Origin of the sequence: Escherichia sp. WS1451, assembly GCF_046487365.1 — a bacterium.
GTDB lineage: Bacteria > Pseudomonadota > Gammaproteobacteria > Enterobacterales > Enterobacteriaceae > Escherichia > Escherichia coli.
In genome coordinates this window covers 115344-173014 of record NZ_JBJQJP010000001.1, presented here as the reverse complement: position 1 = coordinate 173014, position 57671 = coordinate 115344, and the positions used below count along the sequence as shown (strand labels likewise).

General features: G+C 51.0%; 48 protein-coding genes, 1 tRNA gene and 4 pseudogenes (2 of these 53 cut by a window edge). 28 read left to right on the top strand and 25 right to left on the bottom strand.

Annotation, left to right across the window (positions count from 1 at the left end):
• The 3 genes and pseudogenes from pflB to ACJHX7_RS00840 all read left to right on the top strand — a co-directional run.
• Positions 1–614, top strand: the 3' end of a protein-coding gene (gene pflB / locus ACJHX7_RS00850; RefSeq protein WP_001292812.1) for a formate C-acetyltransferase. 1669 nt of this gene lie to the left of the window's left edge; 614 of the gene's 2283 nt are visible here — the last part of the coding sequence; its start codon lies beyond the left edge, outside the window; its stop codon occupies positions 612–614.
• A 191-nt stretch (positions 615–805) separates the two neighbouring features.
• On the top strand, positions 806–1546 hold the full coding sequence (pflA, locus tag ACJHX7_RS00845) for a pyruvate formate lyase 1-activating protein (protein WP_000111038.1): 741 nt from the start codon (positions 806–808) through the stop codon (positions 1544–1546).
• A gap of 98 nt (positions 1547–1644) precedes the next feature.
• A pseudogene (locus ACJHX7_RS00840) lies at positions 1645–1755 on the top strand (LysR family transcriptional regulator); the annotation flags it as partial.
• Here the strand turns inward: ACJHX7_RS00840 and ACJHX7_RS00835 are convergent.
• A complete protein-coding gene (locus tag ACJHX7_RS00835) occupies positions 1756–3186 on the bottom strand; it encodes an APC family permease (protein WP_094030414.1) in 1431 nt (476 codons plus the stop codon).
• A 209-nt stretch (positions 3187–3395) separates the two neighbouring features.
• Entirely contained in the window at positions 3396–4544 is a 1149-nt protein-coding gene (locus ACJHX7_RS00830) for an MFS transporter (protein ID WP_023908798.1), read from the bottom strand.
• 314 nt (positions 4545–4858) lie between these two features.
• Here ACJHX7_RS00830 and ycaC point away from each other — a divergent pair, with 314 nt between their 5' ends.
• Entirely contained in the window at positions 4859–5485 is a 627-nt protein-coding gene (ycaC, locus tag ACJHX7_RS00825; protein WP_000165876.1) for an isochorismate family cysteine hydrolase YcaC, read from the top strand.
• A gap of 34 nt (positions 5486–5519) precedes the next feature.
• Here the strand turns inward: ycaC and dmsC are convergent, their stop codons facing one another.
• The 8 genes from dmsC to lrp all read right to left on the bottom strand — a co-directional run bounded on the left by dmsC (position 5520) and on the right by lrp (position 17938).
• Positions 5520–6383, bottom strand: coding sequence for a dimethyl sulfoxide reductase anchor subunit DmsC (gene dmsC, locus ACJHX7_RS00820; protein WP_000534649.1), 864 nt, complete (start codon positions 6381–6383; stop codon positions 5520–5522).
• Between the two features lies 1 nt (position 6384).
• Positions 6385–7002 (bottom strand): dimethylsulfoxide reductase iron-sulfur subunit DmsB, encoded by a 618-nt coding sequence (dmsB, locus tag ACJHX7_RS00815; protein ID WP_000213098.1) that lies wholly within the window; start codon positions 7000–7002, stop codon positions 6385–6387.
• 10 nt (positions 7003–7012) lie between these two features.
• On the bottom strand, positions 7013–9457 hold the full coding sequence (dmsA, locus tag ACJHX7_RS00810; protein ID WP_000850334.1) for a dimethylsulfoxide reductase subunit A: 2445 nt from the start codon (positions 9455–9457) through the stop codon (positions 7013–7015).
• 238 nt (positions 9458–9695) lie between these two features.
• A complete protein-coding gene (serS, locus tag ACJHX7_RS00805) occupies positions 9696–10988 on the bottom strand; it encodes a serine--tRNA ligase (RefSeq protein WP_000886683.1) in 1293 nt (430 codons plus the stop codon).
• Positions 10989–11078: 90 nt separating this feature from the next.
• Entirely contained in the window at positions 11079–12422 is a 1344-nt protein-coding gene (gene rarA / locus ACJHX7_RS00800) for a replication-associated recombination protein RarA (protein WP_000067755.1), read from the bottom strand.
• Between the two features lie 10 nt (positions 12423–12432).
• Entirely contained in the window at positions 12433–13044 is a 612-nt protein-coding gene (lolA, locus tag ACJHX7_RS00795) for an outer membrane lipoprotein chaperone LolA (RefSeq protein WP_001295343.1), read from the bottom strand.
• 158 nt (positions 13045–13202) lie between these two features.
• A complete protein-coding gene (ftsK, locus tag ACJHX7_RS00790; RefSeq protein WP_094030413.1) occupies positions 13203–17309 on the bottom strand; it encodes a DNA translocase FtsK in 4107 nt (1368 codons plus the stop codon).
• 134 nt (positions 17310–17443) lie between these two features.
• On the bottom strand, positions 17444–17938 hold the full coding sequence (gene lrp, locus ACJHX7_RS00785; protein ID WP_000228473.1) for a leucine-responsive transcriptional regulator Lrp: 495 nt from the start codon (positions 17936–17938) through the stop codon (positions 17444–17446).
• Positions 17939–18482: 544 nt separating this feature from the next.
• Here lrp and trxB point away from each other — a divergent pair.
• The 8 genes and pseudogenes from trxB (at position 18483) to ACJHX7_RS00745 (ending at position 24649) form a co-directional block, all read left to right on the top strand.
• Positions 18483–19448 carry a thioredoxin-disulfide reductase gene (gene trxB / locus ACJHX7_RS00780; protein ID WP_000537432.1) on the top strand — a complete coding sequence of 322 codons (966 nt, stop codon included), beginning with the start codon at positions 18483–18485 and terminating at the stop codon, positions 19446–19448.
• Positions 19449–19570: 122 nt separating this feature from the next.
• Positions 19571–21337, top strand: coding sequence for a heme ABC transporter permease/ATP-binding protein CydD (gene cydD, locus ACJHX7_RS00775; RefSeq protein ID WP_032171020.1), 1767 nt, complete (start codon positions 19571–19573; stop codon positions 21335–21337).
• Positions 21338–23059 (top strand): heme ABC transporter ATP-binding protein/permease CydC, encoded by a 1722-nt coding sequence (gene cydC / locus ACJHX7_RS00770; protein ID WP_094030412.1) that lies wholly within the window; start codon positions 21338–21340, stop codon positions 23057–23059.
• Between the two features lie 41 nt (positions 23060–23100).
• A complete protein-coding gene (gene aat / locus ACJHX7_RS00765) occupies positions 23101–23805 on the top strand; it encodes a leucyl/phenylalanyl-tRNA--protein transferase (RefSeq protein WP_001241678.1) in 705 nt (234 codons plus the stop codon).
• Positions 23806–23950: pseudogene (locus ACJHX7_RS00760) on the top strand (hypothetical protein); the annotation flags it as partial. It lies immediately after the preceding gene.
• Between the two features lie 59 nt (positions 23951–24009).
• Positions 24010–24162, top strand: a pseudogene (locus tag ACJHX7_RS00755) (hypothetical protein); the annotation flags it as partial.
• Complete coding sequence (infA, locus tag ACJHX7_RS00750; protein WP_001040187.1) at positions 24090–24308, top strand: translation initiation factor IF-1; 219 nt, start codon at positions 24090–24092, stop codon at positions 24306–24308. The pseudogene ACJHX7_RS00755 and the gene infA, both read left to right, overlap by 73 nt.
• 253 nt (positions 24309–24561) lie before the next feature.
• Positions 24562–24649, top strand: a tRNA-Ser gene (locus tag ACJHX7_RS00745).
• A gap of 251 nt (positions 24650–24900) precedes the next feature.
• Here the strand turns inward: ACJHX7_RS00745 and ACJHX7_RS00740 are convergent.
• The 4 genes from ACJHX7_RS00740 to yljB all read right to left on the bottom strand — a co-directional run bounded on the left by ACJHX7_RS00740 (position 24901) and on the right by yljB (position 27856).
• Positions 24901–25035 carry a hypothetical protein gene (locus ACJHX7_RS00740; protein WP_261785415.1) on the bottom strand — a complete coding sequence of 45 codons (135 nt, stop codon included), beginning with the start codon at positions 25033–25035 and terminating at the stop codon, positions 24901–24903.
• Positions 25036–25055: 20 nt separating this feature from the next.
• Positions 25056–27332: an ATP-dependent Clp protease ATP-binding subunit ClpA gene (gene clpA / locus ACJHX7_RS00735; protein ID WP_000934041.1), complete on the bottom strand. Its 2277-nt coding sequence runs from the start codon at positions 27330–27332 to the stop codon at positions 25056–25058.
• A 30-nt stretch (positions 27333–27362) separates the two neighbouring features.
• Complete coding sequence (gene clpS, locus ACJHX7_RS00730) at positions 27363–27683, bottom strand: ATP-dependent Clp protease adapter ClpS (RefSeq protein WP_000520781.1); 321 nt, start codon at positions 27681–27683, stop codon at positions 27363–27365.
• Positions 27684–27781: 98 nt separating this feature from the next.
• Positions 27782–27856 carry a protein YljB gene (yljB, locus tag ACJHX7_RS00725; RefSeq protein ID WP_001406719.1) on the bottom strand — a complete coding sequence of 25 codons (75 nt, stop codon included), beginning with the start codon at positions 27854–27856 and terminating at the stop codon, positions 27782–27784.
• Positions 27857–28005: 149 nt separating this feature from the next.
• On the opposite strand from yljB, the gene cspD reads away from it, so the two are divergent.
• The gene (cspD, locus tag ACJHX7_RS00720; protein WP_000410785.1) at positions 28006–28230 is read left to right on the top strand and encodes a cold shock-like protein CspD; all 225 of its coding nucleotides are present in this window, start codon (positions 28006–28008) and stop codon (positions 28228–28230) included.
• 72 nt (positions 28231–28302) lie between these two features.
• Here the strand turns inward: cspD and macB are convergent, their stop codons facing one another.
• Both macB and macA read right to left on the bottom strand, forming a co-directional pair.
• Positions 28303–30249 (bottom strand): macrolide ABC transporter ATP-binding protein/permease MacB, encoded by a 1947-nt coding sequence (gene macB / locus ACJHX7_RS00715; RefSeq protein WP_094030411.1) that lies wholly within the window; start codon positions 30247–30249, stop codon positions 28303–28305.
• Positions 30246–31361 (bottom strand): macrolide transporter subunit MacA, encoded by a 1116-nt coding sequence (gene macA / locus ACJHX7_RS00710; protein ID WP_000746460.1) that lies wholly within the window; start codon positions 31359–31361, stop codon positions 30246–30248. Before macA ends, macB begins: the two co-directional genes overlap by 4 nt.
• 150 nt (positions 31362–31511) lie before the next feature.
• Here macA and ACJHX7_RS00705 point away from each other — a divergent pair, with 150 nt between their 5' ends.
• Complete coding sequence (locus ACJHX7_RS00705) at positions 31512–32468, top strand: VirK/YbjX family protein (RefSeq protein WP_001355621.1); 957 nt, start codon at positions 31512–31514, stop codon at positions 32466–32468.
• Here ACJHX7_RS00705 and ACJHX7_RS00700 read toward each other — a convergent pair.
• Positions 32465–34123 carry an ATP-dependent endonuclease gene (locus tag ACJHX7_RS00700; protein WP_000599806.1) on the bottom strand — a complete coding sequence of 553 codons (1659 nt, stop codon included), beginning with the start codon at positions 34121–34123 and terminating at the stop codon, positions 32465–32467. The two genes, ACJHX7_RS00705 and ACJHX7_RS00700, sit on opposite strands and share 4 nt — an antisense overlap.
• 425 nt (positions 34124–34548) lie before the next feature.
• Between ACJHX7_RS00700 and aqpZ the strand changes: the two genes are divergently transcribed.
• The 8 genes from aqpZ to ACJHX7_RS00660 all read left to right on the top strand — a co-directional run bounded on the left by aqpZ (position 34549) and on the right by ACJHX7_RS00660 (position 44819).
• The gene (aqpZ, locus tag ACJHX7_RS00695) at positions 34549–35244 is read left to right on the top strand and encodes an aquaporin Z (protein WP_000488716.1); all 696 of its coding nucleotides are present in this window, start codon (positions 34549–34551) and stop codon (positions 35242–35244) included.
• A gap of 457 nt (positions 35245–35701) precedes the next feature.
• The gene (lysO, locus tag ACJHX7_RS00690) at positions 35702–36601 is read left to right on the top strand and encodes an L-lysine exporter LysO (protein ID WP_094030284.1); all 900 of its coding nucleotides are present in this window, start codon (positions 35702–35704) and stop codon (positions 36599–36601) included.
• Positions 36602–36744: 143 nt separating this feature from the next.
• Complete coding sequence (gene hcp / locus ACJHX7_RS00685; protein WP_000458844.1) at positions 36745–38397, top strand: hydroxylamine reductase; 1653 nt, start codon at positions 36745–36747, stop codon at positions 38395–38397.
• Positions 38398–38408: 11 nt separating this feature from the next.
• Entirely contained in the window at positions 38409–39377 is a 969-nt protein-coding gene (gene hcr / locus ACJHX7_RS00680; protein ID WP_000178672.1) for an NADH oxidoreductase, read from the top strand.
• A gap of 132 nt (positions 39378–39509) precedes the next feature.
• Positions 39510–41228 (top strand): ubiquinone-dependent pyruvate dehydrogenase, encoded by a 1719-nt coding sequence (poxB, locus tag ACJHX7_RS00675; RefSeq protein ID WP_000815366.1) that lies wholly within the window; start codon positions 39510–39512, stop codon positions 41226–41228.
• A gap of 36 nt (positions 41229–41264) precedes the next feature.
• A complete protein-coding gene (gene ltaE / locus ACJHX7_RS00670) occupies positions 41265–42266 on the top strand; it encodes a low-specificity L-threonine aldolase (protein WP_000566375.1) in 1002 nt (333 codons plus the stop codon).
• A gap of 10 nt (positions 42267–42276) precedes the next feature.
• The gene (locus tag ACJHX7_RS00665; RefSeq protein WP_001136540.1) at positions 42277–43707 is read left to right on the top strand and encodes an SDR family oxidoreductase; all 1431 of its coding nucleotides are present in this window, start codon (positions 42277–42279) and stop codon (positions 43705–43707) included.
• A gap of 98 nt (positions 43708–43805) precedes the next feature.
• Positions 43806–44819, top strand: a complete 1014-nt coding sequence (locus tag ACJHX7_RS00660; protein WP_001305933.1) for an NAD-dependent epimerase/dehydratase family protein — start codon at positions 43806–43808, stop codon at positions 44817–44819.
• Here the strand turns inward: ACJHX7_RS00660 and amiD are convergent.
• The 3 genes and pseudogenes from amiD to ACJHX7_RS00645 form a co-directional block, all read right to left on the bottom strand.
• On the bottom strand, positions 44816–45646 hold the full coding sequence (gene amiD / locus ACJHX7_RS00655) for an N-acetylmuramoyl-L-alanine amidase AmiD (protein ID WP_001255171.1): 831 nt from the start codon (positions 45644–45646) through the stop codon (positions 44816–44818). The genes ACJHX7_RS00660 and amiD overlap by 4 nt on opposite strands.
• Positions 45643–45966: a heavy metal-binding domain-containing protein gene (locus tag ACJHX7_RS00650; protein WP_001160731.1), complete on the bottom strand. Its 324-nt coding sequence runs from the start codon at positions 45964–45966 to the stop codon at positions 45643–45645. Before ACJHX7_RS00650 ends, amiD begins: the two co-directional genes overlap by 4 nt.
• A gap of 774 nt (positions 45967–46740) precedes the next feature.
• Positions 46741–47946 (bottom strand): annotated as a pseudogene (locus ACJHX7_RS00645) (pentapeptide repeat-containing protein); the annotation flags it as partial.
• Positions 47947–48593: 647 nt separating this feature from the next.
• On the opposite strand from ACJHX7_RS00645, the gene ACJHX7_RS00640 reads away from it, so the two are divergent.
• The 6 genes from ACJHX7_RS00640 to artJ all read left to right on the top strand — a co-directional run bounded on the left by ACJHX7_RS00640 (position 48594) and on the right by artJ (position 53152).
• Positions 48594–49109: a lipoprotein gene (locus ACJHX7_RS00640; protein WP_094030286.1), complete on the top strand. Its 516-nt coding sequence runs from the start codon at positions 48594–48596 to the stop codon at positions 49107–49109.
• 217 nt (positions 49110–49326) lie between these two features.
• Positions 49327–50055, top strand: coding sequence for an arginine ABC transporter ATP-binding protein ArtP (gene artP, locus ACJHX7_RS00635; protein WP_000027205.1), 729 nt, complete (start codon positions 49327–49329; stop codon positions 50053–50055).
• Between the two features lie 17 nt (positions 50056–50072).
• On the top strand, positions 50073–50804 hold the full coding sequence (gene artI, locus ACJHX7_RS00630; protein ID WP_000756575.1) for an arginine ABC transporter substrate-binding protein ArtI: 732 nt from the start codon (positions 50073–50075) through the stop codon (positions 50802–50804).
• 6 nt (positions 50805–50810) lie between these two features.
• On the top strand, positions 50811–51527 hold the full coding sequence (gene artQ, locus ACJHX7_RS00625; RefSeq protein WP_001001691.1) for an arginine ABC transporter permease ArtQ: 717 nt from the start codon (positions 50811–50813) through the stop codon (positions 51525–51527).
• A complete protein-coding gene (gene artM / locus ACJHX7_RS00620; RefSeq protein ID WP_000464491.1) occupies positions 51527–52195 on the top strand; it encodes an arginine ABC transporter permease ArtM in 669 nt (222 codons plus the stop codon). Before artQ ends, artM begins: the two co-directional genes overlap by 1 nt.
• Positions 52196–52420: 225 nt before the next feature.
• Positions 52421–53152 carry an arginine ABC transporter substrate-binding protein ArtJ gene (gene artJ / locus ACJHX7_RS00615; protein WP_001295905.1) on the top strand — a complete coding sequence of 244 codons (732 nt, stop codon included), beginning with the start codon at positions 52421–52423 and terminating at the stop codon, positions 53150–53152.
• Between the two features lie 28 nt (positions 53153–53180).
• Here artJ and rlmC read toward each other — a convergent pair whose 3' ends face one another.
• The 5 genes in view from rlmC to potG are tightly spaced (at most 59 nt apart) and all read right to left on the bottom strand, a layout consistent with a single transcriptional unit that may run on beyond the window.
• A complete protein-coding gene (gene rlmC / locus ACJHX7_RS00610; RefSeq protein ID WP_094030287.1) occupies positions 53181–54308 on the bottom strand; it encodes a 23S rRNA (uracil(747)-C(5))-methyltransferase RlmC in 1128 nt (375 codons plus the stop codon).
• Between the two features lie 40 nt (positions 54309–54348).
• Positions 54349–54837 (bottom strand): YbjO family protein, encoded by a 489-nt coding sequence (locus ACJHX7_RS00605; RefSeq protein ID WP_000389260.1) that lies wholly within the window; start codon positions 54835–54837, stop codon positions 54349–54351.
• Positions 54838–54896: 59 nt separating this feature from the next.
• A complete protein-coding gene (potI, locus tag ACJHX7_RS00600; RefSeq protein WP_001061648.1) occupies positions 54897–55742 on the bottom strand; it encodes a putrescine ABC transporter permease PotI in 846 nt (281 codons plus the stop codon).
• Positions 55739–56692 (bottom strand): putrescine ABC transporter permease PotH, encoded by a 954-nt coding sequence (gene potH, locus ACJHX7_RS00595; RefSeq protein ID WP_000105436.1) that lies wholly within the window; start codon positions 56690–56692, stop codon positions 55739–55741. Before potH ends, potI begins: the two co-directional genes overlap by 4 nt.
• A gap of 9 nt (positions 56693–56701) precedes the next feature.
• Positions 56702–57671 carry the 3' portion of a putrescine ABC transporter ATP-binding subunit PotG gene (gene potG, locus ACJHX7_RS00590; RefSeq protein ID WP_000996010.1) on the bottom strand. It continues 164 nt past the right edge of the window, so the window shows 970 of its 1134 coding nt (coding positions 165–1134); its start codon lies beyond the right edge, outside the window; it ends in the stop codon at positions 56702–56704.

The following is a 57671-nucleotide window of genomic DNA, read 5'->3' as shown; positions in this document are numbered from 1 at the left end:
ACTTCGAAATCGAAGGCGAATACCCGCAGTTTGGTAACAACGATCCGCGTGTAGATGACCTGGCTGTTGACCTGGTAGAACGTTTCATGAAGAAAATTCAGAAACTGCACACCTACCGTGACGCTATCCCGACTCAGTCTGTTCTGACCATCACTTCTAACGTTGTGTATGGTAAGAAAACTGGTAACACCCCAGACGGTCGTCGTGCTGGCGCGCCGTTCGGGCCGGGTGCTAACCCGATGCACGGTCGTGACCAGAAAGGTGCAGTAGCCTCTCTGACTTCCGTTGCTAAACTGCCGTTTGCTTACGCTAAAGATGGTATCTCCTACACCTTCTCTATCGTTCCGAACGCACTGGGTAAAGACGACGAAGTTCGTAAGACCAACCTGGCTGGTCTGATGGATGGTTACTTCCACCACGAAGCGTCCATCGAAGGTGGTCAGCACCTGAACGTTAACGTGATGAACCGTGAAATGCTGCTCGACGCGATGGAAAACCCGGAAAAATATCCGCAGCTGACCATCCGTGTATCTGGCTACGCAGTACGTTTCAACTCGCTGACTAAAGAACAGCAGCAGGACGTTATTACTCGTACCTTCACTCAATCTATGTAATTAGATTTGACTGAAATCGTACAGTAAAAAGCGTACAATAAAGGCTCCACGAAAGTGGGGCCTTTTTTAGCACGAGAGCCTTTTTTGTCAGCTATCTATACTTTAAGGTGACTGCCAAAACAGACTCGACGTAGCCTTCGAGCTGCGCACCAACACGGCCTCAGATGGGCCACATCTGGAGAAACACCGCAATGTCAGTTATTGGTCGCATTCACTCCTTTGAATCCTGTGGAACCGTAGACGGCCCGGGTATTCGCTTTATCACCTTTTTCCAGGGCTGCCTGATGCGCTGCCTGTATTGTCATAACCGCGACACCTGGGACACGCATGGCGGTAAAGAAGTTACCGTTGAAGATTTAATGAAGGAGGTGGTGACCTATCGCCACTTTATGAACGCTTCCGGCGGCGGCGTTACCGCATCTGGTGGTGAAGCAATCCTGCAAGCCGAATTCGTTCGCGACTGGTTCCGCGCCTGCAAAAAAGAAGGCATTCATACCTGTCTGGACACCAACGGTTTTGTTCGTCGTTACGATCCGGTGATTGATGAACTGCTGGAAGTAACCGACCTGGTCATGCTCGATCTCAAACAGATGAACGACGAAATTCACCAGAATCTGGTTGGCGTATCTAACCACCGTACACTGGAGTTCGCTAAATATCTGGCGAACAAAGATGTTAAGGTGTGGATCCGCTACGTTGTTGTCCCTGGCTGGTCTGACGATGACGATTCAGCGCATCGCCTCGGTGAATTTACCCGTGATATGGGCAACGTTGAGAAAATCGAGCTCCTCCCCTACCACGAACTGGGCAAACACAAATGGGTGGCGATGGGTGAAGAGTACAAGCTCGACGGTGTAAAACCACCGAAAAAAGAGACGATGGAACGCGTGAAAGGCATTCTTGAGCAGTACGGTCATAAGGTAATGTTCTAATTTCCCCGTAAAACGGCAACTTTATTGAGTTGCCGCTTTTTTATTCCGTGCTGCATAAATAATTCAGGGCTCTATTTCTAGCGCCCTTACAGCACAGCTTCCAAATGTATTACCCAAACCGCCAGTATATGTCCTGCGGCTTGCGCGCATTTCTCGATTATGTAAAAACGGGTCAGATCTGCCAGAGTCAGCGTCACCGACCACAATAATTATTTACTATTCGCTTTACGCGCAAGTAACGGGAATATCAGCCCCAGTCCAACCAGGACAAATGGCGTCGCAATATTCAGCGCCAACTGAAAAGTCCACTCTGCGGTGAAGGCTTCCATTTTCGGGAAAATCCCTGTCAGGCAGGCAAAAGCGGTAAAGGTAAAACACCAGATCCCGACAGTCATCGCCAGCGGCCTGTTACGAATAAAGACATACTCTGGTTTATATTTCTGCGCCAGACGAACGACTGCAATAAATGCAACAAATACCCACAGATAGCGTAGTGGCATCACCACCGAGTTAAGATTCAGCAACCACTTGTAGAGATTATTCATATCGCCGATACCCAGCGTCGGCAGCATAATCAGAATCGCCACCAGTACGAGCGTCAAAAAATAGCCATTGACAGGTGTACCTGAAACGTTAGTTCGGCATAAACTGGCTGGAATATATTTGCTGTCAGCATCACCTAATAGCACTTTAAGCGGGGCATCAATCGAGAATACCAGCGCCGCTACTTGTCCCAGGGTATTCGCAATGGCGTAAATCACCATTAAAGTATTACCCATGTTGTAATACTCGCCCAGTTTCTGAAATGCGTAATACTGACCGTTAGTCATTAAGTCATCCGGGATATTACGCGAGTCAAACATCATCCCCATCGCCAGTGAGCCCAGAATGGCACAAACCGCAACCATCACCGCCAGACATAACATCCCTTTTGGAAATTCTTTTCCTGGGTTGCGCGTTTGATTAACGTAAGGAGAAATCTTCTCTGCTCCGCCAACCGCGAAAACCAGCATTGAAATAGTGGTAATGTAGGTAAAGTCGATATGAGGAATGAACGTTTCCCAGGTAATGTTTGTGGTCGCAATATGCACTTCAGTAATTGCAGGCGCGGTTACCGCCATCGCCACATACAGGAGCGACATAACAAACATCGCAATCCCTGCCACAGAACCGACGATTTTCAGCGATTTCATACCGCGTGAAGCAACCCACATAAAGAAGATAAACAGCACCAGCGTTAACCCCTGTAACGCTACGACTGAATATTCTTTGATTAACGAACCGTCGCCTTTCATCGCCCAACCGAGCGCAATCAGTATTGCCTGGGGTTTTTGTGCCAGATAGGGAATATGCACTACCCAGTAGGTCCACGCGGCGAGGTAAGCCAGTCCGGGTCCCATCGTGTGTTTAATCCAGGTACTGACCCCGCCCTTCCCATCTTTGAAGGTCGAGCCTAACTGACCAACAATTAGCGCATAAGGTGTGAAATAGAGCGCAAAGATAAACACCCATGAAAAAACAACCACCAGCCCCTGGTTGGCGTAGTTATTAACAACGTTGCCAAAACCCCAGACAGTGATAAAAGACATCAGCGCAATGTTGTACCATCGCAGCTGTTTTTCCTGAACATTCCCAGCCATAGACAAATCCTTCGCCAAAATTAAAGGGGCATCTGTAAAACGAGGGATTATGCGCGGCAAATAAGAAGTGCGGAAATAGCGAAATGCAAAATTATAACCTGCTGCACATTTTATTTTTAAACGAATAAAATTTGGAATAAAGCAAGTCAGATAGAAGAAACAAAAAAGCAGAGTGTGAAACAGTAAGTTCACACTCTTCTTGAATTCATTTACACGTGAGCAACGGGTTTCGGCGTATGACCGGCGTTGCGCAGCAGCATCAGCAAATAGATAAACGATACGCTGGCGATCATGATAAACAATAAATTATCGGAGAAATTCTGCATTAGCATGGCAGTAAATGACGGGCCAAGCAGACTTCCCACGGTATAGCTCAACAGTAAGGCCTGGTTCATCGCCACCAGTTGATGATGTTCAACTTTCTCGCAAGCCCATGCCATCGCCACCGGATATAGCGTAAAGCCAGCGGCACCGAGGATGAATAACGCTGGGGCCATCGCCGCCTGGCTAAGCATCGCGATACTGCCGAGAATGACGACAAAGACCTGAACACGCAACACCAGCAGTCGACCAAACTTATCCGCCAGACGTCCAATCGGCCATTGTCCAAGGATACCCGCACTGACCAGTACCGCCATCCAGAAACCAATGCTGGCATTGCTCACCCCTTTGTGATTGAGATACAGCGGCATCAGGCCATATAGAGATCCCAGAACGATTCCTGAGATAATGCAGCCATTCACGCCAAGCCGCGCCTGACGGAGTTTTAGCATTGACGTAATTGACGTCGAATCATGGTTTTCAGTCTGCTGATTCAGGACACGCGTAAACAACAGCGGTAAGATTCCTGCCAACGTCAAACCTGTAACCCACGGCAATACGGACATCAGCTCGGTTGAAACTTTGCTGACCAGTAACTGGCCTAAAAACGTTCCCACGTAATAAACCATCATATACGCAGCAAGCAAACGCCCACGGTTACGTGACGTCCCACTGCACATCAGCGCGCTCTCAACAACCACCCAAATCATGGCACAGCCGACGCCGGCGACAAAACGCCAAGCCAACCAGCTCCAGAATCCAATCATCAGGCCAAGGCCGGCACAGCCAGCGGCAAAAATGAAGGAGGCCAGATAATAGCTGCGGTTAAAGCCAATGCGTTTAATGACATACCCTGTCAGCAATGTACCGACAAGGTTGCCGGTAAAATAGGATGAGCTGACAACGCCTACCTGCCATGTAGACATGTGTTCCTGGGCGAGCCAAAGCGGCACGAGTGTATTTAACACCGCGATCGCCAGAGTCAACAAAAGCAGGCCAGACAGCAAAAGCATGACAGGCCGGGTATACGTGGACATGAATTAAAACCGTGAGGAAGTTCAAATTTCATGCGCATCATGCCACCGCCAAAAACATTGTCAATGGGTGAAAATACGCGCATATCGCAGCGGAGGTATTATCGATTTATATTACTCATTCATAACGCTAATGCTGGAGAGACGATTAATCTCATCTGATTGTTTTTATTGATCTAACACAAATTTCATACGCTTCGTTCAGTCGAAAAATTTCATGGTCACAGCAAACTCATATTTCCCGTCTATGCTTTCAGAGCAATGCATCGCGTCTGACCGATTTCAGACGTACCACTGACTCTCGAAAGGAGAAGAGGATGACCAAACCGTATGTTCGTCTTGATAAAAATGATGCTGCCGTTTTGCTTGTTGATCACCAGGCTGGTTTACTTTCCCTTGTACGGGATATCGAACCCGATAAGTTTAAAAATAACGTGCTGGCGCTGGGTGACCTGGCTAAGTATTTCAACTTACCTACTATTCTTACCACCAGTTTTGAAACCGGTCCTAACGGCCCATTAGTTCCAGAACTGAAAGCACAGTTTCCCGATGCACCTTACATTGCTCGCCCGGGAAATATTAACGCCTGGGATAACGAAGATTTTGTAAAAGCTGTCAAAGCGACAGGTAAAAAACAGTTAATTATTGCCGGTGTGGTAACCGAAGTTTGCGTGGCATTCCCGGCGCTTTCAGCCATTGAAGAAGGGTTTGACGTCTTTGTCGTGACTGACGCGTCAGGGACCTTTAATGAAATTACCCGGCATTCGGCGTGGGATCGCATGTCGCAAGCTGGTGCGCAATTGATGACATGGTTCGGCGTGGCGTGCGAGCTGCATCGCGACTGGCGTAATGATATTGAAGGACTGGCGACGTTGTTCTCTAACCATATTCCTGATTATCGTAATTTGATGACCAGTTATGACACGTTAACGAAGCAGAAATAAAAGAGAACCGGGGCCGAAACCCCGGTTGTTATGATTAGCTTGCGACGGCCATCCCCACGGTCATATGCAAACCATAGAATACGCCACGACCGATTAATTCCCCTGCCAGAAGCAGAATGAATGATACGGAAAGTAGCGGAACCGCAGGCTGATAACCTTTTAGCTGTGGTGCAATCCACAAGCACAGGGCAACAGCCAAAAGCACGATCCGCCAGGACATCAGCGCACCATAGTCCGGCACCAGCGCTGCGGCCTGCTGCACAGAGCTATGAATAGTCGCCAGCTCTGCGCCCTGCATCACTGACACCACGCCACTCACTACCAGGGCCAGTACAGAAATGGCTGGCAGCAGACGCATCGCCCAGCCATCGACGCCAGCCAGACTCAGCAACAGGTAACCCAGTAACGGGCCGCCCATGAACATCGTCAGGAAGAAGCCCATCGGTGTCCAGATGCTGTACCAGGTAGGTACGGTATCGATGCTGTTATAGACACGCACCATCATCCAGACAAAGACTACGCCAAGAACCATCGTCACCACCAGCCACAGCGTACGCAATGCCGGTGACAGCTTTTTCAGCATTGCCAGTAACCAGCCGATGCCACCAACAGCAAAAAAGATCGAACCGCTGGCGATTTCGTTACTCAGTGCTGAAGCCCCTACCCGGTTGAGCGAGTTAAAGGCGCGCATCGGTGAACCAAGATGAAGCATAGAGGCGATAAAGCCAATGCCCATCAGCACCCATAAACCAAACATGCAGGCAATAACACGCTGCTGGGCTTCTGCTCGCAGGTCGCCTTTGAGCAGCGCCAAAGCCAGAACGATAAAACCACCCGCTACACATTGCCCGAAGACCGTGAAGATCATCAGCGGCCATTCATGCCATCCACTTCCCATCTCACACCTCCTTCGGGTTTGCCAGATAGCCAGTGGTATCCCCGGTCGGGCGGCTGTTGGCATTGGGTTTGATCACAATATTCGGTTTGGTAAAGTGAGCTCGCGGCAACGGCGCAACGGCCGCCAGATCGCCATGTTTTTTACGCAGCTCGTCGATAGGGCCGAAATCCAGCGCCCGCAGCGGGCAAGATTCAACACAGATCGGCTTTTTCCCCTCCGCAACACGGTCATAACAACCATCGCATTTGGTCATATGGCCTTTCGTTTCGTTATATTGCGGTGCGCCATACGGGCAAGCCATATGGCAGTAGCGGCAGCCAATGCACACATCTTCATCGACCACAACAAAACCATCTTCACGTTTATGCATCGCACCGCTCGGGCAGACTTTAGTACAAGCCGGATCTTCGCAGTGGTTACATGAAATCGACAGATAGTAGGCAAACACGTTCTGGTGCCAGACACCGTTATCTTCCTGCCAGTCGCCGCCAGCATATTCATAAATGCGGCGGAAACTGACTTCTGGTGTCAAATCTTTGTAGTCTTTACAGGCCAGCTCGCAGGTTTTGCAACCGGTGCAACGGCTGGAATCAATAAAAAATCCATACTGGGTTGTCATCGGTTACTCCTTACACCTTTTCAACCTGAACAAGGTTTGTATGTGACGGATTCCCCTTAGCGAGAGGAGACGGACGTTGAGTGGTCAGTACGTTAATACAACCGCCCTTATCGACACGTTTTGTATCCGGGTCATACCAGGCACCTTCACCCAGTGCGACCACACCCGGCATCATTCGTGGCGTCACTTTCGCCTCAATATGAACCTCACCACGATCGTTAAAGATCCTGACTTTATCGCCGTTGTTGATACCGCGTTTTTGCGCATCAAGCGGGTTGATCCACATTTCCTGACGGCAAGCTGCTTTCAGCACATCAACGTTGCCGTAAGTTGAGTGAACGCGAGATTTATAGTGGAAACCCGTAAGCTGCAGCGGATACTGTTTGTTCAGCGGATCCTGATAACTTTCAAAGCCCGGCGTGTAGATCGGCAGTGGATCGATCACATCACCTTCTGGCAATTCCCAGGTAGCGGCAATGTCAGCCAGCGCCTGCGAATAAATCTCAATTTTCCCCGATGGCGTGGTCAGTGGATTTGCCTGCGGATCTTCACGGAAAGCTTTATAAGCAACGTGATGCCCTTGTGGGTCGCGCTTTTTAAAGATCCCCTGCTTACGGAACTCTTCAAACGTTGGCAGTTCAGGAATCGCTTCCCGCGACTGGGCATACAGATGCCGCATCCACTCTTCCTGGGTACGGCCCTCAGTAAACTGTTGCTCAACGCCAAGACGTTTTGCCAGTTCGCTGGTCATTTCATAGATGGTCTTACATTCAAAGCGCGGTTTAATCACCTGATCGTTGAAAATCACGTAAGACATATTCCCGCAGGATGCATCCAGTGCAAAGTCCATCTGTTCTGAAGCGGTGCAGTCAGGCAGCAGGATGTCAGCATATTTCGCCGATGAGGTCATGTGGCAGTCGATAACCACAATCAGCTCGCACTTCTTATCATCCTGAAGGATTTCATGGGTACGGTTGATTTCAGAATGCTGGTTAATCAGGCAGTTACCGGCATAGTTCCAGATCATTTTGATCGGCACATCCAGCTTATCTTTCCCGCGCACACCATCACGCAGCGCCGTCATTTCCGGGCCACGTTCAATGGCATCGGTCCACATAAACATAGAAATGCTGGTCTGGATCGGGTTTTCGAGAGTCGGCATACGGACAAACGGTAAGCTGTATGAACCTTCGCGCGCGCCGCTGTTCCCCCCGTTAATACCAACGTTACCGGTCAGAATCGCCAGCATCGAGATAGCACGGGTTGCGATTTCACCGTTAGCGTGACGCTGCGGGCCCCATCCCTGGCTGATAAACGCCGGTTTGGTACTGCCGATTTCACGAGCCAGTTTGATGATTTTGTCTGCCGGAACACCGGTGATTTGCGAGGCCCATTCCGGTGTTTTAGCCACGCCATCGGGTCCTTCACCCAGAATATAAGCTTTATAGTGACCATTTTTCGGCGCACTGGCTGGCAGTGTTTTCTCGTCGTAGCCAACGCAATATTTATCGAGGAATGCCTGATCCACCAGGTTTTCGGTGATCATGACATACGCCAGACCGTTAACCAGTGCGGCATCTGTTCCCGGACGAATAGGGATCCACTCATCTTCGCGCCCGGCACCGGTGTCGGTATAGCGCGGATCGATGATGATCATGCGAGCATTAGATTTCTGGCGCGCCTGTTCAAGATAGTAAGTCACCCCACCGCCACTCATTCGCGTTTCGCCAGGGTTATTACCAAACAGCACTACCAGTTTACTGTTTTCGATATCCGACGGGCTGTTACCATCTGCCCAGCCGCCGTAGGTATAGTTCAAACCTTCCGCAATTTGCGCGGAAGAGTAGTCACCGTAATGGTTCAGATAACCGCCGCAGCAGTTCATCAGGCGAGCAACCAGGGTATTTCCCGGCGGCCAGGAGCGGGTCATGGTGCCGCCCAGCGTACCGGTACCATAGTTCAGATAGATAGACTCGTTGCCGTACTCTTTGATCAGGCGCTGCATATTGGTCGCGATGATGTCGTAGGCTTCTTCCCAGCTAATGCGCTCGAATTTGCCTTCACCGCGCGCCCCGACTCGTTTCATCGGATATTTCAGGCGGTCCGGATTGTAGACACGGCGACGCATGGAACGCCCACGCAGACAGGCGCGCACCTGGTGCAGGCCGTCATAGTTGTCATCGCCGGTATTATCCGTTTCAACATATTTAATTTCACCGTCCACAACGTGCATACGTAGCGGGCAGCGGCTACCACAGTTAACTGTACAGGCGCTCCAGATTACCTTTTCGTCTGACTTTGCCGGAAGGGCACTATCAACAGCGTGCGCAATCCGACTAAAAGGTAATGTTAATGCGCTGCTGGCCATTGCCAGGCCGCCGATCGCTGTCGTTTTTACCAAACCACGGCGACTCACCTCAGCAGCCAATACCGCATCAGGGATTTTCGTTTTCATAATGGCTCACTCAAGCTTGCTCACGATTGATTCCAGTAACAAACCGTATTGTGTAATTATTTCTATAGCAGGTCGCTATATAGGCTTGTATACATCGAATAATTTGAAAATCAAAGAGATAGGTAGATTTTCACTCGAAAGTAGTATTACGTGTAAGTGAGGAGTAATTATTGTTCGGTATCAAAGGGAGACAAAAAAAGCGCCCGCAGGCGCTTTTTAGATTCAGAAAAATTGGGTATTAGCCAATATATTCCAGTCCGTTCATATACGGACGCAGAACTTCTGGTACTTCAATACGACCATCAGCCTGCTGATAGTTTTCCATTACTGCAACCAGCGTACGACCAACAGCCAGACCAGAACCGTTCAGGGTATGAACCAGACGGGTTTTCTTGTCCGACTTGCTGCGGCAACGTGCCTGCATACGACGTGCCTGGAAATCCCAAACGTTGGAGCAGGAAGAGATCTCACGGTAGGTGTTCTGTGCCGGGATCCATACTTCCAGGTCGTAAGTTTTGCAAGCGCCAAAGCCCATGTCGCCAGTGCAAAGGATGATTTTACGGTACGGCAGGCCCAGCAACTGCAGGACTTTTTCTGCATGACCAGTCATCTCTTCCAGCGCCGCCATTGAGTCTTCCGGGCGCACGATCTGCACCATTTCAACTTTGTCGAACTGGTGCATACGGATCAGACCACGGGTGTCACGACCATATGAACCGGCTTCAGAACGGAAGCATGGGGTGTGGGCGGTCATCTTAATTGGCAGATCATCTTCATCGATGATTTCACCGCGCACCAGGTTGGTCAGCGGAACTTCTGCCGTTGGGATCAGCGCATAGTTACTGGTGTCTGCTTCTTCTTCCAGCGGACGAGTATGGAACAGATCGCCAGCAAATTTCGGCAGCTGACCCGTACCGTACAGCGTGTCCTGGTTAACCAGGTACGGAACATAGTTCTCACTGTAGCCATGCTGTTCGGTATGCAGATCCAGCATAAACTGCGACAGTGCGCGGTGCATGCGAGCAATCTGCCCTTTCATTACCACAAAGCGGGAACCGGTCAACTTAACTGCGGCTGCAAAGTCGAGGCCAGAGTGCATTTCACCCAGCGTCACATGGTCACGAACTTCAAAGTCAAACTCACGCGGGGTGCCCCAGCGGCTGACTTCAACGTTGTCATTTTCGTCTTTACCTACCGGCACTTCATCTGCAGGCAGGTTAGGGATGGTCAGCGCGATATCGCGAATTTCAGCCTGTAAAGCATCCAGCTCGGCTTTTGCTGCATCCAGCTCTTCGCCCAGTTTGTTCACTTCCAGACGTAAAGGCTCGATATCTTCCCCGCGCGCTTTCGCCTGGCCAATGGATTTCGATCGGGAGTTACGCTCCGCTTGCAGGTTTTCCGTTTTGACCTGCAATACTTTACGACGCTCTTCAAGAGCGCCCAGCTTATCTACATCCAGCTTAAAGCCCCGGCGTGCCAGTTTTTCAGCGACTGCGTCTGGCTCATTACGCAGCAGATTGGGATCGAGCATGCTTATCCTGTGCTTATCGAATTAAATGGGAGATGTGGCCACAGCCTGCGACCACAGGGATACAGTAACAACATTACCGCAACGATAACATTAACGGTAGCGTTTTATGGGGCTATTTTGATCCTGTTCAGCCAGCCAGGCGAGCTTTTCGCCAATCTTGCCTTCAAGGCCCCTGTTTGTCGGGAAATAATAGCGTGTTTGTGCTATTTCCGGCGGGAAATAAACCTCACCGGCAGCATAAGCGTTTGCTTCATCATGAGCGTAACGATATTCCTGCCCGTAGCCCATTTCCTTCATTAATTTCGTCGGCGCATTACGCAAATGAACCGGCACGTCATAATCCGGACGTTCGCGAGCATCGGCCAGCGCGGCTTTAAACGCGGTGTAGACAGCGTTGCTTTTTGGCGCGCAGGCGAGGTACACAATCGCCTGAGCAATGGCGCGTTCACCTTCCGCCGGGCCAACGCGAGTAAAGCAATCCCAGGCCGCAATTGCCACCTGCATCGCTCGTGGATCAGCATTACCCACATCTTCAGACGCAATCGCCAGACAGCGACGCGCGACATATAACGGATCGCCACCAGCGGTAATAATTCGCGCATACCAGTACAGCGCCGCATCGGGTGCGCTACCACGTACCGACTTATGCAGTGCGGAAATGAGATCGTAAAAGCGATCGCCTTTGTTATCAAAGCGGGCGCTACGTTCACCGGCGATTTCGGTCAGTAATTCAGGTTTCAGGACCCGCTTACCGCTATCATCGACTTCGGCCATATCCGCCATCATTTCCAGCGTATTTAACGCCCGGCGCGCGTCGCCATTCACCAGTTCAGCAATGGCGCGTCGTGTTTCATCTGGCAGAACTATATCCTGACCACCATAGCCACGGGTTTTGTCTTCCATCGCCTGAGTCAGTACTTGCTCAATATCCTCTGTACTGAGGGATTTCAGCAGATAGACACGGGCACGGGAAAGCAGTGCCGAATTAAGCTCAAATGACGGGTTTTCAGTGGTTGCGCCAATAAAAGTGATGGTGCCGTCTTCAATATGTGGCAGAAATGCATCCTGCTGGCTTTTGTTGAAACGGTGAACTTCGTCAACAAAAAGAATAGTGCGGCGACCTGCATTGCGGTTTTGCCGAGCGCGCTCAATCGCCTCGCGAATCTCTTTCACGCCAGAGGTGACAGCAGAAATACGTTCCACATCAGCGTTCGCATAGCGGGCAATCACTTCAGCGAGGGTTGTTTTGCCGGTACCCGGTGGCCCCCAGAGGATCATAGAATGCAAATGCCCGGCTTCGATAGCGCGCGGCAACGGCTTCCCCGCAGCCAGCAAATGTTGCTGGCCGATATACTGTGCTAAATTTTCTGGCCGCATACGCGCGGCCAGAGGTTGAAAAGTATTATCCGAAAAATCGAGCGACAGATTGCTCACTCAGGTGCCTCTACTTACGTTGATCATCTACCGTGACGCCTTGCGGCGGGGTGAAGGTAAATTTCGCTGCATCCACAGCCCCATTTTGCTGGGATTTCAGCTGATAACTGCTGCGCTGATCGTCCTGCTCCACCGCGCTAAACTGATGGATTGTGCCATCACGTCCCACGTTAATGGTGAACTGCTTCAGATTGCCATTGCTGGCTTTCGGCGTCAGGACAAAGTCATCGCCATTCTGTTTGATATTGTACTGCTGCCAGTCGCTGGACTGGTTGCGGGCAATCAGCATAAACGGCGTATTACCGGTGGCATCTTTCAGCCAGGTTGCCGTAGCTTGCTCAACGAACGGGTTATAGAACCACAGTGTTTTACCGTCAGAAACCAGAATGCTTTCGTCAGGTTGAGTCATATGCCAGTTGAATAAGTTTGGACGTTTGACCCACAGATCGCCCTGACCTTCCTGCACCGCCGCGCCGCTACCGTCAGTCACTTTTTGTGTGAAGCTGGCGTGGAAGCTGCTGACTTTATCCAGGCGGCTTTTCAGATCGCTTGCGGCATCAGCCCAAACGCTGCTTGCTACTAAACTTGAGAGTAATGCACAGGTGATAGCAATTTTTTTCATCATTATTCCTCAAATTACGTCACTCCCGACCGGGAGCTCCCTCTACTCTCTATTCCAGGCTAATAATCAGCTTGAGGAAAGAAGAAAATACTGAATTTTCAGTTGATAGAGTGCCGGATGCGACGCTACCGCGCCTTTTCCGGCATACGATGCATTAATTAGTCAAACGGCGGTGGGGCCAGCACTTCACGATTACCGTTGTGCCCCTGTTCGCTGACAATCCCCTGCGCTTCCATCTGTTCGATAATACGCGCTGCACGGTTATAACCAATGCGGAACTGACGCTGTACGCCAGAAATTGATGCTTTGCGTTTTTCAGTGACAAACTGCACCGCCTGATCGAACAACGGATCCAGTTCTTCAGCGCCATCGAAACCGCCCGCGCCACCTTCGCTTTCACTGTCGGAGGTGATGCCATCAACATACTGTGGGCGGCCACGCGCTTTCCAGTCCTGCACCACGGCATGAACTTCCTGATCGCGAACAAAAGCACCATGAACACGTACCGGCAACGTGGAGTTCGGCCCAGAGTAAAGCATATCCCCCATACCCAGCAGTGATTCCGCGCCAGCCTGATCAAGAATGGTACGTGAGTCAATCTTACTGGATACGGTAAAGGCGATACGGGTCGGAATATTCGCTTTAATCAGACCAGTAATAACATCAACCGATGGACGCTGCGTTGCCAGTACGAGGTGGATACCCGCGGCACGGGCTTTTTGCGCCAGACGTGCTATCAGCTCTTCCACTTTTTTACCTACCGTCATCATCAGGTCGGCAAATTCGTCCACCAACACCACAATGTACGGTTCTTTTTTCAGCACCGGATGCTGGGCATCCATACTGTCACCCGGCTTCCAGTACGGGTCTGGAATCGGACGCATCATCCTATCGGCTTCAGCAATTTTTTCGTTATAACCCGCCAGATTACGCACACCCAGCGCAGACATCAGTTTATAACGACGCTCCATCTCGTTAACACACCAGCGCAGCGCGTTGGCGGCATCTTTCATATCAGTAACGACTTCCGTTAACAGGTGTGGAATGCCTTCATAAACCGAAAGCTCCAGCATTTTCGGGTCGATCATGATGAAACGAACATCTTCTGGCTGTGCTTTATAAAGCATGCTCAGGATCATCGCGTTCACACCGACAGACTTACCGGAACCGGTAGTCCCCGCAACCAACAAGTGCGGCATTTTCGCCAGATCGGCAACCACCGGCTCACCGGCGATATCTTTACCCAGCACCACGGTTAATGGCGACGGATTATCGCGGAATTTGGCGTTATCCAAAACTTCGCGTAGATAAACGGTTTGTCGTTTTTTATTCGGTAACTCCAGACCTACATAGGGTTTGCCAGGAATAACTTCAACGACACGCACCGCCACCGTCGAAAGTGAACGGGCAAGGTCCCGTGACAAGTTAGAAATGCGCGCCGCTTTTACGCCAGGTGCCAGGTTAAGTTCAAAGCGAGTGATAACTGGCCCCGGAGAGTAATTGACGACATCGGCTTTAATACGGAAATCAGCCAGACGCGCTTCCACCAGACGCGCCATTTGTTCAAGAGCAAAGGTATCTACCGGCTCCACTTCGCTCGGCGGAGGTGTCAACAAATCCAGAGAAGGCAGCGGCGTCGTCGGTTTATGCAACGGACGGCTGTCGCCATTACGCATCAACAGCGGATGAAGCAGGGTATCCTGCGGCTGTGGCGCAACTGGCTGTTGTGGCTGCTGATACTGCGGCTGCGGCGCAACTGGCTGTTGTGGCTGCTGATATTGCTGCTGCGGCGCAACCGGTTGTTGTGGCTGCTGATACTGCGGCTGCGGCGCAACTGGCTGTTGCGGCTGCTGATATTGCGGCTGTGGTGCAACCGGCTGTTGCGGCTGCTGATATTGCTGCTGCGGTGCAACCGGCTGTTGCGGCTGCTGATACTGCGGCTGCGGCGCAACTGGTTGCTGCGGCTGCTGATACTGTTGCTGCGGTGCAATCGGTTGTTGCGGCTGCTGTACAGGTTCAACAATTGGCGTAAACAGCGGTTCGTGTGGACCATCATCCAGCAACGCTTTCATTGGCGAAAATTCAAAATCATCCAGCGAGAACGGATTCGCCCCAGCCGGTTGTTCGCCGGAATAACGTTGTTGTTGAGTTTGAGCAAACTGACGAGCCAGTTCTGCCTCTGCCGCAGCATCTGCATCTTCTGTGTTCACGGGCACATCATGTTGATACTGTTCGCCATAGCGTTGCTGCTGCGTCTGGGCGAACTGACGTGCCAGTTCATCCTGCTGCATCGCATCGATTTCATCATCGTTGTACTGATCGCCAGAATCGTACTGATTACGCTGGGCTTCACGGGCTTTTTCTTCTGCCGCACGCTGTGAGGGCAGCTTAATACCGTAAGACGCCAGTTCACGACGAGTTGGCACGCGGATGCGTTTCGGTCGTGGCAACTGCGGGCCAATCCCCTCTTTGACCTGCGGACGCGGTCCACCGCTATTTGCCAGACTGAAGACTGGCGCGGCAACGGTTGCGGCAGCCCCCGTCGCCAGTGTCACTTTTTTCACACCAGATGCCAGCGGAGAAACAGCGGCAGCGGCTTCTACTGGAGGTACTGCTGCAACAGAAGGTGCTTTCAGCGAAGATTTGATCGGTTCCGGTTCTTTAACCGGTTCTGGAATCGGTTGATACCAGGCCGCAAGTTGTTCACGTTCACGGGCTCGCTTCTCTTCCACTTCTTCAAAATAGTAAAGCGGCGGACGCGTGGGTTTTGTCTCTTCTACAACGGGTTCAGGCTCCACAACAGGCTGCTGTTCAACGGGTTGCGGCTGTTGGTACAACGGCTCCTGAGCAGCTGGCTGCTGATAAGTTTGCTCCGTCTGGTATGTAGACTGTGGAGCAAAAGTGGATTGCTGCTCTTCGGCTTGCCAGGCGTTACCTGCCACCGGTTGTTCTGGCGCAGGGGCGTAATACGGTTGCTGAACAGGTTGTTCCGCCGCAGGAGCGTAGTAAGGTTGTTGCACAGGTTGTTCAGCCGCAGGCGCATAATACGGCTGCTGTGGCTGTACAGGTTGTTGCAGCGGCTCATTATATTGCACTGCAGGCTGCGCATATTGTGACTGCTGTGGGTAACCTTCCGGTGCAGGTGCAATAACCGGTTCTCCTGTTTGCGGCCCCGGTACAGGCTGCCAGGCTACTGTAGGTTGCGTAGGTGGAACATCAACAGAGGCAACTGGCGGCGTCTGAGTCACAGGTTCAACCGGTGCAGCCCAGCTTTGTGTCGCCGTGGTAGCAGCAGCTGCTACAGCAACAGGTTCGGTAATTGGCGCACCGTTTAATAATGGATCGTACTCGTCATATTCTGGCTGCGTTGCACGATTGCCCGAAAAGAGGACGTCGTCAGGGTCGGCAGCCACACCGCGTGCAGTGTAGGTAATCTCTTCTTCATCATCCATCCGCTTACCGGAGAACAACGCAGCGTCTGTTTGCCGCCCCATCGGATTAATGAATTTTTCCGCCAACCGTTTACGACGCGCTAGCGCGCCGCGAAGAATACGGGCACGGCGTGATTCATGCTGTTTGCCGTGATTTTCATCTTCATACTCTTCGTCATCTTCATACTCATCTTCATCGACCCAGGTATCATCGCGACGGGTACGATTACTGGCGAAGGTGAGAATGTTTAAAATCCAGCCGCCGAGTTTTTCAGCAATGGTCACCCATGACCAACCGGTGAACAGCGTCAGACCCGCAGCCCAAACGCAGAGCAGTGCAATAGTTCCCCCGCTACTGTGTAGCAGTGGTTGTAGCGTAGTGCTCAGTAAGCTGCCAATGACGCCACCGGAGGCAAAATACCAGATATCGTCAGCGTTGATTGCCGCCAGACCACAGGAGGTAAGGATGAGCGCCAAAACGCCAATGATGCGTAGCGAAACGGCAAAATAATCAATGTATTCGTCGCTGGACTGATGACGCCAGGCAAACCAACAACCGCCGACAATAATGACGGGAATGGTGTAAGCCATCACGCCAAAAATAAAGAACAGCGTATCTGCCAACCACGCACCGGGCATCCCACCTAAATTATGGATAGGTTCATGCCAGGCCGTTTGCGACCAGCTGGGGTCCGAAGGGTTAAAGCTTAGTAAGGCAGCCATCAACCAGACGGCAAACAGGACAATAAGGATCAGCAACGCCTCCAGAAGGCGGCGGCCGCTACTTAACTTTGTCAATGTGACTTCTTTGTCTTCAGTGTATTCCTGGCTCAAGAAAGGCTCTCCAGGTTACAGGCTTTTCCTGCCCGATGCTAAAACGGACAACAGTACCAGGTTACCCCAGTACTGTTGCTGTATGGATTAACAGGAGTGTAATCAAAATACGCCGATTTTGCACCTGTTCCGTGTTAGCGCGTCTTAATAACCAGACGATTACTCTGCTTGACTTCTTCCATAACAACGTATGTCCGTGTGTCATTGACGCCAGGCAGACGCAGCAGGGTTTCCCCCAGTAACTTACGGTAAGCTGACATATCCGGCACGCGTGTTTTCAACAGGTAGTCGAAATCACCGGATACTAAATGACACTCCTGAATTTCTTCAAGTTTTTGTACAGCGGTATTGAATTGTTCAAACACATCCGGTGCGCCACGATTCAGAGTAATCTCAACGAATACCAGAAGTGATGCATCCAGATAATGGGGGTTCAGCAGCGCCGTATAGCCCTGAATAAACCCTTGTCTTTCCAGCCGACGCACACGCTCAAGGCACGGCGTTGGGGAAAGTCCCACACGTTTAGAAAGCTCGACGTTAGAAATACGCCCATCCTTTTGCAACTCATTAAGAATGTTACGATCGATACGGTCGAGATCTTTGCCAGGGCGCTTCTTGCTATCTACCATTATTATTGTCTCTCTGTATTCCTTCCCTACTCCTGTCTGACCCTGAAACATCACTGTTCAGAGTCGCTACCCGTCACGATAGACCGAAATCATGAAGATTCACGGCGCGCAATGCCTGGGTCTACGGTGAGAAGACCGTTGCCTTGTGGCAGCTATCGACATCACGAATGGCGTCTGTCCACGCCATACGTAGATTTCACTAGCACGGTAAACATGGTATTTACATGCATGGTTATGCGCATATAAGAATACTGTTTTTTTTCTTCCTCGAATGTTTTCGCAAAACACCAGGGGATTGTCAAAGCAAAACATCGATTTTTAGTACAACATGCCAGATATTCATTAACAGGGGCGTTTATTCATCATTTAATCGGCTTATAAAGCGGGAAATTTAAGTAGCAGAGGTGATAATGACGGGAGAATTTGACCTGCTTATCGATGCTGCCGATTGCACAAATTGTTAACAAAATCGTCATACTCTTTTTTTACGTCTGTAAATTCCCTACAATCCTGCCCATTGTCTGCCAACAACTATGGGGATCTCATGGGCACGACCAAACACAGTAAACTGCTTATCCTGGGTTCAGGCCCGGCGGGATACACCGCTGCTGTCTACGCGGCGCGCGCCAACCTGCAACCTGTGCTGATTACCGGCATGGAAAAAGGCGGCCAACTGACCACCACCACGGAAGTGGAAAACTGGCCTGGCGATCCAAACGATCTAACCGGTCCGTTATTAATGGAGCGCATGCACGAACATGCCACCAAATTTGAAACTGAAATCATCTTTGATCACATCAACAAAGTTGATTTGCAAAATCGTCCGTTCCGTCTGACTGGCGATAGCGGCGAATATACTTGCGACGCGCTGATTATTGCCACCGGAGCTTCTGCACGCTATCTCGGCCTGCCATCTGAAGAAGCCTTTAAAGGCCGTGGGGTTTCTGCTTGTGCTACCTGCGACGGTTTCTTCTATCGCAACCAGAAAGTTGCGGTCATCGGCGGCGGCAATACCGCGGTTGAAGAGGCGCTGTATCTGTCTAACATCGCTTCGGAAGTGCATCTGATTCACCGCCGTGACGGTTTCCGCGCGGAAAAAATCCTTATTAAGCGTCTGATGGATAAAGTGGAGAACGGCAACATCATTCTACACACCAACCGTACGCTGGAAGAGGTGACCGGCGATCAGATGGGCGTCACTGGCGTTCGTCTGCGCGATACGCAAAACAGCGATAACATCGAGTCACTCGACGTTGCCGGTCTGTTTGTTGCTATCGGTCACAGCCCGAATACGGCTATTTTCGAAGGGCAGCTGGAACTGGAAAACGGCTACATCAAAGTACAGTCGGGTATTCATGGTAATGCCACCCAGACCAGCATCCCTGGCGTCTTTGCCGCAGGCGACGTGATGGATCACATTTATCGCCAGGCTATTACATCTGCTGGTACAGGCTGCATGGCAGCACTTGATGCGGAACGCTACCTCGATGGTTTAGCTGACGCAAAATAATTTTACAAATCAGTAACAAAAGTAAAGAAGGCGACACCATGCGACTATGGGTCGCCTTTATTTTTTCCTCGTTGTAACATTGCTCTGCAAATAATTCTGATAACTCACCTGCTAAGCGTGCAATGAATAAATCCCGTCAAAAAGAGTTAACCCGCTGGTTAAAACAGCAAAGCGTCATCTCCCAACGTTGGCTGAATATTTCTCGTCTGCTGGGCTTTGTGAGCGGCATATTGATCATTGCCCAGGCCTGGTTCATGGCGCGAATTCTGCAACATATGATTATGGAGAATATTCCCCGTGAAGCCCTGCTGCTTCCCTTTACGTTACTGGTTCTGACCTTTGTACTGCGCGCATGGGTGGTCTGGTTACGCGAACGGGTGGGTTATCACGCCGGGCAGCATATCCGCTTTGCCATCCGCCGTCAGGTTCTCGACCGTCTGCAACAAGCAGGGCCAGCGTGGATTCAGGGTAAACCGGCGGGGAGCTGGGCGACGCTGGTACTCGAGCAAATTGACGATATGCATGATTACTATGCACGCTACCTGCCGCAAATGGCGCTGGCAGTGTCGGTGCCGTTGCTGATTGTGGTGGCGATCTTCCCCTCTAACTGGGCTGCGGCGCTCATTCTGCTGGGCACAGCACCGTTAATTCCGTTGTTTATGGCGCTGGTTGGAATGGGGGCTGCCGATGCTAACCGACGTAACTTTCTCGCTCTTGCTCGCTTAAGTGGGCATTTCCTCGATCGCCTGCGCGGCATGGAAACACTGCGTATTTTTGGTCGTGGTGAAGCTGAAATTGAAAGTATTCGTTCTGCTTCGGAAGATTTCCGCCAACGGACAATGGAAGTGCTACGGCTGGCGTTTTTATCCTCCGGCATTCTCGAATTTTTTACCTCGCTGTCAATTGCGCTGGTGGCGGTCTACTTTGGTTTTTCCTATCTCGGCGAGCTGGATTTTGGTCACTACGATACTGGCGTGACGCTGGCTGCGGGTTTTCTGGCCCTGATCCTTGCGCCGGAGTTTTTCCAGCCATTACGCGATCTCGGTACGTTTTATCATGCTAAAGCCCAGGCTGTTGGTGCAGCTGACAGTTTGAAAACGTTTATGGAAACCCCGCTTGCCCATCCGCAGCGTGGTGAGGCGGAATTAGCATCGACCGATCCGGTGACCATTGAAGCCGAGGAGCTGTTTATTACATCACCAGAAGGTAAAACGCTGGCCGGACCGCTGAACTTTACTTTGCCAGCAGGCCAACGTGCAGTGTTGGTTGGTCGCAGCGGTTCAGGTAAAAGCTCACTGCTGAACGCGCTTTCTGGTTTTCTCTCATATCAGGGATCGCTACGAATCAACGGGATAGAATTACGCGATTTATCACCAGAATCATGGCGTAAACATCTCTCCTGGGTTGGGCAAAACCCACAATTACCGGCAGCAACACTACGGGATAACGTACTACTGGCGCGACCTGATGCCAACGAACACGAGTTACAAGCAGCACTGGATAACGCCTGGGTCAGTGAGTTTCTACCGCCCCTGCCACAAGGCGTTGATACGCCTGTTGGTGACCAGGCTGCCCGCCTTTCCGTGGGGCAGGCGCAGCGCGTGGCGGTGGCCCGAGCATTACTGAATCCCTGTTCGCTATTACTGTTGGATGAACCCGCTGCCAGCCTTGATGCTCACAGTGAACAGCGCGTAATGGAGGCGCTTAATGCCGCCTCTCTGCGCCAGACAACGTTAATGGTCACCCACCAGTTAGAAGATCTTGCTGACTGGAATGTCATTTGGGTAATGCAGGATGGTCAGATTATTGAGCAAGGACGTTACGCGGAATTAAGTGTGGCTGGTGGCCCATTCGCCACATTACTGGCCCATCGTCAGGAGGAGATTTAAATGCGCGCTTTGCTACCCTATCTGGCACTGTATAAACGTCATAAATGGATGTTAAGTCTTGGTATCGTGCTGGCAATTGTCACGCTGCTCGCCAGCATCGGTCTGTTGACACTTTCGGGCTGGTTCCTCTCCGCCTCAGCGGTTGCGGGGGTTGCCGGACTGTACAGCTTCAACTATATGCTACCCGCTGCGGGCGTGCGTGGCGCAGCAATCACCCGTACTGCCGGGCGCTATTTTGAACGCCTGGTAAGTCACGATGCGACTTTCCGCGTGTTGCAGCATCTGCGCATTTACACCTTCAGCAAATTACTGCCCCTCTCCCCTGCCGGACTGGCGCGCTATCGTCAGGGCGAATTACTCAACCGCGTGGTGGCGGATGTTGATACGCTCGATCATCTTTACCTGCGCGTTATCTCACCGCTGGTAGGCGCTTTTGTGGTGATTATGGTGGTGACAATCGGGTTAAGTTTCCTTGATTTCACCCTCGCCTTTACGCTGGGCGGCATTATGTTACTGACGCTTTTCCTGATGCCACCACTGTTTTATCGTGCGGGAAAAAGCACCGGGCAAAATCTGACTCATCTTCGCGGGCAGTATCGCCAACAACTGACGGCCTGGCTGCAAGGGCAAGCTGAGCTGACCATTTTTGGTGCCAGCGATCGTTATCGCACGCAGTTAGAGAATACCGAAATTCAGTGGCTGGAAGCGCAACGTCGTCAATCTGAACTCACCGCATTGTCGCAAGCGATAATGCTGCTCATTGGCGCGTTAGCGGTGATCCTGATGCTGTGGATGGCGTCTGGCGGCGTTGGCGGCAATGCTCAACCCGGCGCGTTAATTGCCCTGTTTGTCTTCTGCGCGTTAGCCGCGTTTGAAGCACTGGCACCAGTAACGGGTGCATTTCAGCATCTGGGGCAAGTCATTGCCTCTGCCGTACGGATCACTGACTTAACGGATCAAAAACCGGAAGTCACCTTCCCTGATACCCAAACTCGTGTTGCCGATCGCGTTTCGCTGACGTTACGGGATGTTCAGTTCACTTATCCGGAGCAATCCCAACAGGCACTTAAAGGGATTTCTCTTCAGGTAAACGCCGGAGAACATATAGCGATTCTCGGGCGAACCGGATGCGGCAAATCAACATTGTTACAACTGCTGACCCGCGCATGGGACCCGCAACAGGGCGAGGTTTTGCTTAACGATAGCCCCATAGCCAGCCTGAATGAAGCGACTCTACGACAGACCATCAGCGTTGTGCCACAGCGAGTGCATCTGTTTAGCGCCCCGCTGCGTGATAATCTGTTACTCGCCTCACCTGGCAGTAGTGATGAGGCTCTGGCGGAGATCTTGCGTCGCGTTGGTCTGGAGAAGCTGCTCGAGGATGCAGGTCTCAACAGTTGGTTAGGTGAAGGCGGACGCCAGCTCTCCGGTGGTGAACTGCGCCGTCTGGCTATCGCCCGTGCGCTGTTACATGATGCGCCACTGGTACTGCTGGACGAGCCTACAGAAGGCTTAGATGCCACAACCGAAAGTCAGATCCTTGAATTGCTTGCAGAAATGATGCGTGAGAAAACGGTGTTAATGGTCACCCATCGACTTCGCGGACTCTCTCGTTTCCAACAGATAATAGTGATGGACAACGGGCAAATTATTGAGCAAGGTACTCACGCAGAACTGCTTGCCCGACAGGGGCGTTATTACCAGTTTAAGCAGGGTTTGTAAGCTATTATTGAACGATCCGACTTGCGTGGAGTTTTGCGGTCATGCGCCTGGTTCAGCTTTCTCGCCATTCAATAGCCTTCCCTTCCCCGGAAGGCGCATTACGTGAGCCTAACGGCCTGCTGGCACTGGGGGGCGATCTTAGCCCTGCGCGCCTGTTAATGGCTTACCAGCGTGGTATTTTTCCGTGGTTTTCTCCAGGCGACCCCATCCTCTGGTGGTCGCCCGATCCCCGCGCGGTGCTATGGCCAGAATCACTGCATATCAGCCGTAGTATGAAGCGATTTCATAAACGCTCGCCCTATCGAGTCACGATGAATTACGCTTTTGGTCAGGTCATTGAAGGCTGTGCCAGCGATCGCGAAGAAGGAACCTGGATCACGCGTGGCGTGGTCGAAGCCTACCATCGCCTTCACGAACTCGGTCATGCCCACTCTATTGAAGTCTGGCGTGAAGATGAGCTTGTCGGCGGTATGTACGGCGTGGCCCAGGGAACGCTATTTTGTGGCGAGTCCATGTTCAGCCGGATGGAAAATGCGTCTAAAACGGCGCTTCTGGTATTCTGTGAGGAATTTATTGGTCATGGCGGTAAGCTTATCGACTGCCAGGTACTTAACGATCACACAGCGTCGCTTGGTGCCTGCGAAATTCCCCGCCGGGATTACCTCAATTATCTCAATCAAATGCGCCTCGGACGATTGCCGAATAATTTCTGGGTACCACGGTGCTTGTTTTCACCACAAGAATGAATGTTTTCGGCACATTTCTCCCCAGAGTGTTATAATTGCGGTCGCAGAGTTGGTTACGCTCATTACCCCGCTGCCGATAAGGAATTTTTCGCGTCAGGTAACGCCCATCGTTTATCTCACCGCTCCCTTATACGTTGCGCTTTTGGTGCGGCTTAGCCGTGTGTTTTCGGAGTAATGTGCCGAACCTGTTTGTTGCGATTTAGCGCGCAAATCTTTACTTATTTACAGAACTTCGGCATTATCTTGCCGGTTCAAATTACGGTAGTGATACCCCAGAGGATTAGATGGCCAAAGAAGACAATATTGAAATGCAAGGTACCGTTCTTGAAACGTTGCCTAATACCATGTTCCGCGTAGAGTTAGAAAACGGTCACGTGGTTACTGCACACATCTCCGGTAAAATGCGCAAAAACTACATCCGCATCCTGACGGGCGACAAAGTGACTGTTGAACTGACCCCGTACGACCTGAGCAAAGGCCGCATTGTCTTCCGTAGTCGCTGATTGTTTTACCGCCTGATGGGCGAAGAGAAAGAACGAGTAAAAGGTCGGTTTAACCGGCCTTTTTATTTTGTGATATGTATGAAGTACTTTGGAAGTATAAATCCATAACTTGTCTCGATGTAGATATACTGCACAACTTGTTTACAGTATGAGCAAACAATAATTATCATTAAAATTCTTCTTGACCGTTTTACTCCAACTCCCTATAGTAGCGCCCCGTTGCCCCCCATGAGGTCAGGCAGCAAAACAATTTGGTGAGGTGTCCGAGTGGCTGAAGGAGCACGCCTGGAAAGTGTGTATACGGCAACGTATCGGGGGTTCGAATCCCCCCCTCACCGCCATATTTAAAGAAGAGCTCGTACGAAAGTGCGAGCTTTTTTTTTCGCATTTTATCTGCCTGTACGGCAGTGAACATGGTGGGCGGGTGGAGTATGTTACCAGTGAATTTCTAAGCTGCCTGTACGGCAGTGAACGCCAACTTTCACAGCCTTTGCAAGATTGTTCCTTTCTAAGCTGCCTGTACGGCAGTGAACTCAAATACTACACGTTTAGTCCGTTGTTAATAAAGCAAAACCATCTCATTTTCCTGCTGTCACCCTTTTTTATCCTTACCTTTTCCAGCAGCACTAATTATCAACAACTTACCTTTACCTCCAAAAATAGGGTTTTCACCGTTCCACCCCATAAATAAAAAGTCCGCAACCTCTTTCGAGATTACGGACTTCACCAACCTACCTGACAATTAGATTAATGCGCTGCTTCCGCCTTGTGCTTTTGTGCACTCTGGAATCCATAAGTCAGCTCATTTTTCTCTTTATCCAGCGCGACGGTGACCTGACCGCCGTCCACCAGCGAACCAAACAGCAGTTCGTTGGCGAGCGGTTTTTTCAGGTTGTCCTGGATGACACGCGCCATCGGACGAGCGCCCATTGCCCGGTCGTAACCTTTCTCAGCCAGCCAGTTACGCGCTTCCTGGCTCACTTCCAGAGAAACACCTTTCTGATCCAGCTGAACCTGCAACTCGACGATGAATTTATCCACCACCTGATGGATCACGTCGGTTGACAGATGATCGAACCAGATAATGTTGTCGAGACGGTTACGAAACTCCGGCGTAAAGATCTTCTTGATCTCTTCCATCGCATCGGTGCTGTTATCCTGGTGGATAAGACCAATGGATTTGCGCTCAGTTTCCCGTACCCCGGCGTTGGTGGTCATCACCAGCACCACGTTACGGAAGTCCGCTTTGCGTCCGTTGTTATCGGTCAGCGTACCGTTGTCCATCACCTGCAACAGAATATTGAACACGTCCGGATGCGCTTTCTCGATTTCGTCCAGCAGCAGTACCGCGTGCGGATGCTTGATTACCGCATCGGTCAGCAGCCCCCCCTGATCAAAACCAACGTATCCCGGAGGCGCACCAATCAGACGGCTGACGGTATGGCGTTCCATATACTCGGACATATCAAAGCGCAGAAGCTCAATGCCCAAAGCTTTCGAAAGCTGTACCGTCACCTCTGTTTTCCCGACCCCGGTAGGGCCGGCAAACAGGAACGAACCGACCGGTTTATGTTCGTGACCTAAACCTGCACGCGCCATCTTAATGGCTTCAGTCAGCGCCTCAATGGCTTTATCCTGACCGAAGACCAGCATTTTCAGGCGATCGCCGAGGTTTTTCAGGGTATCGCGGTCACTCTGAGAAACACTCTTCTCTGGAATGCGTGCAATACGGGCCACCACGGACTCAATATCCGCCACATTAACGGTTTTCTTGCGTTTGCTGACCGGCATCAGACGCGCGCGAGCGCCCGCTTCGTCGATAACATCAATCGCTTTATCCGGCAGATGACGATCGTTAATGTATTTCACCGCCAACTCTACCGCCGCACGCACCGCTTTTGCGGTATAACGCACGTCGTGGTGCGCTTCATACTTCGGTTTCAGGCCATTGATGATTTGAACAGTTTCTTCGATCGACGGTTCAGTAATATCAATTTTCTGGAAGCGACGCGCCAGAGCACGGTCTTTCTCGAAAATGTTGCTGAACTCCTGATAGGTTGTCGAACCAATTACGCGAATTTTACCGCTGGAGAGCAGCGGTTTGATCAGGTTAGCCGCATCGACCTGGCCACCAGACGCTGCACCCGCACCGATAATGGTGTGGATCTCATCAATAAACAGGATGCTGTTAGTGTCCTGCTCCAGCTGCTTGAGCAACGCTTTAAAACGTTTTTCAAAGTCGCCGCGATATTTAGTGCCCGCTAACAGAGAACCGATATCGAGAGAGTAAATCGTACAGTCAGCCATCACTTCCGGCACATCGCCCTGAACAATTCGCCAGGCAAGACCTTCCGCAATCGCGGTTTTACCGACACCAGATTCCCCCACCAGCAGCGGGTTGTTTTTACGGCGACGGCAGAGAACCTGAATAGCACGCTCCAGCTCCTTCTCACGACCAATCAGTGGGTCGATTCCGCCCACTCGCGCAAGCTGATTCAGGTTCGTCGTGAAATTCTCCATACGTTCCTCCCCACCAGCTTGTTCTTCGCTGTTTGGCTGGCTGCCAGGATCAGAAGACTGTGTCGGCTCGTCTTTACGCGTGCCATGAGAGATAAAGTTCACCACATCGAGACGGCTGACTTCATGTTTGCGCAACAGATATGCCGCCTGCGACTCCTGTTCGCTAAAGATAGCGACCAGAACGTTTGCACCGGTAACCTCATTGCGACCGGAGGACTGGACATGGAAGACCGCACGTTGCAGTACACGCTGAAAACTCAGCGTCGGCTGTGTGTCGCGCTCCTCTTCACTGGCAGGCAGAACGGGTGTGGTTTGTTCAATAAAGGCTTCCAGTTCCTGACGGAGCGCAACCAAATCCACAGAACACGCTTCCAGCGCCTCCCGGGCAGATGGGTTACTGAGCAGCGCCAGTAACAAGTGCTCGACGGTCATAAACTCATGACGGTGCTCGCGCGCTCTGGCGAAAGCCATATTTAAACTGAGTTCCAGTTCTTGATTGAGCATAGGCACCTCCCCCAATTTTTATGCCTGCATTCAGGCTTTTTCTAGCGTACACAGCAATGGATGCTCATTCTCCCTCGCGTACTTGTTCACCATCGCCACTTTGGTTTCTGCAACCTCGGCGGTAAAGACTCCGCAAATGGCCTTCCCCTGGTAGTGAACAGCGAGCATCAATTGCGTTGCACGTTCTACATCATAAGAAAAGAATTTTTGTAACACGTCAATAACAAACTCCATCGGAGTGTAATCATCATTGACTAATATCACTTTATACATAGATGGCGGTTTTAGCGCGTCGCGAACTTTTTCTTCCGCCAGTTGATCAAAGTCCAGCCAGTCGTTCGTTTTACCCATTGTCAGTTATCATCTTCGGTTACGGTTATCGGCAGAACGCCCTGCCGCTGACAAGAGCTTATTTGCCTGACCAATCTACTCCACATGATAGATAACTATCATCTATCGTTGGCATCAGCGACATCTGTCACATTCCTGTCAATAGCGTTAACTGCTTCAAATTTTTGATTCATACCTGCCCCCTGGCCCCTGTCAAATGCTTGACGGCTCGCCCTAATTCTCTAAATTGTATTTCTAGAGTTGGCGAGGTTTTGAACAGCCCCCTCTCTGACCCCGGTTTATTCCATCTTACTTGTATAAGATTTGCGAAGGATGTCGAAGCATGGAAAAGGGTACTGTTAAGTGGTTCAACAATGCCAAAGGGTTTGGTTTCATCTGCCCTGAAGGCGGCGGCGAAGATATTTTCGCTCATTATTCCACCATTCAGATGGATGGTTACAGAACGCTAAAAGCTGGACAATCCGTTCAGTTTGATGTCCACCAGGGGCCAAAAGGCAATCACGCCAGTGTTATTGTGCCCGTCGAAGTAGAAGCGGCAGTCGCATAGCTCTTCTGTCTCATTGTGTACATCCTAAAGGCAAAATGCCAGCCCGATCGGCTGGCATTTTTATCTCAAAAATTACTCTCGAGCCAGAGCATCTACTGGATCCAGTCGTGCCGCATTTCGTGCGGGTAACCAGCCAAATAAAATCCCGGTGACCGTCGAGCAGAGAAACGCCAGCAGCAGCGCCAACGGTGAAAAACCAATCTCCCAGCCGGGTAAGAAAAGCTGCAAGGTGAAAGCAATTAACAGTGACAGTGTTATTCCCAACGCGCCACCGACCAGGCAAACCAGTACGGCTTCGATCAGGAACTGTTGCAACACATCACTTGCTCGCGCACCTACAGCCATGCGAATGCCAATTTCCCGCGTCCGCTCGGTCACTGACACCAGCATAATATTCATTACACCAATACCGCCCACCACTAGCGAAATCACCGCCACCAGCGTCAGAAACAGTTGTAAAGTACGTGTGGTCTTTTCAACGGTTTTCAAGACGCCGTCCATGTTCCAGGTAAAGAAATCCTTCTTACCGTGGCGCAGTGAAAGTAAACGCGTGAGTTGCTGTTCCGCCTCAGCGCTGTCAAAGCCTTCTTTCACCCTGACAGTAATGGAGTTCAGCCACGACTGACCCATAACTCGCCCGGACATCGTGCTGTATGGCAGCCAGACACGCAGCACTTTACTGCTACCAAACATCGACTGTTTTTCTTCCGCCACACCAATGACTCTGGCGGGCATATTGCCGACCAGAATCACCTCGCCAACCACATCTGCTTTATGGGGGAAAAGCTGGCGGCGAGTATTACTGTCGAGAACCACGACCTGCGCACGACCGTTCAGCTGCTCCTGATTAAAGGTGTTCCCTTCACTGAAGGTCATGCCATAGACATTAAAATAATCGCCGCTCACGCCATTGGCACTGGCAGCCACATCAACATTGTTATAACGCAGGCGCAGGTTTTGCGAGACGGCAGGTGTGGCTGAGGCGACCCACGGTTGTTTTTGGATGGCGATTAAGTCATCGTACTTCAGCGCCTGCTGATATTGCGGATCGTCATCGCCAAAATCTTTCCCGGGATAGACATCAATAGTATTCGTACCAATAGAACGAATATCCGCCAGCACCATTTGTTTGGCGGCGTCGCCCACCACGACAATTGAAACCACCGACGCAATACCGATAATAATCCCCAGCATGGTCAGTAAAGTACGCATTTTATTCGCTGCCAGCGCCCGCCATGCCATCGTCAGCGCCTCGTTAAAACCGCTGGCAAACTGCCGCCAGCCAGACGCCGTGTTGACAACAGGTTCCGTCCCGCCAGCAACATTCACTTTTTCAATGGCGGGAGGATTGCGCACAATTTCACCGTCGCGAATTTCGATCACCCGCTCGGCCTGAGCAGCGACCTGCGGATCGTGGGTAACGATAATCACCGTATGCCCGCGATCGCGCAGCTGATGCAGGATCGCCATCACCTCTTCGCCAGAATGGCTGTCCAGTGCGCCGGTTGGTTCATCGGCAAGAATTACCTGACCGCCGTTCATCAATGCCCGCGCGATGCTGACACGCTGTTGCTGACCACCCGAAAGCTGTGCCGGATAATACTCTGTACGGTCTTCCAGCCCCAGTCGTTGCAGCAACTCCTGGGCGCGAAGCAGCCGCTGTTTCCGCTCAAGACCAGCATAGACGGCGGGTACTTCAACGTTCTGCTCGGCGGTTAAATGCGAAAGCAAATGGTAACGCTGGAAAATAAAGCCGAAATGCTCGCGGCGTAGTTGCGCCAGCGCATCGGCGTCCAGCGTGGCAACATCCTGACCGGCGACGCGATAGGTGCCGCTGGTGGCCTTATCCAGGCAGCCGAGAATATTCATCAGGGTCGATTTACCGGAACCTGAAGCGCCGACAATCGCCACCATCTCACCGGCATAAATATCGAGGCTGATGCCCTTCAGCACCTCAACCTGCTCATCACCGGCAGGATAGCTGCGACGAATATCCTTTAATTCGAGCAAGGGTGTCATTGCGCAGCTCCTGGTTTGGCCTCACCAATCACCACTTCATCGCCAGCTTCCAGCCCTTTGACAATCTCAACATCGGTATCGTTACGTGCGCCAATCGTCACTTCACGCTCGCGTGTTTCACCATTACGCAACAATTTGACTTTATAACGATTATCGCCAACCGGATCGCCTAACGCCGACAGAGGGATCGTCAGCACATTTTTCACATCGGTGAGCTGAATATGCACTTGCGCGGTCATATCCAGCCGCAGCAAACCATTGGGGTTGGGTACTTCAAAACGGGCGTAATAGAAAATAGCGTCGTTAACCTTTTCCGGCGTCGGTAGCACATCCTTGATTTGCCCCTCGTAGCGCGTCAGTGGATCGCCAAGCACCGTAAACCAGGCTTTTTGCCCCGGCTTCAGGTGGATTACATCCGCTTCAGAAACCTGCGCTTTTACCAGCATGGTACTCATATCTGCCAGCGTCAGAATGTTCGGTGCTTGTTGTGCGGCAATCACCGTCTGGCCTTGCAGAGTGGTGATTTGCGTGACTTCCCCGGCCATCGGGGCAACGATGCGAGTGTAATCGAGATTGGTTTTAGCCGTATCGAGAGAGGCCTGATTGCGCTTGATTTGCGCGTCAATGGTGCCAATTTGCGCCTGTTTCACAGCCATCTCCGTCGCGGCGGTATCGAGATCCTGCTGTGAAACCGCTTGCGTTTGTGCAAGACGTTGCTGACGGGAATACGTCACCCGCGCCAGTTTCAGCTCCGCTTCCGCCTGCTGCCGCTGCGCGCGTAGCTCCATCAGCGTTGCTTCCACCTCCTTAATCTGGTTTTCAGCCTGTTCAGGATCAATAACCCCTAAAAGCTGGTCTTTTTTTACTTTATCGCCAATCGCCACCGACAGCGTTTTCAACTGACCGCTGACCTGCGCGCCCACGTCAACCTTACGCAGCGCGTCCAGCTTTCCGGTCGCCAGCACGCTTTGCTGTAAATCACCGGGGCGCACAATCAGTGTCTGATAAGTCGGCACGGGGGCGTTAAGAATTCTCCATAACGTAATCAGTCCGGCGATGACTATCACCAGCGCAATAACGTAACGCTTCTTCACGGTTTTCCGCTTTTTCATAAATATTCTGAATACTCCATATGCCAATCCGGGTCATTAACTTCAACGAAATATCAACAAAACCCTAAAATTTACGTTAGTAATCACACTATTGATGTTTGGTTAAGATACGCAATGGTGAAATCGACGTCATGTATAACCATTGATTTCATGAATATGTCGCAGCTAACTGAACGGACCTTTACGCCATCTGAATCTCTCAGCAGCCTGTCACTTTTTCTTAGTCTGGCACGTGGACAGTGTCGGCCGGGTAAATTCTGGCATCGCCGTAGTTTTCGCCAGAAATTTTTGCTGCGCTCGTTGATTATGCCGCGTTTAAGCGTTGAGTGGATGAACGAACTTTCCCACTGGCCTAATCTCAATGTGTTGTTAACGCGCCAGCCGCGACTGCCTGTGCGTCTGCATCGCCCTTACCTTGCGGCGAATCTTAGCCGTAAGCAATTGCTGGAGGCGTTACGTTACCATTATGCGTTACTCCGCGGGTGTATGTCGGCGGAAGAATTCAGCTTATATTTGAATACCCCCGGGCTGCAACTGGCGAAGCTGGAAGGCAAAAACGGCGAGCAGTTCACACTTGAGCTGACCATGATGATCTCAATGGATAAAGAAGGTGACAGCACCATCCTGTTTCGCAACAGCGAAGGTATTCCTCTGGCAGAGATCACGTTTACCCTGTGTGAATATCAGGGGAAAAGAACAATGTTTATTGGCGGACTGCAAGGCGCAAAATGGGAAATCCCACATCAGGAAATCCAGAATGCGACGAAAGCCTGCCACGGGCTATTTCCCAAACGCCTCGTGATGGAAGCGGCCTGTCTGTTTGCCCAACGTTTGCAGGTAGAGCAGATTATTGCCGTCAGCAATGAAACGCATATTTACCGCAGCCTGCGTTATCGCGATAAAGAAGGCAAGATCCACGCTGATTACAACGCTTTCTGGGAATCGGTTGGCGGCGTATGTGATGCTGAACGCCATTACCGCCTTCCAGCACAGATAGCACGAAAAGAGATTGCCGAAATCGCCAGTAAAAAACGGGCTGAATACCGTCGGCGCTATGAGATGCTCGACGCTATTCAGCCACAAATGGCCACGATGTTTCGCGGTTAATCCGCGCGACCGCGCGCCAGCCACAGCACGCGTGAGAACATTTTTTTCAGCAGCGTCGGTACGGAATCCACACCACGACGTCCGGCCTCCATTGCCACTTCAATGGCAAGATCGGGTTTGGAAGAGCGATGGATCGCTTTCGAGATAATTTTGCGCAGATTCATCGGTACATTTTCCGGGATTTGCGCCACGCGGTGGAACACATCGGAAAATCCCTGGCGATACATAAAATGTTCCATATCCAGCGCCGGTAACGCCGTTAAATGTTCTCGTTCGGCTTCCCGATCGTTATTCAACAGGCTGCGTACCGTAGCGGCATATTTCTTCCCTGCTTCATCGCCATCGACCAGTACATGCCATTCAATCCCCATTCGCCGGGCAAATTTCACCAGTGGTTTTAGCCCGGACTGGGCAAATTCAATGACCTTAATCCCTTCGGCATCGAAATGGTGTCCACACTGGCGCGCCAGTTCGTTGATAACCCAGGTTTCTGTTTCCCCTTCCACCAGCAGCCAGCAGCGTGCAAACAGCGATGATGGACGATTAAAACGAATGTGGAAAGAGATGCGTCGGCTATCTTCGGTACTCAAACCACTCGGCCCCAGACGCCAGGCGGCAACGCGCGAGGACTCACGTACCAGTCGGCAAACATGCTCTACCGGCGTTAACGAAAGCAACTCTCCCGAGTTGGTAGTAGCGATGCGCTGCAATGGCAGAAGATTCAACAGATGCCAGGCAACTGAAAGCATAATGGGGTGTAAACGGGTTTCTGGATCTTCGATCAGCAACAATGGACGGGCGTCTTTATCCAGTCGCAATGTGCCTTTTGCCTGCAACAAAGTAGCAAACAGGCCGAGCAAAATAACCCGATACGAGCGCCCACCAGGTCGGTCAATCATCCGGTTGATGATATCCAGATAGCGCCAGCTTCGTTGCTCATTGCTGGCTCGCCGCCGCATTAAACGATATCGCGCCTGTCCGGCCCCCTGCTCAGAGAAATAATGCTCAAGCAGCTGTACCATTGCGGAAAGTCCCTGACGAATCTGTCCATCAGAGAGATTTTGCGGATGTGAGGACAACTCACGGGCGAGGAAATCGAGCTGGCGCGCGGTGACTTCCACATTAGGGACATTTGGCACCGTGCCGTTACGAATACGGCGCATAAAACGGGCATCACGCAAGCGCAGCACCGGCATTAAACGCACCAGATGGCGTGCCTGATCGTTAATATCCTCGACATCAATCGGATGTCCGTCTTTATCGAGAAAACTGCGGAGTGTCATCACGCTGCCGTCTTCCGCACTCTCCCCTTCCAGACGATAAAAAATACGGTGATAGCCATCGGTGCATGGCGTCCAGCACGCTTCCAGTGGCCGATAGCGGCGTACCCGATGTCGGCCTGGCAGCGATTCGCGGAAGGTCAAAATAATATGCAGATGATGTTCCCGTCCGTTGATATCTCCCGGCGGGAACCAGAAATCGTCGCGCTCAAAATGGTAGAGATCTGATTCTGGCGATAGCAGCAGGGTTAAGGCGTCCAGCAAGCTGGATTTACCCCACGCGTTCTCCCCAATCAGGACGTTGTTTTGTTCCAGCATCAACGACAAACGGTTGATACCGCGAAAACCCACAATTTCAACGCGCTCAAGAATCATATCCCCTCCAGAAATATGTGACTTATCCTTTACGCTGGCAGTATAACGGGAAAGGCCATGCTAATACGTGATGACATCACATTTAAGCATGGCAAATGTCTGAAAAATGAGCGAATAATCGCGTTATACTCCCTCTTGCTGATAAGCCTGCAAAAACAACAAAATCAAATAATTAGCATGATAAATTATTTTTTATTACGCCTAAAGGATTAAATCTTTTGCTTGCACTACACTGTCAATCAGACAAATGACTATATGGGGCAACCCGCTGTTGCCCTAAATCAAATTTACTGGATTTATTTATCTGGTGAATGACTCGCCTTCGTTTTTAAAATAGCCGCGCATTATTTCCGTCGTCACTTTTTTACGACGACCCTATAAAACGACCATATTTTTCACAGGGTCAATTTTTAATTGAGGTGGATATGTTCAGAAAATTAGCAGCTGAATGTTTTGGTACTTTCTGGCTTGTTTTTGGTGGCTGTGGTAGTGCCGTACTGGCCGCAGGCTTCCCGGAATTAGGCATTGGTTTTGCCGGCGTGGCGCTGGCATTCGGTTTGACCGTTCTGACAATGGCCTTTGCTGTTGGTCATATTTCTGGTGGTCATTTTAACCCGGCGGTCACTATTGGCTTATGGGCTGGCGGACGTTTTCCGGCAAAAGAAGTCGTTGGCTACGTAATTGCCCAGGTTGTCGGCGGTATTGTTGCGGCGGCGCTGCTGTATTTAATTGCCAGTGGTAAAACGGGTTTTGACGCGGCAGCCAGCGGTTTTGCTTCTAACGGTTATGGCGAGCATTCGCCAGGCGGTTATTCCATGCTTTCCGCGCTGGTAGTTGAACTGGTATTGAGTGCGGGCTTCCTGTTAGTGATCCACGGCGCAACCGACAAATTCGCTCCGGCAGGTTTTGCGCCGATCGCTATTGGTCTGGCCTTAACCCTGATTCACTTAATCAGTATTCCGGTGACTAACACTTCTGTTAACCCGGCGCGCAGCACCGCGGTTGCTATCTTCCAGGGCGGCTGGGCGTTAGAACAACTGTGGTTCTTCTGGGTGGTGCCAATTGTCGGCGGTATTATCGGTGGTCTGATTTACCGGACTCTACTGGAAAAACGTAATTAATTAGCATTGGCATTTTATCTGCCCTGGTTGTTTTATCTTCGACGTTACAAACCGCACGGGTGTTGGTGGCGTCAAAATCGCTGAAGCGTTCCCCGAAGGCCGGGGCAGCCCACATGGATGTGGGCTGAGGGCGCGTCTTACAGGGACGTTACCTCGCGCCCGACCCGGTAGCCGAAGGGGATAAGCTGAAGGTACCGCGCAGCGGCGATTTTGTTCGCCAGAGCCCGGGGGTGCAGGGGGCGGCGGCGACTGGCCGCCCCCTGCGCGCTCCCTGCGCCAGTGGCTTTATATGGCATTGCACATGAAAGGAGCGCAACAATGCTAAACACTAATATAGAATTAAAAATCCCCCTCTGATGCATAACATTTCCTTTTAATTGCAACTTTACTCGTCCTTCCGCTTTCAGTAGTGTGTCATCGCGCATTTCGACTTCATCTTTGCAAGGACTGGGTTTTCATGTTTTCTGGGCTGTTAATCATTCTGGTTCCCCTGATTTTGGGTTACCTCATTCCGCTTCGCCAAAAAGCTGCATTAAAAGTTATTAATCAGCTATTAAGTTGGATGGTTTACCTCATTCTCTTTTTTATGGGTATCAGTCTGGCGTTTCTCGATAACCTCGCCAGTAACCTGTTGGCGATTCTGCATTATTCTGCTGTCAGTATTACCGTTATTTTACTGTGTAATATTGCCGCCCTGATGTGGCTGGAGCGCGGTCTGCCATGGCGCAATCACCATCAGCAAGAAAAACTCCCGTCGCGTATTGCGATGGCACTGGAGTCGCTAAAACTGTGCGGCGTAGTAGTGATTGGTTTTGCCATTGGTCTGAGTGGACTGGCTTTCTTACAACACGCGACCGAAGCCAGTGAATACACCTTAATTCTGCTACTTTTCCTCGTCGGTATTCAGTTGCGCAATAATGGCATGACCTTAAAGCAGATTGTCCTTAATCGCCGGGGAATGATTGTCGCCGTGGTGGTGGTTGCCAGTTCATTAATTGGTGGTTTAATTAACGCCTTTATTCTTGATCTTCCCATCAATACCGCGCTGGCAATGGCCTCCGGTTTCGGCTGGTATTCTCTTTCCGGTATTTTATTGACCGAATCTTTTGGTCCAGTAATCGGGAGCGCGGCGTTTTTTAATGATCTGGCCCGTGAGCTGATTGCTATTATGTTAATCCCTGGGCTGATTCGCCGTAGCCGCTCTACTGCACTGGGCTTATGCGGTGCGACGTCGATGGATTTCACCCTGCCCGTTCTTCAACGTACAGGCGGGCTGGATATGGTCCCGGCGGCGATTGTTCACGGTTTTATTCTTAGTCTGTTAGTGCCGATTCTCATCGCCTTTTTCTCTGCATAATACCTCTCTGGCGGTAGATCCCTGCCGCCAAAATTGCGCTAAATCAATCTCCCTTAAAGTTGCATTAAAAATCTCTTTTATCCCCGCGTTAAGCGTCTTAACCTTAAACATGTATATTAAATATAACTTTAAAAGGTGTGATCATGTTTTGTGTGCAATGTGAACAAACTATCCGTACTCCGGCAGGAAACGGCTGCTCATACGCGCAGGGGATGTGTGGTAAAACGGCGGAAACCTCTGACCTTCAGGATTTACTCATCGCGACGCTGCAAGGGCTTTCGGCCTGGGCAGTGAAAGCACGTGAATACGGCATCATCAACCACGATGTAGACAGCTTTGCGCCACGTGCCTTTTTCTCAACCCTGACCAACGTTAACTTCGATTCTCCGCGTATTGTCGGCTACGCTCGTGAAGCGATTGCCCTGCGCGAGGCGCTGAAAGCACAGTGCCTGGCTGTAGATGCCAACGCCCGCGTCGATAACCCGATGGCTGACCTGCAACTGGTGAGTGACGATCTCGGCGAGCTGCAACGTCAGGCGGCGGAATTTACTCCCAATAAAGATAAAGCTGCGATTGGCGAAAACATTCTCGGCCTGCGTCTGCTCTGCCTGTATGGCCTGAAAGGTGCGGCGGCCTATATGGAACACGCACACGTTCTCGGTCAATACGACAACGATATTTATGCCCAGTACCATAAAATCATGGCGTGGCTGGGGACCTGGCCTGCCGATATGAACGCGCTTCTTGAGTGTTCAATGGAAATCGGCCAGATGAACTTCAAAGTGATGAGCATTCTGGATGCAGGCGAAACCAGTAAATACGGTCACCCGACGCCAACCCAGGTCAACGTCAAAGCGACGGCAGGTAAATGCATTCTGATTTCCGGTCACGATCTCAAAGATCTCTACAACCTGCTGGAACAGACCGAAGGCACGGGCGTTAATGTCTACACCCACGGTGAAATGCTGCCTGCGCATGGCTACCCGGAGCTGCGTAAATTCAAGCATCTGGTCGGTAACTACGGCAGCGGCTGGCAGAATCAGCAAGTGGAGTTCGCTCGTTTCCCTGGCCCCATCGTGATGACCTCGAACTGCATCATCGACCCAACCGTAGGCGCTTATGACGATCGTATCTGGACCCGCAGCATCGTTGGCTGGCCGGGTGTGCGTCATCTGGATGGCGAAGATTTCTCTGCGGTCATCGCCCAGGCGCAACAGATGGCGGGCTTCCCGTACAGCGAAATTCCGCACCTGATCACCGTGGGCTTTGGTCGCCAGACACTGCTTGGCGCAGCCGATATGCTGATTGATCTGGTGAGCCGTGAAAAACTGCGTCATATCTTCCTGCTTGGCGGCTGTGACGGCGCACGCGGCGAGCGTCACTACTTCACCGATTTCGCCACCAGCGTGCCGGATGACTGCCTGATCCTGACCCTCGCTTGCGGTAAATATCGCTTTAATAAACTTGAGTTTGGCGATATCGAAGGTCTGCCGCGTCTGGTAGATGCTGGTCAGTGTAACGATGCTTACTCAGCAATTATTCTGGCGGTAACGCTGGCAGAGAAACTGGGCTGCGGAGTCAACGATCTGCCGCTGTCGCTGGTGCTCTCCTGGTTTGAACAGAAAGCGATTGTCATTCTGCTGACGCTGCTTTCTCTGGGTGTGAAAAATATCGTCACCGGCCCGACTGCACCTGGTTTCCTGACACCAGACCTGCTGGCGGTGCTGAACGAGAAATTCGGCCTGCGTTCTATCACCACTGTTGAAGAAGACATGAAGCAACTGTTGAGCGCGTAAGGAGTTTGTCGATGACGATGCCAACGAATCAATGCCCGTGGCGGATGCAGGTTCATCACATTACGCAAGAAACGCCGGATGTGTGGACGATTTCCCTGATTTGCCACGATTACTACCCATATCGCGCCGGGCAATATGCACTGGTCAGCGTGCGTAACTCAGCGGAAACGCTGCGTGCTTACACCATTTCCTCCACGCCAGGCGTGAGTGAATACATTACCCTGACTGTGCGGCGGATTGATGACGGTGTCGGCTCCCAGTGGCTGACGCGCGATGTAAAACGCGGTGATTATCTCTGGCTTTCGGACGCGATGGGGGAATTTACCTGCGACGATAAAGCAGAAGATAAATTCCTGTTGCTGGCGGCAGGCTGCGGCGTTACGCCGATTATGTCGATGCGTCGCTGGCTGGCGAAGAACCGTCCACAGGCCGATGTGCAGGTGATCTACAACGTGCGTACGCCGCAGGATGTGATTTTCGCCGATGAGTGGCGTAACTATCCGGTAACGCTGGTGGCGGAAAATAACGTTACCGAAGGCTTTATCGCTGGTCGTCTCACTCGCGAACTGCTGGCAGGTGTCCCTGATTTAGCCTCACGTACCGTGATGACCTGTGGCCCTGCTCCATATATGGATTGGGTAGAGCAGGAAGTGAAAGCGCTCGGCGTGACGCGTTTCTTTAAAGAGAAATTCTTCACCCCAGTAGCGGAAGCGGCGACCAGCGGTCTGAAATTCACCAAACTGCAACCGGCACGAGAATTTTACGCCCCGGTTGGCACCACGCTACTGGAGGCGCTGGAAAGCAATAACGTTCCGGTTGTCGCCGCCTGCCGTGCAGGTGTTTGCGGCTGCTGTAAGACAAAAGTGGTTTCCGGTGAATATACGGTGAGCAGCACAATGACGCTGACCGACGCCGAAATCGCTGAAGGTTACGTGCTGGCCTGCTCCTGCCATCCGCAGGGAGATTTGGTTCTCGCATAATCGCCTGATGCCCGATGATATTCCTTTCATCGGGCTATTTAACCGTTAGTGCCTCCTTTTTCTCCCATCCCTTCCCCCTCCGTCAGATGAACTAAACTTGTTACCGTTATCACATTCAGGAGATGGAGAACCATGAAACAAACGGTTGCAGCTTATATCGCCAAAACACTCGAATCGGCAGGCGTGAAACGCATCTGGGGAGTCACGGGCGACTCTCTGAACGGTCTTAGTGACAGTCTTAATCGCATGGGCACCATCGAGTGGATGTCCACCCGCCATGAAGAAGTAGCGGCGTTTGCCGCTGGCGCTGAAGCACAACTTTCAGGAGAACTGGCGGTCTGTGCCGGATCGTGCGGCCCCGGCAACCTGCACTTAATCAACGGCCTGTTCGATTGCCACCGCAATCACGTTCCGGTACTGGCGATTGCCGCTCATATTCCCTCCAGCGAAATTGGCAGCGGCTATTTCCAGGAAACCCACCCACAAGAGCTATTCCGCGAATGTAGTCACTATTGCGAGCTGGTTTCCAGCCCGGAGCAAATCCCACAAGTGCTGGCGATTGCCATGCGCAAAGCAGTGCTAAACCGTGGCGTTTCCGTTGTCGTGTTACCGGGCGACGTGGCGTTAAAACCTGCACCAGAAGGGGCAACTACCCACTGGTATCATGCGCCACAGCCAGTCGTGACGCCGGAAGAAGAAGAGTTACGCAAACTGGCGCAACTGCTGCGTTACTCCAGCAATATCGCCCTGATGTGCGGCAGTGGCTGCGCGGGGGCGCATAAAGAGTTAGTTGAGTTTGCCGGGAAAATTAAAGCGCCTATTGTTCATGCCCTGCGCGGTAAAGAGCATGTCGAATACGATAACCCGTATGATGTCGGAATGACGGGATTAATCGGCTTCTCGTCAGGTTTCCATACCATGATGAATGCCGATACGTTAGTGCTGCTCGGCACGCAATTTCCCTACCGCGCGTTCTACCCGACCGATGCCAAAATTATTCAGATTGATATCAACCCAGCCAGCATCGGCGCGCATAGCAAGGTAGATATGGCGCTGGTCGGCGATATCAAATCAACCCTGCGGGCATTGCTGCCACTGGTGGAAGAAAAAACCGATCGCAAGTTTCTGGATAAAGCGCTGGAAGATTACCGCGACGCCCGCAAAGGGCTGGATGATTTAGCTAAACCGAGCGAGAAAGCCATTCACCCGCAATATCTGGCGCAGCAAATTAGTCATTTTGCCGCCGATGACGCCATCTTTACCTGTGACGTTGGTACGCCAACGGTGTGGGCGGCACGTTATCTGAAAATGAACGGCAAGCGTCGTCTGTTAGGTTCGTTTAACCACGGTTCGATGGCTAACGCCATGCCGCAGGCGCTGGGTGCGCAGGCAACCGAGCCGGAACGTCAGGTGGTCGCCATGTGCGGCGATGGCGGTTTCAGTATGTTGATGGGCGATTTCCTCTCAGTAATGCAGATGAAATTGCCAGTGAAAATTATCGTCTTTAATAACAGCGTGCTGGGCTTTGTGGCGATGGAGATGAAAGCCGGAGGCTACCTGACAGACGGTACTGAGCTGCACGACACCAACTTTGCCCGCATTGCCGAAGCGTGCGGAATTACGGGTATTCGCGTGGAAAAAGCCTCTGAAGTCGATGAAGCCCTGCAACGCGCCTTTTCCATCGACGGTCCGGTGTTGGTGGATGTGGTAGTAGCCAAAGAAGAGTTAGCCATTCCACCGCAGATCAAACTTGAACAGGCCAAAGGATTTAGCTTGTATATGTTGCGCGCAATCATCAGCGGACGCGGTGATGAAGTGATCGAACTGGCGAAAACGAACTGGCTAAGGTAAAAAGGGTGGCATTTCCCGTCATAATAAGGACATGCCATGATTGATTTACGCAGTGATACCGTTACCCGACCGAGCCGCGCCATGCTCGAAGCAATGATGGCCGCCCCGGTTGGGGACGACGTTTACGGAGACGACCCTACCGTTAATGCTCTGCAGGACTATGCGGCAGAGCTTTCCGGTAAAGAAGCCGCCATTTTTCTGCCGACCGGCACCCAGGCTAACCTGGTCGCTCTGCTCAGTCACTGCGAACGCGGCGAAGAGTATATTGTCGGTCAGGCCGCACACAACTATCTGTTTGAAGCCGGTGGCGCAGCGGTGCTGGGCAGTATTCAACCGCAACCCATCGACGCGGCTGCCGACGGCACGCTACCGCTGGATAAAGTGGCGATGAAAATCAAACCCGACGATATCCATTTCGCCCGCACCAAATTACTCAGTCTGGAAAACACTCACAACGGCAAAGTGCTGCCGCGTGAATACCTCAAAGAAGCATGGGAATTTACCCGCGAGCGCAATCTGGCGCTGCATGTGGACGGTGCGCGCATCTTTAATGCTGTGGTGGCTTACGGCTGCGAACTGAAAGAGATCACACAATATTGTGATTCGTTCACCATTTGCCTGTCGAAAGGTCTTGGGACGCCAGTCGGTTCATTACTCGTCGGTAATCGTGATTACATTAAACGTGCCATTCGCTGGCGGAAAATGACAGGTGGCGGGATGCGCCAGTCCGGCATTCTGGCTGCCGCCGGAATATATGCCCTGAAAAATAACGTTGCGCGCTTGCAGGAAGACCACGACAACGCTGCCTGGATGGCGGAGCAGCTGCGTGAAGCAGGCGCGGATGTGATGCGTCAGGACACCAATATGCTGTTTGTTCGCGTCGGGGAAGAAAATGCTGCCGCGTTAGGCGAATACATGAAAGCGAGAAACGTGCTGATTAACGCCTCGCCGATTGTCCGCCTGGTGACGCATCTTGACGTCTCGCGCGCTCAGCTGGCGGAAGTCGCCGCCCACTGGCGCGCATTCCTGGCGCGTTAAGGAGGGAGACGTGCCGCAACGCATTTTAGTTCTCGGTGCCAGTGGCTACATTGGTCAGCATCTGGTGCGAACACTCAGCCAGCAGGGGCATCAGATCCTGGCGGCGGCACGTCATGTCGACAGGCTTGCAAAGCTGCAACTGGCAAATGTCAGTTGCCATAAAGTCGATCTCAGCTGGCCGGATAACCTTCCGGCCCTGTTGCAGGATATCGATACGGTCTATTTTCTGGTGCACAGCATGGGCGAAGGCGGCGATTTTATCGCTCAGGAGCGCCAGGTGGCTCTCAACGTCCGCGATGCGCTACGTGAAGTCCCAGTTAAGCAATTAATCTTTCTCAGTTCGTTGCAGGCCCCGCCACATGAGCAGTCGGACCATCTGCGCGCCCGTCAGGCTACGGCGGATATTCTTCGTGAAGCGGGTGTCCCGGTGACCGAATTGCGTGCCGGAATAATCGTTGGTGCAGGTTCAGCGGCGTTCGAAGTCATGCGCGATATGGTCTACAACCTGCCAGTGTTAACGCCGCCACGCTGGGTTCGTTCACGCACCACGCCCATCGCGCTGGAAAACTTGCTGCACTATCTGGTGGCGCTGTTAGATCATCCGGCCAGCGAACATCGCATCTTCGAAGCCGCCGGACCAGAAGTGCTCAGTTATCAGCAACAGTTTGAACATTTTATGGCGGTGAGCGGTAAGCGCCGCTGGTTGATCCCCATCCCCTTTCCGACCCGCTGGATTTCGGTGTGGTTTCTCAATGTGATTACTTCCGTACCGCCCACCACCGCCAAAGCGTTGATTCAGGGGCTGAAACACGATCTGCTGGCAGATGACACCGCGTTACGTGCACTCATCCCACAACGGCTGATTGCTTTCGATGACGCGGTACGTCGCACGTTGAAAGAAGAAGAAAAACTGGTCAACTCCAGCGACTGGGGATACGACGCTCAGGCCTTTGCCCGCTGGCGACCGGAGTACGGTTATTTCGCCAAACAGGCGGGGTTTACCGTTAAAACGTCCGCCAGCCTTGCGGCTTTATGGCAGGTGGTGAATCAAATCGGCGGTAGAGAGCGTTATTTCTTTGGTAATATTTTGTGGCAGACCCGGGCGCTGATGGACCGCGCGATCGGTCATAAGCTGGCGAAAGGCCGCCCGGAGCGTGAATATTTGCAAACTGGCGATGCGGTAGACAGCTGGAAAGTGATTATCGTCGAGCCGGAAAAACAACTTGCGTTGTTATTTGGCATGAAAGCGCCGGGGCTGGGACGACTGTGTTTTACCCTGGAAGATAAAGGCGACTATCGTACTATCGATGTTCGCGCATTCTGGCATCCGCACGGGATGCCGGGGCTGTTTTACTGGTTACTGATGATCCCCGCGCATCTGTTTATTTTTCGCGGAATGGCAAAACGAATCGCCAGACTGGCAGAACAAAGCACAGATTAATCGACAAAACCTGCGTTATTCTTTCATGTTTCCCATTGCATCATGGAGGAAATCACGGAAGAATGCGCACGTTATTTTCTCAACAACAGTGGATTGATATGAAGGTACTGGTTACCGGCGCCACCAGCGGCTTAGGTCGAAACGCGGTAGAGTTTTTATGCCAGAAAGGCATCAGCGTGCGAGCGACCGGTCGCAACGAGGCAATGGGTAAATTGCTGGAAAAAATGGGCGCAGAGTTTGTTCCGGCGGATCTGACCGAGCTGGTCTCATCACAAGCTAAAGTGATGCTCGCGGGCATTGATACGCTGTGGCACTGCTCCAGCTTTACCTCGCCCTGGGGGACACAACAGGCTTTCGATCTGGCTAACGTTCGCGCCACTCGCCGCCTGGGTGAATGGGCTGTCGCCTGGGGTGTGCGTAACTTTATTCATATCTCTTCACCCTCCCTGTACTTCGATTATCACCACCATCGCGATATTAAAGAAGATTTTCGCCCTCACCGCTTCGCTAACGAGTTTGCCCGCAGCAAAGCAGCCAGCGAAGAAGTGATCAATATGCTTTCGCAGGCGAATCCACAAACGCGCTTTACTATTCTGCGCCCACAAAGTCTGTTCGGACCGCACGATAAAGTCTTTATCCCCCGTCTGGCGCATATGATGCACCACTACGGCAGCATTCTGTTACCGCACGGCGGCAGTGCGCTGGTGGATATGACCTACTATGAAAATGCCGTGCACGCCATGTGGCTGGCAAGCCAGGAAGCCTGCGATAAGCTACCTTCCGGGCGTGTGTACAACATCACCAACGGCGAGCATCGCACACTGCGCAGCATCGTGCAGAAGCTGATCGACGAGTTGAATATTGACTGTCGTATTCGTTCCGTCCCCTACCCGATGCTGGATATGATCGCCCGCAGCATGGAGCGTTTAGGCCGCAAGTCAGCAAAAGAGCCGCCGCTGACCCACTACGGCGTCTCCAAGTTGAATTTTGACTTTACGCTGGATATTACGCGTGCGCAGGAAGAGTTAGGTTATCAACCAGTCCTCACCCTGGATGAAGGTATCGAGAAAACTGCCGCCTGGCTACGCGACCACGGAAAACTGCCGCGCTAATCCTGCCCGTATTTCTCCAGCAACGCTTCGGCAATCGCCTGAGTTTCTGCATCCGCTTCGCCGTTGTATAACGTCGGGCGGAAATGCATCTGGAACGCCATAATCACGCGCCGCTGCTCGCGCGGTGTCATATCAGGTTTAACGTCATAACCGTAGCGCGCCAAAAGCTCCAGCAATGATGCGGTATCTACCGGTGTGTGCGGCGCGCGCCCGGCAAGGTAAAAGTTCACCCGCTGCGCATCCGGCCAGGCACCAATCCCCTGCTGCGCCAGTTGTTGCCAGGGGAATAACGGCCCCGGATCGTCTTTGCGCTGCGGCGCAATATCCGCATGTGCCACTACGTTTTCCGGCTTGATGTGATAACGGGCAATAATATCTTTCGCCAGCGGAATAAGCGCCTGAATCTGTGCCTGTTCAAACGGGGCAAAATATTTCACTCCGGCTGATTTCTGCCAGCCACGGTTTTCCAGCTCAATGCCAATAGAGGTGTCGTTAAGGCGCGTTGCCCCGCGCCAGGCGCTAATCCCCGCATGCCAGGCCAGTTCCTGTTCCGGCACCAGTTGCCAGATGCGCGGTTTACCGTTGTATCGCGGTGGCACCGCAGGGACCAGATAATGCGAGCTGACCTGCTTGTCGGTCAGTGTCGCCAGCGAGCTATCAAAATCATCTGCGGTGTAGTGGATAACCAGCACTTTAATGCGCGGATACGCCGCCTGCGCCTGGCGTCGGGTATCAAGCTGATATCCCTCTTTCTCGACAATGCCCTTTTCGCCGGCACACCCTGCCAGTAACAGAGCGGCGGCGACCAGCCAGAAGACTCTTCTCATCGACGCGTTTTCACCGCCGTACCGCTGACGCTAACCATCAGCATACTGCCGTTTTGCCCGACCGTTTCATAGTCGATATCAATACCGACTACGGCATCGGCCCCCAGCGCCCGGGCCTGATCGCCGAGCTCCTCAAAGGCGATCTCCCGCGCTTTACGCAATTCTTTTTCATAAGCCCCGGAGCGTCCGCCAACGATATCGCGGATACCAGCAAAGAAATCACGGAAAATATTGGCACCTAAAATCGCTTCGCCGGTCACCACACCGCAATATTCGACGATGGTCTGGCCTTCCAGAGTTGGGGTTGTAGAAAATTGCATGATCGATCTCCTTGTTTGTTAAGCCTTCGATCTCTAAAGCATTATCGGACTGATATGCCATGTTGGGAAGAAGGTTTTGATCAGTTTAGGAAATCATCTCATTGTGTCAAAAACAGGTACATAAGCCTGTACAATTATCTGTTTCGTAACCGGATATTGGTTTTATTATGGAGCACCGCTTACCTGTCGTATTATGTAGTACCAGCAACATTAATGAGTGGGAAGAGTCAACTTATATTGTAAATGATTCCTAAAGTCTTCCCCATCTTGCGCCTGAGGTATATACCTCTGGATTGCTTTTTGGTCAGCCGCCGCAAAACAAGAAAGTAATAAGATCTCAATGCTTTTGTCATTAATATAAGCGAAGATCATTCTTGCAAATTCGTATATAAACGCCCGATCCTGAGCGCTTAATAGTTTAATACAATATTTATTTTTAAGAGAATAAAGTATTTCAAGGAAAGCATCCGCAGCAACCTTCACGTTATTACCGGCGATCATATTATATATATCTCTTGCACAGATAGAGTACAGAGATAGTAAACAGCCATACAAATAATCATTTATTAATTCTTTTGTCCATTTTACTGGCAACCATGGTTTTATCTTGACACCATGCATACTACAGTCATGAAAAAGACATTTACTGAAGTTAACTCTTATCATATCAACATTGAAAAAATGGCAGTTAATAAATTTTAAAGAATGAGTATTTACGTTGTTAATTTTAACAGATCTAAACGAAATATTTTTGAATACACTGTTTATTACATTGCTATTTGTGATTTTAACATCACCTAAACTGCCGTTTTCAAAACAACATTTTTTCAATATGCTTTCATTCACAATAGTGTGTGATAAATAGAGATTACTTATGTTTTGCTTTATTAATGCCACGTCATTAAAATGACTATATTTAATAAAGCAACCATCATTGAGTAGTGTTTTAAGATTGACTAAATTAGTTGCATCTTCACGTACCATCGTGGCAACTGGAACAGGCAACGACATGAAAACTTCTTCATTCACCATCAAGTGGATCATGCATTGCGTTCCCTTTGTCATATCCACACTTACGCTACAAATATCGTTGTAATGCGAAGAGTGCATTTCAGGAAACAAATTAAACACGGTATCTTGAAAGGCACTAAATCGTGTTAATAAATCCTGATAATGAACAGGTTTTGTTTCAAAATTATCATCAGCAAATCCAAGCACTATTGCATGCTCTACATCTAACGCAGTTTCAAATGACTCTTCTTCTGTAAAATCATTATTTAAAACCTCACCTGACGTATTATCACTGTCATAAAAAGTGCTCATCAATGCGATATTGTTTGTTACAGCGTCTTTTGCGATATTCTCACTAATTGCATATCGCCTGCTATAATCATAAAAATGAATAAACGCATCCTTTATAAAGGATATATATTGCTCTTTGTTAAAGTCAATACGACTGTATAATTTTTCAAAAATCACATTCGCAATCTTACTACCCATAGTATGCCTGTATAATAATGGGTGCGATTCAATCGTAAAATACTTGTCTAATTGATATTGTAATTTATTCTCATAGTCCAGTGGGAAAAGAAATTTTTGTCTTTCAAGTTTCCCATTCGATACATTACGCATTCCAATGGTAATTCTTTCATTACCCACTTTTATTTCAACTTCGTTATCTTCTGATTTGCCAAGATATTTTTTAACATCAATCTCGAAAGCATTACTAAAAAATATATTAAATTGATAATTCGCTGATGGAATATTTTCCGCTAGCAACTCATCATTTTTTATGAGATCACTATCAGCATTTATTGCTAATATCAGATGCAAGTAGATGGTGTCCCATGTAGACAACTCACCCTTACGACTGGAATTTAATATCGCGAAAAACTCCCTCAGTGAATCGAGGAAATTATCACTTTGATTCAGTTGTGTGCCTGGAAATGATGATACTTGATCAGATATATTGTTTATCATATTTAAAATCACCCAAGGGAAAAGATATTCTACTGAACTCCTTGTGCTTTATTATTATAAAAGCACAACGCATTTATACTCATATTAATTAACGAAACACTGATACAGTTTGATTTATTCTTCGCTCAAACTCATTAGCTTAAATTCTTTACCCACAACTGTAGCATATATAATATTATCAAAAGTCAAAGCTGGGACTATCAAATTTCGCTCATTTTCAAAAATACAATGTAATTTTAGCAATCATCTTAATCGCAGGATCTCTTATTGCATGTGAAAAATTCTGTAATGATTAGACAATAACCGCGTTCATTTATCACGCGTTATAAATGTGAAACTGGCTTCTTGCAGATGCTCTTAACCTCTACAGGAGGATTTATCCCGCCATTTCAGAACTATCATATTTACCTTAAATGATCATTTCAGCCATATAACACGCTCAACCTCACAAATGGTTTACACTGTCTATTGTTTGGGTAATTTAAGTTAGTCAGCTACGAGCAACCTTGAGTGGGTAGCCAGCAATGGACTCAAACCCAATCAGGTGTTCAGATTGTTTCAGAATTGTATTAAAAACAATGTATTAAATAATCTGATAACGTTTGGTCGTAGTGTGACGCAGACAGCAAGCTAATAAGGAAATGATTATGCGCTACCGTTCACTATCTCTACTTATTCCATGTGCACTGCTGCTGAGTGCCTGTACCACCGTCACGCCAGCTTATAAAGATAACGGCCCCCGCACCGGTTCCTGTGTCCAGGGTGGCCCTGACAGCGTGGCTCAACAATTCTATGACTACCGCATTCAACATCGTAGCAATGACATTACCGCCCTGCGCCCCTATTTGAGTGACAAACTGGCAACCCTACTTAGCGATGCCAGCCGCGATAACAGTCATCGTGAATTGTTAAGCAGCGATCCGTTCTCCAGTCGAACCACCTTGCCAGACAGCGCCCACGTTTCCAGTGCATCGACTATCCCTAATCGTGATGCCCGTAACATTCCATTGCGCGTGGATCTCAAACAGGGTGACCAGGGCTGGCAGGATGAAGTGTTAATGATTCAGGAAGGCCAGTGTTGGGTCATCGACGATGTGCGCTACTTAGGCGGTAGCGTTCATGCCACAGCGGGTACGCTCCGTCAGTCCATCGAGAATCGCTAACGCCTTGATCAACCAATAAACCCCGTAAATTGTCCGGCATTTCGTGAGGAATGCCGACATTTATGCTCGCCGACCACCGCCCCCGTTATTTTGTGCTATGTTTATTGAATAATGCGCTTTGCTTTTAACTTTTAAAGCAGAAATATTGCATAATTATTCTGTCAAAGGTACTATCTTCGACCTCAATAGCTATCAGACTGCCAGTATACGAGTGTCAATGAGTATTCAATTAAACGGCATTAATTGCTTCTACGGCGCGCATCAGGCGCTGTTCGATATCACGCTGGATTGCCCACAGGGCGAAACGCTGGTGTTACTTGGCCCCAGCGGCGCGGGTAAAAGCTCGCTGCTGCGTGTACTCAATCTGCTTGAGATGCCGCGCTCCGGTACGCTCAACATTGCAGGCAACCATTTCGATTTCACCAAAACACCCTCTGACAAAGCGATTCGCGATTTGCGTCGTAACGTTGGCATGGTGTTTCAGCAATACAACCTGTGGCCGCATCTGACCGTGCAGCAAAACCTGATTGAAGCGCCCTGCCGTGTACTGGGGTTGAGCAAAGATCAGGCGCTGGCCCGTGCAGAAAAACTGCTGGAACGTCTGCGTCTCAAACCTTATAGCGATCGTTACCCGCTGCATCTTTCTGGTGGTCAGCAGCAGCGTGTTGCTATTGCCCGTGCGTTGATGATGGAACCGCAGGTACTGCTGTTCGATGAACCGACCGCCGCACTGGACCCGGAAATTACGGCACAAATCGTCAGCATCATTCGTGAGTTGGCAGAAACGAATATTACCCAGGTGATCGTCACCCACGAAGTTGAAGTGGCGCGTAAAACCGCCAGCCGAGTGGTGTATATGGAAAACGGTCATATCGTAGAACAAGGCGACGCGAGCTGCTTTACCGAGCCGCAAACCGAAGCATTTAAAAACTATCTCTCTCACTAATATTCGGGATAACAACAATGAAAAAAGTTCTGATTGCCGCGTTAATTGCAGGTTTTAGTCTTTCCGCCACAGCTGCCGAAACTATTCGTTTTGCTACCGAAGCCTCCTATCCTCCGTTTGAATCGATTGATGCAAACAACCAGATCGTTGGTTTTGACGTCGACCTGGCACAAGCGCTGTGTAAAGAGATTGATGCAACCTGCACTTTCTCCAACCAGGCATTTGACAGCCTAATCCCAAGCCTGAAATTCCGTCGCGTGGAAGCGGTGATGGCCGGGATGGATATCACCCCAGAACGTGAAAAGCAGGTGCTGTTTACCACCCCGTACTATGACAACTCTGCCCTGTTTGTGGGTCAGCAAGGCAAATACACCAGTGTTGATCAGCTGAAAGGCAAAAAAGTCGGCGTTCAGAACGGGACGACACACCAGAAGTTCATTATGGATAAGCACCCGGAAATCACCACCGTTCCGTATGACAGCTACCAGAACGCAAAACTGGATCTGCAAAACGGTCGTATCGACAGCGTATTCGGTGACACCGCAGTGGTCACCGAGTGGCTGAAAGACAACCCGAAACTGGCGGCAGTGGGCGATAAAGTGACCGATAAAGATTACTTCGGTACTGGCCTCGGCATCGCAGTACGCCAGGGCAACACTGAACTGCAGCAGAAACTCAACACTGCGCTGGAAAAAGTGAAGAAAGATGGCACTTACGAAACCATCTACAACAAATGGTTCCAGAAGTAATTCCTGATGAATGAATTTTTTCCTTTAGCAAGCGCCGCCGGGATGACCGTCGGCCTTGCCGTTTGTGCATTGATTGTCGGGCTGGCGCTGGCGATGTTCTTTGCGGTATGGGAGTCGGCAAAATGGCGTCCTGTCGCGTGGGCAGGTTCAGCGCTGGTAACCATTCTGCGTGGCCTGCCAGAAATTCTGGTGGTGCTGTTTATCTATTTTGGCTCCTCGCAGCTGCTGCTGACGCTTTCGGATGGCTTCACTATCAATCTTGGGTTCGTGCAGATCCCGGTGCAGATGGACATTGAGAACTTCGACGTTAGCCCGTTCCTTTGTGGTGTCATCGCTCTGTCGCTGCTGTATGCCGCCTATGCCTCGCAAACGCTGCGCGGCGCGTTGAAAGCGGTGCCGGTGGGCCAGTGGGAATCCGGACAGGCGCTGGGGCTGTCGAAATCGGCTATCTTTTTCCGTCTGGTGATGCCGCAGATGTGGCGTCATGCGCTGCCTGGTCTCGGTAACCAGTGGCTGGTGCTGCTGAAAGATACCGCGCTGGTCAGTTTGATAAGCGTGAATGATTTAATGCTACAAACCAAAAGCATCGCTACCCGTACCCAGGAACCGTTTACCTGGTACATTGTGGCGGCGGCGATTTACCTGGTGATCACCCTGCTCAGTCAGTACATTCTCAAACGCATTGACCTGCGCGCGACACGTTTTGAGCGGAGGCCCAGCTAATGTTTGAGTATTTACCCGAACTGATGAAAGGGCTGCACACCAGCCTGACGCTAACCGTTGCCTCGCTGATTGTGGCACTGATTCTGGCATTGATTTTTACCATCATCCTGACGCTGAAAACGCCGGTGCTGGTGTGGCTGGTGCGGGGCTATATCACGCTGTTTACCGGTACGCCGCTGCTGGTGCAGATCTTCCTGATTTATTACGGACCGGGCCAGTTCCCGACGTTGCAGGAGTATCCGGCACTGTGGCATTTGTTGTCAGAACCGTGGTTATGTGCGCTGATTGCGTTGTCGCTGAACAGTGCGGCGTACACCACGCAGCTGTTTTACGGTGCGATTCGCGCGATCCCGGAAGGTCAATGGCAGTCCTGTAGCGCCCTGGGAATGAGCAAAAAAGATACGCTGGCGATCCTGCTGCCGTACGCGTTTAAACGCTCGCTCTCTTCTTATTCCAACGAAGTGGTGCTGGTGTTCAAAAGTACCTCTCTGGCTTACACCATTACGCTGATGGAAGTGATGGGATACAGCCAGTTGTTGTACGGACGCACCTACGATGTCATGGTGTTCGGTGCGGCAGGGATTATTTACCTGGTCGTCAACGGCCTGCTGACGCTGATGATGCGTCTGATCGAGCGTAAAGCGCTGGCATTCGAACGGCGGAATTAATGCAGCTGCATGCTGATGCCGGATGCGGCGTGGACGCCTTATCCGGCCTACATAGTGCATAAATTCTTATAATGAAGACGGACAACTCACTAAGTTGTCCGTCTTTTTTTATTTCATTTAAATTATTTAATCATATTTATTGCATATAAATTCACTTGATGGCATTGTTATCCCATGCCGCAGACACGGCCAAAAATCATAAGATTGACAGACGGGAGTTCCATCATGAAAAAGTTAGTTCTTGCCGCTTTACTTGCTTCCTTTACTTTCGGTGCTTCTGCCGCAGAGAAAATCAACTTTGGCGTTTCAGCCACCTATCCACCCTTTGAATCTATAGGTGCTAATAATGAGATTGTCGGCTTTGATATCGATCTGGCAAAAGCCTTGTGCAAACAAATGCAGGCAGAATGTACTTTTACTAATCACGCGTTCGACAGCCTGATCCCGTCACTGAAATTCAGAAAATATGACGCCGTAATCTCCGGAATGGATATCACGCCGGAGCGTAGCAAACAGGTATCGTTTACCACGCCCTACTACGAAAACTCAGCCGTCGTGATTGCCAAAAAAGATACCTACAAAACGTTTGCCGATCTGAAAGGCAAACGTATTGGGATGGAAAACGGCACCACGCACCAGAAATATATTCAGGATCAGCACCCGGAAGTGAAAACTGTCTCCTATGACAGTTATCAGAATGCCTTTATCGATCTGAAAAATGGCCGTATTGATGGGGTATTTGGTGACACAGCGGTGGTTAATGAATGGCTGAAAACCAATCCGCAACTGGGCGTTGCTACTGAAAAAGTGACCGATCCGCAATACTTCGGCACCGGCCTGGGTATCGCTGTACGTCCGGATAACAAAGCTCTGCTGGAAAAACTGAATAACGCGCTGGCAGCAATTAAAGCTGACGGTACATATCAGAAAATCAATGACCAGTGGTTCCCACAGTAAGATTCAGAAAGCCGCACCTGCGGCTTTTTTATTGCTTAACCAGCAGTGTCAGCACTTCGTAATGCGCAGTGTGCGGGAACATATCAAATAGCTGTACCCGTTCAATACGGTAACCTGGCAGTTCGCGGATATCTTTCGCCATGGTTTGGGCGTTACAGCTGGAGTAGATGATAAAACGCGGTGCCATCGTTGAGAGATAATCACACAGCGGTATACCAATGCCGCGGCGCGGCGGGTTAACCAGCACCAGCTCCGGCACTTCCCCCTGGGCGGTGGCAAACTGCGTGGAGTCCAGCGCCTGAAATTGCAAACGCGTTAAGCCCAGTTCAGCGGCTGACTGCTTCGCACAGGCAATGGCCTCTGGTGCAATTTCGATCCCGGTTAACTGAATGTCAGGCGTCGCGCAGTGTAAACCAAAGCCCCCCACACCGCAGAACAGATCCCACATATGTTTAACCGGCAGCTGTCGTACCCAGTCGCGCGCAGTGGCGTACAGCTGGCTGGCGACCGCCGGATTAGTCTGGAAGAAACTTTGCGGACGGATCCACAGCGGTACGTCATTAAAACGCTCTGCCAGTGCCTGTTGTTCGGTCAGGTAGATCTCCGTCTCCCCTTCCATAATCGCCATATGTACCGGCTGAATATTGACGGTAATAACTTTCAGCTGCGGTAGTTGTTCCTGTAACCACGGCAGCGCCTTACGCAGTTGCGCCAGCTTGGTATCAGAACGCAGTACAAAGCGCAGCATCATGCCGCCATCGCTCTGGCTTTCGGTCAGCAGAATGTATTTCAGTTCGCCACGTTTGCGCGCCACGTTGTAAGGCGTAAGCCCGGCGCGAGCAATAAATGGTTTCAGTGCCGCAAAAACGGGCGCAAATGAGGCAGGATAAAGCGGGCAGTCACAAAGGTCTTCCGGTGTACCATCTCGATGCAGCATACCGAGCAGTGGTTTTTCAACGCTACCACTCACCACCATTTTGGCTTTATTACGAAACCCTTGTTCCGGGCCTGACACCGGCGCACACCATTCCTCAACCGGAAAATCGGCGAGCAGATATTTAAGATCGCCGGTTTTAGCGGAGAGTTGCTCTGGAATCGGCTGCGTTATCCACTGACAGGAACGACAGCGACCCGCGTCGTAAAGTGCGCACTGCATACATTGACCTTCACATCATCAGGGGCGACGATTATACACATTATTGCAACTGGAAGAACCGCCGACTGGTCGAGGGAACGAACAGCAGCATCAGGATGAGCATATCCGGCAGCTTCTGCAGCATCAGGCTATGGAAGATTTCACGTTTTGATTCACCGGGAATGCTGAACAGCTCCGGATAACCATACCCCAGCGAAGCCGCCCACAAGTAACTTGCGGCCGTGATTTGAGTCAACAGATACAGCCAGCGCGCCCAGCGACGCCCTTTCACCAGTGAAAACGCACACCAGATCTCAATAAAAACCAGCACCAGACTGCTTAAAAAGACCAGCGTTAAACTCCAGGTTTGTACGCTGCGATGAATAAACTCGCCAATACCGCGCACGCCCAGCGTATTGAAAATCATCAGCACGTCGAGGCCACGGATCATAATAATGGCGAGCGCCGCTACCTGCACCAGCGCAGGCACATTCAGGCGAGCATGAGATGAAGATGTTTTCTTAAAAAATCCCAACGTTTCGTCTTCCATGAAAACAATGCCGCGACATGCGCGGCATTATGTAGCCAGGTTGGCAAATTTTAGTGTCTTCAGCCACGTCTTGCACGCTGGATATCGCGTATCCGCTGTTTTTCTGCGCGCGCCATCAGATACCAGGCGATAAATCCGACAATTCCGACCGCGCCGAGGATTAATGTTGCCAGGGCGTTGATTTCCGGATTCACCCCCATCCGCACGCTGGAAAAGACCAGCATCGGTAACGTGGTGGCTCCCGGCCCTGAAACAAAGCTGGCGATCACCAGATCATCAAGCGACAAAGTAAAAGCCAGTAACCAGCCAGAAATGATCGCGGGCATGATCATCGGTAGCGTAATGACGAAAAACACTTTCAGCGGCGTCGCACCAAGATCCATCGCGGCTTCTTCAATGGAACGGTCCAGCTCCCGCAATCTTGAAGAAATAACGACCGCCACATAAGCCATACAAAAAGTGACATGCGCCAGCCAGATGGTGAGCATACCGCGGTCCGCAGGCCAGCCAATGGCATGAGCAAGCGCGACGAATAATAACAACAGCGACAAGCCCGTGATGACATCTGGCATTACCAGCGGCGCGGTGATCATAAAGGCAAAGCCATTTGATCCGCGAAACCTGCCAAAGCGCACCAGCACCACCGCCGCAATCGTCCCGAGGATCGCCGCCGCCGTCGCCGCACAGGCCGCAATTGTCAGGCTTAAACCAACCGCACTCATCATCGCGTCATCGCGCAATAATTCGCCATACCAGCGCGTTGACCAGCCGGCCCACACCGTCACCAGCTTCGAGCTGTTGAATGAATAGATCACCAGCATCAGCATTGGCGCGTAGAGAAAGGTGAAGCCCAGCAGCAAAATCACAATCCGCCAGGGCGAACGAACTACCGGTAAATTATTCATCCGTGTTCTCCCACGCTTTTTTGCTGATGCTTGTGGAACCACATTATCGGCACAATTAGCAGCAGCAACATGATGATCGCTACCGCTGAGGCCACCGGCCAGTCGCGGTTGTTAAAGAACTCCTGCCACAGCACGCGCCCGATCATGATGCTGTCCGGGCCACCGAGCAGTTCAGGGATCACAAACTCGCCCACAGCCGGGATAAACACCAGCATCGATCCGGCAATAATCCCGCCTTTGGTCAGCGGCACGATCACAGTAAAGAACGTTTTCAGCGGTCGTGCACCGAGATCCAGTGCCGCTTCCACCAGCGAATAATCAATACGAATCAACGCGGTATAAATCGGCAGTACCATAAACGGCACGTAGGCGTAAACAATGCCGATATAAACGGCCAGATTGGTATGTAGAATGGTCAGCGGTTGATCGATAACCCCCAGCCACAGCAGAAAATTATTCAGTACGCCGTTATTTTTTAATATTCCCATCCAGGCATAAACGCGAATCAGAAACGAGGTCCACGACGGCAGGATCACCAGTAGTAATAAGATATTACGGGTCGAAGGCTTACTGTGCGCCACCGCCCACGCCAGCGGATAGCCGATCAGTAAACAGCAAATAGTCGAAATCGCCGCCACCTGTAGCGACTGGAGATAAGCATCGAAATAGAGCGGATCGTCAGTCAGTTGCAGAAAATTACCGAGATTAAGAGTGATGGAAAGTTGCCCGTCAGCCCACTCCATCAGTTCGGTATAAGGTGGAATGGCGCGCGCCATCTCCGCCAGGCTTATTTTAAAGACAATCAGAAATGGCAGCAGAAACAGCAGGATTAGCCAGATATACGGCAGCGCAATCACCAGTTTGCGCCCATGCTTCATTTGCAGCTGCGACAACCACAGCTTAAATCCGCCCGGCGGTTTCGACTGGGCAGCAGGTTCAAGTGTACTCATTTTTGCTCCTTAAACCGTCAGCACCACACAGCTGTCCACTTCCCAGCACAAACGCACTTCGTCGCCCCAGGTCGGTAACCCTTTACGATGACGATGGGCGTTTTGTAGCTGGGCGCTAATCATTTGCCCACTTTTCAGACGAACGTGATACACCGAAAGATCGCCGAGATAGGCAATGTGTATCACCTCCCCCACCGCGAAGTTACAACCATTGGCGGGCGGCTCTTCGCAAAGCATGATTTTTTCCGGACGTAGCGCCACATGCACCGGCACGTTATCGACCACCGAAGCATCTACATCGACTTTCAGTGGGTGCACCAGCCCCGGCGAATAAAGCACCAGACCATCTTCCTGACGCTCTTTGAGTACACCTTCAAAGACATTAACCGAGCCAATAAATTCGGCGCTGTAGCGGGTAGTCGGATGCTCATAGATCTCTTCCGGTTCGCCAATCTGGACAAATTTCCCACGATTCATAATGGCGATGCGCCCCGCCATGGTCATCGCCTCTTCCTGATCGTGAGTAACCATCACGCAGGTCACACCGACGCGCTCCAGAATATCCACCACTTCAAGCTGCATCCGGTCACGCAGCTTTTTATCCAGCGCGCCCATCGGCTCATCGAGCAGTAATAGTTTCGGGCGCTTGGCAAGGCTTCGGGCCAGGGCCACACGCTGACGCTGACCACCGGAAAGCTGATGCGGTTTGCGTTTGGCGAACTCCTGCATATGCACCAGCCCGAGCATCTCATTGACCCGGCTGGCAATTTCCGCTTTCGGTAGTTTGTCCTGTTTCAGGCCAAAAGCGATGTTCTGTTCCACGGTCATATGCGGAAACAGCGCGTAAGACTGAAACATCATATTGATGGGGCGCAGGTAAGGCGGCACCTGTGACAAATCGACGCCATCGAGCATAATCTGCCCGGCAGAAGGTTGTTCGAAACCTGCCAGCATACGCAGCAGCGTGGACTTGCCACAG

What these genes read in the sequence shown, in the direction of transcription:
- cspD (WP_000410785.1), top strand. Translation starts at nt 28,006, where the DNA reads ATGGAAAAGGGTACTGTTAAGTGGTTCAACAATGCCAAAGGGTTTGGT.
- infA (WP_001040187.1), top strand. Translation starts at nt 24,090, where the DNA reads ATGGCCAAAGAAGACAATATTGAAATGCAAGGTACCGTTCTTGAAACG.
- lysO (WP_094030284.1), top strand. Translation starts at nt 35,702, where the DNA reads ATGTTTTCTGGGCTGTTAATCATTCTGGTTCCCCTGATTTTGGGTTAC.
- ACJHX7_RS00835 (WP_094030414.1), bottom strand. Translation starts at nt 3,186, where the DNA reads ATGGCTGGGAATGTTCAGGAAAAACAGCTGCGATGGTACAACATTGCG.
- ACJHX7_RS00650 (WP_001160731.1), bottom strand. Translation starts at nt 45,966, where the DNA reads ATGCAATTTTCTACAACCCCAACTCTGGAAGGCCAGACCATCGTCGAA.
- artJ (WP_001295905.1), top strand. Translation starts at nt 52,421, where the DNA reads ATGAAAAAGTTAGTTCTTGCCGCTTTACTTGCTTCCTTTACTTTCGGT.
- cydC (WP_094030412.1), top strand. Translation starts at nt 21,338, where the DNA reads ATGCGCGCTTTGCTACCCTATCTGGCACTGTATAAACGTCATAAATGG.
- ACJHX7_RS00605 (WP_000389260.1), bottom strand. Translation starts at nt 54,837, where the DNA reads ATGGAAGACGAAACGTTGGGATTTTTTAAGAAAACATCTTCATCTCAT.
- artM (WP_000464491.1), top strand. Translation starts at nt 51,527, where the DNA reads ATGTTTGAGTATTTACCCGAACTGATGAAAGGGCTGCACACCAGCCTG.
- potH (WP_000105436.1), bottom strand. Translation starts at nt 56,692, where the DNA reads ATGAGTACACTTGAACCTGCTGCCCAGTCGAAACCGCCGGGCGGATTT.
- cydD (WP_032171020.1), top strand. Translation starts at nt 19,571, where the DNA reads ATGAATAAATCCCGTCAAAAAGAGTTAACCCGCTGGTTAAAACAGCAA.
- ACJHX7_RS00700 (WP_000599806.1), bottom strand. Translation starts at nt 34,123, where the DNA reads ATGATTCTTGAGCGCGTTGAAATTGTGGGTTTTCGCGGTATCAACCGT.
- amiD (WP_001255171.1), bottom strand. Translation starts at nt 45,646, where the DNA reads ATGAGAAGAGTCTTCTGGCTGGTCGCCGCCGCTCTGTTACTGGCAGGG.
- artP (WP_000027205.1), top strand. Translation starts at nt 49,327, where the DNA reads ATGAGTATTCAATTAAACGGCATTAATTGCTTCTACGGCGCGCATCAG.
- ACJHX7_RS00640 (WP_094030286.1), top strand. Translation starts at nt 48,594, where the DNA reads ATGCGCTACCGTTCACTATCTCTACTTATTCCATGTGCACTGCTGCTG.
- serS (WP_000886683.1), bottom strand. Translation starts at nt 10,988, where the DNA reads ATGCTCGATCCCAATCTGCTGCGTAATGAGCCAGACGCAGTCGCTGAA.
- clpA (WP_000934041.1), bottom strand. Translation starts at nt 27,332, where the DNA reads ATGCTCAATCAAGAACTGGAACTCAGTTTAAATATGGCTTTCGCCAGA.
- ACJHX7_RS00830 (WP_023908798.1), bottom strand. Translation starts at nt 4,544, where the DNA reads ATGTCCACGTATACCCGGCCTGTCATGCTTTTGCTGTCTGGCCTGCTT.
- ltaE (WP_000566375.1), top strand. Translation starts at nt 41,265, where the DNA reads ATGATTGATTTACGCAGTGATACCGTTACCCGACCGAGCCGCGCCATG.
- artI (WP_000756575.1), top strand. Translation starts at nt 50,073, where the DNA reads ATGAAAAAAGTTCTGATTGCCGCGTTAATTGCAGGTTTTAGTCTTTCC.
- dmsC (WP_000534649.1), bottom strand. Translation starts at nt 6,383, where the DNA reads ATGGGAAGTGGATGGCATGAATGGCCGCTGATGATCTTCACGGTCTTC.
- ACJHX7_RS00660 (WP_001305933.1), top strand. Translation starts at nt 43,806, where the DNA reads ATGAAGGTACTGGTTACCGGCGCCACCAGCGGCTTAGGTCGAAACGCG.
- hcr (WP_000178672.1), top strand. Translation starts at nt 38,409, where the DNA reads ATGACGATGCCAACGAATCAATGCCCGTGGCGGATGCAGGTTCATCAC.
- poxB (WP_000815366.1), top strand. Translation starts at nt 39,510, where the DNA reads ATGAAACAAACGGTTGCAGCTTATATCGCCAAAACACTCGAATCGGCA.
- macB (WP_094030411.1), bottom strand. Translation starts at nt 30,249, where the DNA reads ATGACACCCTTGCTCGAATTAAAGGATATTCGTCGCAGCTATCCTGCC.
- macA (WP_000746460.1), bottom strand. Translation starts at nt 31,361, where the DNA reads ATGAAAAAGCGGAAAACCGTGAAGAAGCGTTACGTTATTGCGCTGGTG.
- artQ (WP_001001691.1), top strand. Translation starts at nt 50,811, where the DNA reads ATGAATGAATTTTTTCCTTTAGCAAGCGCCGCCGGGATGACCGTCGGC.
- clpS (WP_000520781.1), bottom strand. Translation starts at nt 27,683, where the DNA reads ATGGGTAAAACGAACGACTGGCTGGACTTTGATCAACTGGCGGAAGAA.
- pflA (WP_000111038.1), top strand. Translation starts at nt 806, where the DNA reads ATGTCAGTTATTGGTCGCATTCACTCCTTTGAATCCTGTGGAACCGTA.
- dmsA (WP_000850334.1), bottom strand. Translation starts at nt 9,457, where the DNA reads ATGAAAACGAAAATCCCTGATGCGGTATTGGCTGCTGAGGTGAGTCGC.
- aqpZ (WP_000488716.1), top strand. Translation starts at nt 34,549, where the DNA reads ATGTTCAGAAAATTAGCAGCTGAATGTTTTGGTACTTTCTGGCTTGTT.
- aat (WP_001241678.1), top strand. Translation starts at nt 23,101, where the DNA reads ATGCGCCTGGTTCAGCTTTCTCGCCATTCAATAGCCTTCCCTTCCCCG.
- rlmC (WP_094030287.1), bottom strand. Translation starts at nt 54,308, where the DNA reads ATGCAGTGCGCACTTTACGACGCGGGTCGCTGTCGTTCCTGTCAGTGG.
- potI (WP_001061648.1), bottom strand. Translation starts at nt 55,742, where the DNA reads ATGAATAATTTACCGGTAGTTCGTTCGCCCTGGCGGATTGTGATTTTG.
- lolA (WP_001295343.1), bottom strand. Translation starts at nt 13,044, where the DNA reads ATGAAAAAAATTGCTATCACCTGTGCATTACTCTCAAGTTTAGTAGCA.
- ycaC (WP_000165876.1), top strand. Translation starts at nt 4,859, where the DNA reads ATGACCAAACCGTATGTTCGTCTTGATAAAAATGATGCTGCCGTTTTG.
- dmsB (WP_000213098.1), bottom strand. Translation starts at nt 7,002, where the DNA reads ATGACAACCCAGTATGGATTTTTTATTGATTCCAGCCGTTGCACCGGT.
- lrp (WP_000228473.1), bottom strand. Translation starts at nt 17,938, where the DNA reads ATGGTAGATAGCAAGAAGCGCCCTGGCAAAGATCTCGACCGTATCGAT.
- ACJHX7_RS00705 (WP_001355621.1), top strand. Translation starts at nt 31,512, where the DNA reads ATGAATATGTCGCAGCTAACTGAACGGACCTTTACGCCATCTGAATCT.
- trxB (WP_000537432.1), top strand. Translation starts at nt 18,483, where the DNA reads ATGGGCACGACCAAACACAGTAAACTGCTTATCCTGGGTTCAGGCCCG.
- hcp (WP_000458844.1), top strand. Translation starts at nt 36,745, where the DNA reads ATGTTTTGTGTGCAATGTGAACAAACTATCCGTACTCCGGCAGGAAAC.